The sequence below is a fragment of the Paraeggerthella sp. Marseille-Q4926 genome (genome assembly GCF_916618935.1).
Classification (GTDB): Bacteria; Actinomycetota; Coriobacteriia; order Coriobacteriales; family Eggerthellaceae; genus Paraeggerthella; species Paraeggerthella hominis.
The window spans coordinates 1-55756 of record NZ_CAKAKF010000002.1 but is presented as its reverse complement, the minus strand read 5'-3'; the positions used below and the strand labels follow the sequence as shown (position 1 = coordinate 55756).

Sequence of the window (55756 nt, the reverse complement as noted above, 5' to 3'; positions counted from 1 at the left end):
CGCGGGGGATCGCATGCCCACGAGCGCGTGCCGCGCACCCGCGAGCGGGCCGCATGCCCACGGGCGCACCGCAGCCCGCGAGCGCACCGCATGCCCACAGGCGCACCGCATGCCCACAGGCGCACCGCATGCCCGCGAACGCGAGCCCACGGGCGCGCCCCGCACCCGCGAGAGGGCCGTGCGCTCGCAAAATCGCGTTCGCTGGCGGTTTTTGACGGTTTGAGGTCGTCATGCGACGCGCCACAAGTGCATTCCAACATTCACCGCATCGGCGCAAAGCCCTGAACTGGGGTGATACGATGCAAGCTGTTCGTGTGCACCCACGAAGGCTCGCCCAACAACCTCAAACCGTGAAAACCTGCCAGCGAACGCCCTATTTGCTGCGCAACCCGGAACGGCCGAGCAAACAGGAGCCCATCGAGCGGAATTCTCCCAAGTGCGACCGGTCGAGGGCGCGCGACGCCGAGCGCGAACGTGCGCCGCCGATCGAGAGTAGTCGCACGCGGGCAACGAAGGTCCGCCCGCGCACGATCGCAAGCGGGCGCACTTGCCGGACGACGCCCGACCAGGCGCGCCCGCTCCACAAGGGCGCACGCCGCCAGACGCAAGCGAGCGGCGCAAGCTCGTGCCTGCGCCGCCCGCGTTTCGCGTCCTCGCATGAAAAGCCACGCCCGCCCTGAAGACGCGCAGCGCCCCGGGTTAGTGGCGCGCGAACCTGAACATCGAGCGAATGCCCACGCCCACTTCCTCGATCGGAGCATTACCGTGCTCCATGCGCTGCTCCTGCAGCCACTTCTGGCCGTTCTTGGAATCTTCCATGAACTCGTGCGCGAAGCTGCCGTCCTGGATGCGCGCGAGGATATCATTCATCGCGGCCTTCGCCTCGTCGCCGATGACCTGCGGCCCAGCGTAGTAGTCGCCGTACTCGGCCGTGTTCGAGATGGAGTAGCGCATGTTGGACATGCCGCCCTCGTACATGAGGTCCACGATGAGCTTCATCTCGTGGAAGCACTCGAAGTACGCCATCTCGGGCGGATAGCCCGCCTCCACCAGCGTCTCGAAGCCGGCGTTGATGAGCGCCGTCACGCCGCCGCAGAGCACGGCCTGCTCGCCGAACAAGTCGGTTTCGGTCTCGTTCTTGAACGTGGTCTCCACCACGCCGGGCCGCGCGCCGCCGATGCCCCACGCGTACGACAGCGCCACGTCCTTGGCCTGCCCCGATGCGTCCTGGTGCACGCAGATAAGACACGGCACGCCCGCTCCTTCGGTGAACACGCGGCGCACCATGTGGCCCGGACCCTTCGGCGCGATCATGATCACGTCGACGTTCTCGGGCGGCGTGATGTAGCCGTAGTGCACGTTGAAGCCGTGCGCGAACGCCAGCGTGTCGCCCGCCTTGAGATGCGGCGCGATCTCGGCCTCGTACGTAGCCGCCTGAGTCTCGTCGGGCGTGAGGATCATGATGAGATCGGCTTCCTCGGCTGCCTCGGCCACGCTCATCACCTGCAAGCCCGCCGCGACGGCCTTCCCCCGCGAACGAGAATCCTCGCGCAGCCCGATGCGCACGTCGCATCCGGAATCGACCAGGTTCAGCGCATGGGCGTGGCCCTGGCTTCCGTAACCGATGATGGCGATTTTCTTGTCCTGGATGAGCTGCGGATTCGCGTCGTTCTCGTGATAGATCGTAACAGCCATGTTCGTTTTCCTTTCTATTGGCTGATGGTACCTTGCTTGGACTTTCGGAAAAGCTGCGAAAAGCTACACGTCCTTGCTGTTTCGGGACATGGCTATTTTGCCGGTGCGGATGATCTCCTTGATGCCGTAGGCGCGGAAGAGGTCCTCCATGCCCTTGAGCTTGTTCTCGTCGCCGGTGGCCTCGATAGTGAGCGAGCTTCTTCCCACGTCGACGATCTTCGCGCGGAAGACGTTGGCGATCTCGATGATCTCGCTGCGCCGCTCGGGCGATGCGTTCACCTTGAACATCACCAGTTCGCGCTCGATGGCGGCGTCGTTGGTGAGGTCGGTGATCTTATGCACGCTGATCAGCTTGTGAAGCTGCTTGGTAATCTGCTCGAACGCAACCTCGTCGGCTTTGACGATGGCCGTCACGCGCGACATGGTGGGATCTTCGGTGGGACCGACGGACAGCGACTCGATGTTGAAGCCGCGCCGCGAGATGAGCCCCGTCACGCGCGAGAGCACGCCGGGCTTGTTCTCCACGAGAACAGACAAGATGTGCCTCATCGTCCCTCCCCTTTCTGCCCGGCTGCGGGCACGTCGATGCGCACGGCGCCCACCGCCACGTCGATCGCCCCCATGACCTCGTCGAGCGCGCGGCCCGGCGCCACCATGGGATACACGTTCTGATCGCGCGAAATGGCCACATCGAGCAAATAGGGGCCCGGCGCCTCCAGCATGCGCGCAAGCGCCGCATCCAGCTGATCGGGATGCTCCACGCGCTCGCCCTGCCAACCGTACGCGTCGGCCAGCTTCACGAAATCGGGCGTCGCGTCCAGCAGCGTAGCCGAGTAGCGGCCCTCGTAGAACAGCCGCTGCCACTGATGCACCATGCCCAGGCAGCGATTGTCCATGATGAGCACCTTCACCGGCGTGCCGTGCACGGCGGCCGTGGCCATTTCCTGGCTGTTCATTTGGAACGACCCGTCGCCGGCCACGCACACCACGCGCTTTTCGGGGCAGCCGATGGCCGCGCCGATGGCCGCCGGAAAGCCGAATCCCATGGTGCCCAAACCGCCCGACGACAAAAACGTGCGCGGCGCCTCGCGATCGATGCTCTGAGCCGCCCACATCTGATGCTGGCCCACTTCGGTGACCACGATGCTCTTGTGCGGATCCAGCAGAGCGGACAGCTTTCGCATGACCACCTCAGGCACGATTTCTTCGGGATTGTCCCTCAGATCAGGATGGTAGAACGGGTAACGCGAGCGCCACGCCGCTATCTTCTCGACCCAATCGCTCGTCGCAGGCTGGGCGTTCTCCTTCTCGAGCGCCGCCACGATGCCGGCCAAAACGCCCTTGAGGTCGCCCACGATGGGAATCTGCACCTCGCGGACCTTGCCGATCTCGGCAGGGTCGATGTCGATGTGGATCACGTCGGCCCGGGGCGCGAACTCGTCGAGCTTCCCCGTGACGCGGTCCGAGAAACGAGCGCCCGCAGCGATGATCAGGTCGCTTTCCGTCATGGCCAGGTTGGCGTATTTGGAGCCGTGCATGCCCACCGGCCCCAGGTTGAGCTTGTGCGAAGCCGGGAACGCCCCCTTGCCCATAAGCGTGGTGACCGCGGGAATCTGCATGAGCTCGGCCAGGCGGATCAACTCGTCGGAAGCGCCGGACGACACGATGCCGCCGCCCACGTACAGCACGGGGCGCTCGGCCTGCTTGATGCGGGCCACAGCCTGCTTGATCTGCTTGGCGTTGCCGCGATACGTAGGCTTGTAGGACGGCAGGTTCACTTCGTCGGGATAGGAGAACACCATGCTTTCGGAGGCAAGGTCGCTTGGCACGTCGATGAGAACCGGGCCGGGTCGCCCGGTTTTGGCGATATGGAAGGCCTCGCGAAACGTACGGGTCAGCTCGTCGGTCGACTGCAGCAGGTAGCTGTGCTTGACCACCGGCATGGAAATGCCCACGATGTCCGATTCCTGGAACGAGTCCGTGCCGATCACGCCGCGCGGCACCTGGCCCGTGATGACCACGAGCGGCACGCTGTCCATGTAGGCCGTTGCGATGCCCGTGACCGTGTTGGTGGCGCCCGGCCCGCTGGTCACGATGACCACGCCCACGTTGCCCGTGGCGCGGGCGTACCCGTCCGCCTCGTGCACCGCGCCCTGTTCGTGCCGAGACAGCACGTGCGTGATCTGCTGGGAATCGTACAGCGCGTCGTACATCTTGATGGCCTGGCCGCCCGGATAGCCGAACACCACGTCTACGCCCTCGGCCTCGAGGGAGGCGATCACCGCTTCAGCCGCGATCATCGTGGCCCCCTGCTTGGCAGTGCCGCTTCCCAACCCGCGCGGAGCGCCCACCGCAGCCGCGCTGGCCGCGGCTCGCGGTGCCGACGCTTTCTGCCGACCCGCCGCACCGCACGCGGCAGGCTCGTGCGCATCGCGTTCTTCGATTCGTTCGCTCATGAGACGTACGCCCCCTTGTCCGCAGATGAAACGAGCTTCGCGTATTTCGCGAGCACGCCATGATCGTGTTTCGGCGCGGGAAGGCGAAACGCCTCGCGACGCCGGGAAAGCTCGTCGTCGCTCACGTGCAGGGTGAGCGCGCCGCCTTCGATGTCCACCGTCACCCGATCGCCTTCCTTAACGAGCGCGATAGGCCCGCCCGCCGCGGCTTCAGGGCTCACGTGCCCGACGGCCGGGCCCTTCGTCGCGCCCGAAAAGCGCCCGTCGGTGATGAGCGCGACGCTCGTGGACAGGCCCATCCCCGAAATGGCCGACGTGGGAGTGAGCATCTCGCGCATGCCCGGGCCGCCCTTGGGGCCCTCGTAGCGAATGACTACGACGTCGCCCGAAACGATCTCGCCCGCGTAGATCGCCGCGCAAGCCGCCTCCTCGCTGTCGAAGCAGCGCGCCGGTCCCGTGTGCTTCATCATGGACGGATCGACCGCCGACTTCTTGACAACGGCCCCGTCAGGCGCGATGTTGCCGTGCAGCACCCGAAGCGCGCCCACCGGCGAGAACGGGTTGTCGTGCAAACGGCACACCTCGCCGTCGGCCGGCTTCGTGCACGACGCCAGATAGTCGTCCATCGGCCCCATGCACGTCACGGCCGTACGATCGAGCAGCCCGAGCTTCGCCAGCTCGTGCATGACCACCGGCACGCCGCCCATCTCGTACAGGTCGCTGAGCGGGCGCGGGCCCGAAGGCTGCAGCTTCACCAGATGCGGAGTGCGCGCGCTTGCAGCGTCCCAGTCGTCCATGGTCACGGGGCATCCCGCTTCGCGCGCGATGGCCGTCAGATGCAGCACCGTGTTCGTGGAGCCGCCGAACGCCATATCGCATTCCATGGCGTTGTGCACGGCGGCGGCGTTCACGATGTCGCGCATGCATACGCCCCGCTCCAGCAGCTCCATCACCTTCATGCCGGCGTGCTTCGCCAGGCGGATGCGCTCGGAATAGACCGCCGGCACCGTGCCATTGCCCGGCAAGGCGATGCCCAGGGCTTCGCACAAGCAGTTCATGGAATTCGCCGTGAACAGACCCGAGCAGCTGCCGCACGTAGGGCACGCCGTGTCTTCGTAGTGCTTGAGCTCATCAATCGTCATGGATCCCTGCTGAACGGCAGCCGCGCCATCGAACAACGTGTTGAGATCGGTGGAGGGGCCGCAGCCGCCGGGCTGCTTTCCGGCCAGCATGGGGCCGCCGGACACGAACACCGTGGGAATGTTCACGCGCAGGGCGCCCAGCAGCATGCCCGGCACGATCTTGTCGCAGTTGGGAATGCATACGAGGGCGTCGAAGGCGTGGCCCTGCACGGCACATTCCAGGCTGTCGGCGATGACCTCGCGCGACACGAGCGAGTAGTGCATGCCGTCGTGGTTCATGGCGATGCCGTCGCACACCCCGATGGTCGAAAGCTCGAACGGCACGCCGCCCGCCATGTAGATGCCGGCCTTTACGGCCTCGGCGATTTTATCCAGGTTGTTGTGTCCGGGAATAACGTCGTTTCGGGAGTTGAACACCGCAACGAGCGGGCGCTTCAGCTCCTCGTCGGTGATGCCGTCCGCCTTGAGCAAGCTGCGGTGGGGGGCGCGCGCCACGCCGGCGGTAACGGCTTCGCTTCTCAGCTGCATCTGGCTCCTTCCTTCGAGTCCGACCATAAAAAAATCCTGTTGCACGTAAGCTGCACCAGGACCTCAGAAGGAAAGCGGATACGACGCGACGAAGACGCGCGGCCTATCTCAATCGGACTGATAACGGAGTCGCCGGTTCAGCCTACTTGCCCGCGGGTTCCCGAAGATCGTCCGGGTGAGCCGCGCAACGTTCGAACCGAACTGCTCGGAGGTGGCGTTCAGGCCGCCCACCACCGGCTCGCAGCATCCGCCGGCTCTCTGAAGATGGGTTCGTCCCTACTGTCCTCGTCAACGCATTTCGTTCTATGAAGTTGTTGCAGGCCAGTATACCCCAGCTTGCCGCGCGCACAAGCGAAACTTCGACGGGCGCGCGGCGCGCGCAGGAAATTCACACGAGCCAACTCGGAAATGAGGCGGACAGGACCGAGAGACAACGTCGAAGGCGCCCGTACCGCGATTCGATGCCAGAAAGCAACATGCATGCCCAAGATGACAATCCGTCAACCAGTCAGTCAGAACCGAGCAACGGTTTCGTCGGCGAACGCGGCGAAAAGCACCGAAACCGTACACTTTCTTTTTACGTACGCGTCCTGAAGCCGATACGGAACGCGTCATACGTCTGCCGTCGATCGCCTGGCCGCGAAAGGAGGAGCCGCCGTGACGAACCGAAACCTGCCCGACATACCGTTTCAGGGCACCGGGCCGCAGCCGCACGTCGGCTTGCCGCAAAGCGAGCGGCACCTGCCCAACCGAACGCACGGCATCCGTTTCGACGTCTCGTTGCAACGGCCCACTGCCGACGAGGCGCGCGACCCCTTCGCCACCGTGCGTCCCGCCACACCCGACCTGCACCGCGGCAATCGCCCGCCATCTGCGGGAACGGCCTCGATGCGGATACTTTCGGCCATCTTCGCCATTGTCGCAGTAGGGGCCGTGGGCACGATCGGAGGCACGCTCGTTTCCCGCGGCATCGCCGCAGCGCCCGAGGCCGACAGCGTCCCAGCTGCCGAATCCGCGCCCAGCCAAAGCGTCGACGCAGCCGGGAACAGCACCGCGCCCGCTTGGAAGAAAGCTTCTGCCCCCGCGCTCTTCCAGAACGATCCCGCCTGGTCATCCGATCCTTACGGATCGGGCACCATCGGCTCGTCGGGCGGCGCGCCCCTGTGCTTGGCCATGGCGCGCATCGGCGTCACGGGAGACACCGACATGGGACCGTCCGTCGTGGCGGCTTTCGCGCGCAGCAACGGCTACGTCGAAAACCCCGACGGCCTGCTTGCGGAAGGCGCGCGCCAACTGGGGCTGAAGGTGAACTCGGTGGAGTCGAGCGAGCTGGCCATCAGGAAAGAGATCACTGCGGGACGCCCCGTGATCGCATCGCTCGACAGCGACTCCTCCGCCAGCAAGCCGTCCTACGTCGTGCTGGTCGACATCGATCGGCACGGCATGCTGGTGGTGAACGACCCGAAGCGCCGCGACCACGCCGTCCACAGCCGATCCTTCAACGACGTGGTGCGCCGAGCGAACGCGCTTTGGTCCTACCAGGCCGCACCCGCCTCCAAGCCCGCATCGTCGTAAGCCGCCCCGCGTGCAAGCGGGCGTCGCGGCGCAGCGGGCCGACCGACGACGGGGCGCGTGCCTAGGGCATGCACTCGGCCGCGCGCGACGGCGCATGTGCGAACCCGGCCGCCGGAGCAAGCGGGCGTCGCGGCGCAGCGGGCCGCGCGCTCCCGTCCGTCAGCGCATGCGCGAGTCCGACCGCGGGCGCATGTGCGCGTCCGGCCGTCGGCGCGCGAATACCGGCTCATCGGGGCGTTCCTGTCAAAACGGACGAGTTTTGCTGGTCCTCAAACCAGGATAAAGACAAGTCACAACTTCGTGACCTGGGGAAATAGAAATCGGAGTCTCGCGAAACCTCCTCCGCAGAGCAAAAACCGCCGCAAAACTCGTTAGTTTTGACAGCGCGAGGGTTTTACGCTCCGCGGGCGCCCGCACGCAACCGAGCGCCAGAGGATTCCCGAGCCCCGCCGCGCGCCGCCGCGCTCCCCCATGCAAGCGCCCGCGCCCTCCTTCTCACACTTCCCCTGATTTGAGGGTCCCGCCCGCCGCATTCGGCCGCGATCCCCTCGAAACGCAGCGATCCCCTTCCTATAATAAAGTACGAACACGAAGCAGCGAGGCCGGGCGCCCACCGCGCGAACGGCCCGTCACAAGGAGGCCCACATGGACTACCGTCAACTCGAGATCCATCCCGAAGCGCGCATCGCGCCCAACGCCACCCTCATCGGCAACGTATCCGTCGGCAAAGACGCCGTCATCCTGTTCAACGCCACGCTGCGCGGCGACTACGGATCGAAGATCGTCATCGGCGAGGGAACCAGCGTCCAGGAAAACTGCTGCGTGCATCTGGGCGCCGCGAGCGACTGCGTCATCGGCTCCGGCGTGACCGTCGGCCACGGAGCCATCGTGCACGGCTGCACCATCGGCGACAACACGCTGGTCGGCATGGGTTCCATCATCATGGACGGAGCGAACGTCGGATCGAACTGCATCGTAGGCGCCGGGTCCCTCGTTACCGGCGGAACCCAGATCCCCGACGGCATGCTGGTCATGGGCTCGCCCGCAAAGGTGCGGCGCCCCCTCACCGACGACGAAATCGCGCAAAACCGCGTCGACGCCGAAGGCTACGTCGCCATCGGCAAAGACCTCGTGGAAAACGGCATCATCTACGAAGGAGCGAACCTTCCTCGCGATATCATGACCATCGCCGTCAAGTAGATTCCGTATGCGCGTAAACGCGCAATGGTACAATGGATGCTTACCGCATACGAACCCGAACCATGATCGAGGAACCATCGTGATCTACGACAACGTGCTTGACGCCATGGGGCGCACGCCCCTCATCCGCCTGAACAGCCTCTCCGAAGAAGGATCCGCCCAGATCCTCGCAAAGTACGAAGGCGTGAACGTAGGAGGATCGGTCAAGACCCGCACAGCCTGGCAGATGATCGACCAGGCCGAAAAGCGCGGTCAACTGAAACCCGACAGCATCATCGTGGAGCCGACGAGCGGCAACCAGGGCATCGGGCTTGCGCTCGTGTGCGCCGTCAAGGGATACGCCGCTCGCATCATCATGCCCGACTCCGTGTCCGTCGAGCGCCGCAAGCTCGTGCGCCACTACGGAGCCGACGTGATCATCGTGCACGACGACGGGGACATCGGCAAGTGCATCGCCGAATGCATCGCCACCGCCGAGCGCATGGCAGCGGAAGACCCGCGCGTCTACGTTCCCCAGCAGTTCGAGAACGAGGACAACCTGTTCGCCCATAAGTACCACACCGCGCTCGAAATCGTCGAGGACGTCGAAGGCCCCATTCACGGCTTCTGCTCCGGCATCGGCACGGGCGGAACCATTTCCGGCGTCGGACAGATCCTCAAGCGCCTGTACCCCGACGTGGAGATATGGGCGGTCGAGCCCGAAAACGCCGCCATTCTTTCCGGAGGCGGCATCGGCACGCACCTGCAGATGGGCATCGGCGACGGCTTGATCCCCGCCATCCTCGATCAGGAGATCTACGACGACATCTGCATCGTTTCGGACGAAGATGCCCTCGACACCGCTCGCGCTCTCGCTCGCCAGGAAGGCCTGCTCTGCGGCGTGTCGTCGGGCACGAACGTAGCCGCCGCGCGCCGCCTTGCCCGCAAGCTCGGCGCCGGCAAGACCGTGGTCACGCTTCTGCCCGACACGGGCGAGCGCTACTTCTCCACCGAGCTGTTCGAGGGCGAGTAAGCCGCACGAAGCAATCGTACCGCAGCCGCCTGCGCGCCCACCGACGCAAAGCGGCTGCGGCGAGCGAACCCGTCTACTCCACGCTCACGAGCATTCCCTGGTACGCCGCCTGCACGGTCGCACCATGAGACGCGCGCGACACCACCGCAGCCAAAGACTCCTCGGGCAGACGGTACGTATTGTTGTTCTGCGAGATATGCATGGCAACCACCTGCTCCAACCGCGCGCACAGCAATGCGTCAAGCTCATCGGCCGCCTGAACGTTCGACAGGTGGCCCACGTCGGACCCGATGCGACGCTTGACCGGATACGGGTACGGCCCCTCTTGCAGCATCCGCACGTCATGGTTGCTCTCCAGCGCCAAAATGCGCACGTTGGACAGGCCCTCGTGCGCCTCGCCCGTCACGATGCCGGTATCGGTCACGAACCCCAGCGCGTCGCCGTCCGAGCTTTCGAAACGAAACCCGCACGACGCAGCCGCATCGTGCGAGGTGGCGAACGCGTGCACGCTCATCCCCGCAAGCGAGAGCGCATCGCCGCTCGCCAAGGCGCGCAGGTCGCATGCTCCCTCGAGCGCGCGAATCTCCTTGCTCGCAAGGCGCACGGCGCTGTTCACATACACGGCAGGAGCAATTCCCTGCTTCGCCAAACCGCGCAGCACCACGCCCAGGCCCTTCGTGTGATCGCCGTGGTCGTGCGTGATCAGGACGGCCGCAAGGTTCGCCGGGTCGAATCCCGCCTCGTCGACGCGCGCGAAGAAGTCGCGCTTGCAGATGCCGCAATCAACCAGCACGCCCGCACCCGTAGCGGCGTCCTCGATCACGGCAGCGTTACCGTAGCTGCCGCTTGCCAGCACATGCAGCTTCAACCGATGGTCCATGGATTCCTTCCAAACGATACGGTGCGCCAAACGCCTGCCCGACGGGTTCCCGCCGAGTTTCCAAAGCGCTTGACGCGCGCGGATTCACTGTTGTTACAACTGTTCGATCACGCCCGTGATCAGACGCGCGAAATCGGCTTCGCGCGTCTTCGCCACATCGAGCACCTCGACGCCGGTGGGGCTTGCGCCCCCGATGCCGCATCCCATGTTCGAGACAAGCGACACGCCCAGCACGCGCATGCCCACATGGCGCGCGGCTATAACCTCTTCGCACACGCTCATAGCAACCGTGTCGGCTCCCCATGATCGGAACATGCGAATCTCGGCCGGCGTCTCGAAGCTTGGGCCGAGCAAGCCCAAATACACGCCTTCCTGCACGCGTATCCCCCGTTCAGCCGCCACATCATGGGCAATGGAGCGCAACTGCGGGTCGAACGCGTCGAACATGGAGAAGAATCTATCGGACAGGTTGGCCGGATCGGGTGCGGCAATGGGGTTGCGCCCCGTGAAGTTGATCTGGTCGGACATGATGCAGAAATCGCCCACCTGGTAGTTCACGTTGAGCGCGCCGACGGCGTTGGTGGTGATGAGCGTATCGACGCCGAGACGCTGCATGAGCCACACCGGATACGCCACTTCCTGCGAGGAGTTCCCTTCGTAGCCGTGCAGGCGGCCCTGCATGACCAGCACGCACTTCCCGCCCAGCGTTCCGCACACGAACCTGCCCACGTGCCCTTCCGCCGTGCTCGTATTCATGCGCGGAACCTCGACGTAGGGAATCAACTCCGCATCGGCGATCTCGTTAGCCAGCGGATTCAAGCCCGAGCCCAGAATCAAGCCGATGCGCGGGCGCCGATCGCCCAGGCGCTTTCGCATGGTGTACGCCGAAAGCGTAAGATTATCGTCCAAGATGTTTCGTTCCAGCATGGCGACCCCTTCCCTTGGTTTCGCACCATTATAGCGAAGCAGCCGCCTCGCATGCGCGCGCCGCGATCCGCCGTGCCGCCATGCCGTCGCAGGCTAGCTGCAGGCATCCGCCTTGCGCGCAGTCAAAACGCGGGGGCGTTGCGCCAGGTCGCGCACGATGCGCACATCCTGAAAGCCCGCTTCGCGCGCCAGGGCCGCCGCTTCGTCCAAATGCCCCTCGTGCAGCTCGAACGCGAACGCACCGCCAGGCTTGAGCGCAGCGCCGCACCACGGCAACAACCGGCGCAGCACGTCCAAGCCGTCCGATCCGCCGTCAAGAGCAAGCTCCGGCTCGAAGTCGGCCACCTCGCGCGGAATGTCGGCCAGCACCGCCGTAGGCACGTACGGCGGATTGGAAACCACCAGGTCAAGCGCGCCTATCATGCAAGAAGGAACGCATTCCCCCAGATCGCCCGCAAGCACCTCCACTCGCTCGTCCAAGCCGAGCGCCCGCGCGTTGTCGCCGGCAAGCGCAACGGCTTCGGGCGCGATGTCCGTGGCAACCACGTGCGCAAGCGGATGCTCGAACGCGATGGAGCACGCGATGCAGCCCGACCCCGTGCACAAATCGGCCACCAGCAACTCGGGAGCAGGAACCTGCGCATCGGGCGCATCTTCGGAGGCATCCCGCTCGTCAGCGGAATCGGCAGCAGCTTCGGCAAGAGGGGCTTCAAGCGCTTCTTCCGCCCAAGCATCGGCCGCAACGCGCTTCGGCGCCGGCGGCAGGAGCGACAGCGCCTCGCTCACCAGCACCTCGGTTTCGGGACGCGGGATGAGCACCCCGGGGCGCACCTGCACAGTGATGTGGCGAAACCCCACCTCTCCGGTGATGTACTGCAAGGGCTCTCCGGCGCCGCGACGCGCCACGAAACCGCGCAGCACGTCGCGCTCGTCCAGGGACAAGGGCTGGTCGAAGTTCGCGTACAGCTCGATGCGGCTCAGGCCCGTGGCCTCGGACAGAAGCCATTGCGCAGAAATGCGCGGGTTCTCGTCGCCTTTGCGCTCCAGATAGCCGACCGTCCAATCAAGGGCGGCCTTGATAGTCCAAACGTCGCTCAACCTAAACCGCAGCTTCCAGCTTCTGCGCGCGATCGGCGGCCTGCAACGCGGTGATCACGTCGCCCAGGCCGTCGCCGAGCAGCACGCCGTTGTACGTGCCGTTGAAGCCGATGCGGTGATCGGTCACGCGGTCCTGCGGGCCGTTGTAGGTGCGGATCTTCTCGGAACGATCGCCCGAACCGATCTGAGCCAAGCGCTCGGCGCCCTCGGCGGCCTGCTGTTCGGCCAGCATCTTCTCGTACAGGCGCGCGCGCAAAACGGCCATTGCGGCGATCTTGTTCTGCAGCTGCGACTTCTGATCCTGCGACTGCACCACCAAGCCCGACGGCAGGTGCGTGATGCGCACGGCCGAGTCGGTGGTGTTCACGCACTGGCCGCCCGGGCCGCCGGCGCGATACACGTCAATGCGAAGATCGTTCTCGTTGATGTCGACTTCGACCTCGTCGGCTTCGGGAAGAACGGCCACGGTGGCCGTGGACGTATGGATGCGACCCTGGCTCTCGGTCTTGGGGACGCGCTGCACGCGATGCACGCCGGACTCGAACTTCATGACCGAGTACACCTTGTCGCCCTTGACCTTGAACTGAACCTCCTTGAAGCCGCCAGCCTCCGAAGCCGACACGTCCATGGTCTCGGTCTTCCAGCCCTGCGCAGCAGCGAAGCGCTCGTACATCTTGTAGAGGTCGCCGGCGAAAATGGCCGCCTCGTCGCCGCCCGCGGCAGCGCGGATCTCGACGATGATGTCCTTGTCGTCCGCCGGATCGGCCGGAATGAGCATGAACTTGATATCCTCTTCAAGAGCGGGAAGCCTGCTCTCGATCTCGGCCATCTCCTCCTGAGCGAACTCCTTCATATCAGGGTCGGAGAGCATCTCCTTGGCGGCGGCCAGATCGTCGGACGCCTGCACGTACTCGCGCGCCTTCTTCGCAAGGGGGCCCTGGTTCGCGTACTCCTTGGCCAGGCGGTTGTATTCCTTCTGATCAGCAAGAACGGCCGGATCGCCCATCTTGACCTGGACGTCCTCGTAGGCCTCGATGATCTTGACCAGCTTCTCGCGCATATCGGTATCCTGCATGGTGTGTGCTGTCCTTCGTAACGTGGTTCACCTGATCGCACGCGCCGCGCGCGACGAGTGCCCGCCCCTGTGCAGGAGCGGGCACCACTGCGTAACTGGTTTATGATAGCAGATCGAAAAGCGCTTCGCAGCAACCAGCACTAGATCGCCAAGTACTCCGAAGCCTCTTCGGCGCACACCGCGCCGTCGGCGACGGCGGTGACCACCTGGCGGAGGAACTTCGTGCGCACGTCGCCGGCTACGTACACGCCCGGCACGTCGGTGGCGCCCGACTCGTCGGCCACCACGTACCCGGTCTCGTCCAGCTGCAAGGCTCCCTTCAAGAACTCCGTGTTGGGCTCGGTGCCCACGGCCACGAACAGGCCGCTCACGGGGATGTCGCGAATCTCCCCCGTCTTCAGCATCTCCACGCGCACGCCCGCGAGCGCGCCTTCGTCGGCCATCAGCTTGCGCGGCGCGGCGCTCCAGACGAACTCCAGGTTCTCCAAGTCCTCCAACCGCTTATGGTAGATGGCCGTGGCGCGCAGCTTGTCGCGGCGATGCACCAGGTACACCTTCTTGCAGATGCGCGACAGGTAGATGGCGTCGCCCACGGCCGTGTTGCCGCCGCCCACCACCATGACCTCCTTGTCGCGGAAGAAGTTGCCGTCGCACGTGGCGCAGTACGACACGCCGCGGCCCTGCAGCTCGTCCTCGAGCTCCAGCCCCAGCTTGCGCGGGCGGGCGCCGGTGGCCACGATGACGCTCTTCGCCCGGTGCTCGCCGAACGCGGTGGTCAGCACCTTGGGCTCCTGCGCGAAGTCAACCGCCACGACCTCTTCGCCCACGTGGCGCACGCCGAAGCGATCCGCCTGCTGCTTCATGGAAAACGCCAGCTCGAAGCCGTCCGTTCCCTCGGGAAAGCCCGGGTAGTTCTCCATATGCTCGGTCTGGGCAAGCTGCCCGCCCGGCGAAATGCGCTCGAACACCACGGCGTCGAGCCCCGCGCGGGCCGCGTACAGGCCGGCGGTCAGCCCGGCAGGTCCCGCTCCGATCACGGCAACGTCTATAACCTCGGGATGGGAGCCTTTGCACTCCTGCGAGGTTTCGTTCAAGGGACGCTCTTCGTTCATAGCAAGCCTCCAAACATCGTCTTTTTTCAACGATCAGTATACGGTAGAAGCGATGTGCGTTACGAGGGCGTTCCTCAACGGCAGCGTTACGGTTTCGTTGTGCGTTCGTGGGAAAACGGCCGCAACCGCGACGATGCGCTAGGATGGGGCGCGACAGAGAGCCCGCAGCGGCGCGATAGGAGCAGCACTATGAACAAGCAACGAGAGGACCTGCACACCCTCTACCTTGCCGGAGGTTGTTTCTGGGGGTTGGAAGCCTATCTGAAGCGCCTGCCCGGCGTGCGGCGCACGGTTGCGGGCTACGCGAACGGATCGACCGAAAACCCCAGCTACCGCGACGTATGCCTATGGAACACCGGGCATGCGGAAACCGTTTCCGTCACCTACGATCGCACGATCCTGCCCACCGACCTGCTCCTGGACGCCTTCTTCGAGGCGATAGACCCCACGAGCCTCGACCGGCAGGGCAACGATCGGGGAACTCAGTACCGAAGCGGCATCTACTGGCAGGACGAGGCCGACCTGCCTTCCATAGAGGCCGCCGTGCTGCGGCAGCAGGCTTCTCACATTGAGCCGATCGTCACCGAAGTGGAACCGCTCGACGGCTTCTACCCCGCCGAAGACTACCATCAAGACTACCTGGCCAAGAACCCCGGAGGCTACTGCCATATCCACCTGGGAGCGGCCGACGAGTTCGCGCGGCGAACCGGCCTGCAGGAAGGACGCCCCTGCATCGAGCACGACGGGCTGTGCGAAGCCGTGGACACCCCGGGCGTGCGCAAGCTCGACCACGACCTGTGCGCATCGGCCGGCTGCGATCCGCAAGACGCGCCCTGCGTCGACCCGAACGACCCCGAAACGGCGGCCCAGCTCATCCGGGCCCAAGGCTACGCCGCGCCCGACGACGCCCAGCTCAAGCAAACGCTCGACGAATCCCAGTACCGCGTCGTCCGGCGCAACGCCACCGAGCGGCCGTTCTCCCACCCGTACGACCACCTGTTCGAACGCGGAATCTACGTGGACGTGACCAGCGGAGAGCCGCTGTTCTCGTCCGCCGATAAGTTCGACTCCGGTTGCGGTTGGCCAGCGTTTTCGCGCCCCATCGCCCGCAGCGTGGTAACCGAGCACCTTGACCACAGCCTGGGCACCTTGCGCACCGAGGTGCGCAGCAACGCCGGAGACGCCCATCTTGGGCACGTGTTCTCGGACGGCCCCGCGCAAAGCGGCGGGCTTCGCTACTGCATCAACGGCGCAGCTCTTCGCTTCGTCCCCTACGACCGCATGGACGCGGAAGGCTACGGCTACCTCAAGCCGCTGGTCTAAAACCGCCGGCCTCGACCAAGCGCGCTAGCAAGAGCTGCAGCTGGGATCCCCGTCCAAGCTGCAGCCGCGCTCGCGCTCGCGACTGCGGTGCCGGAAGCGCAGGAGCGAGCCCGCGGCAACCGACAGGATCATCTGCACGATGGTGACCGAGATCCAGATGCCGTCCAGCCCGAACGCCCACGCCATGCCGAACACCACGGCAACGACAAGGGCGGCTTCGCCGTACACGATGGCGTTCGACGCTTTCGCATCGTCCACCGCATAGAAGTAGGACGTGGATGCGTGCGTGAAGCCGTAGAACACGTACGCCGTCGAGAACACGGGCAGCGCCCAGGCGATGAGCCCCGTGGTTTCGGGCGAGGCGCCGAACAGCAGCGGCACCTGATGGCGCAGCAGGTACATGGCGGCCAGGCCGATCACGCCCAAGCTGATGGTGATGAGGTAGTTGGTGTTGCGGAAGCGCCGAACGGCGTCGGCGTCGCCCGACCCGTAGTAGCGCGAGATGAGCGGCTGGGAGCCATCGCCCACGCCCTGGATGAGCATCTGGATCACGCAAGCCGTGTACGACACCACCGCGTACGCCGCGAGCGCCGTCTCGCCGCCGTAGGTTGCCAGGTTCACGTTGATGGCCACAACCGTGGCTTCGGGCAAGAGCGTAAGGCCGAACGGGGCCAATCCCAGCTTGAGGGCATGCACGGCTATCCTGCCGTCTATACGCAGATCGGCGCGGCTGATGCGGTTCTCTTTACGCAGGAAAAAGCCGGCAACCAGCACGAACGCGGCAACTTGGGACAAAACCGTGGCCTCGGCGGCGCCCGCCGTTCCCATGCCCAGCGCAATCACGAACACGTAGTCGAGCACCACGTTCATGAGCCCTGCCAGCACCTGCACCGCCATGGCGAAGGCGACCTTGCCCTGGTTTCTAATGAGCGGCGTGCAGCCCGTCACCATAATCTGAAACGGCACGCCCCAAGCGATGACCCCGATATAGGAGATGGCCTGGTTGAGCGTTTCGCCGCGCCCGCCCAAAAGCTCGCAGACGGGACCCGCGAACAAAAACAGCAGCGCCATGATGGGAATCGAAGCCAGAAGCAGCATGAGAAACGTCGTGCCCACCGCACGCCGCGATTTCTCCTCGTCGCCCGCGCCGCGCGCGATGGAGGATATCACGCCGCCGCCCATGCCCACGCCCGTGCCCACCGCCATGATGAACGCGACCACGGGAAACGCCACGTTGATGCCAGCCAAGCCGGCGTCGCCCACGGCATGCCCCACGAAGATGCCGTCGACGATGCTGTACACGCCCGCTAACGTGAACGTGAGCATCGTGGGGATTATGTACTTAAGGTACTCGCGTACCATGCTTTTCTTGATCATGCCGATTCTCCGCTGCGGATCTTGCCCTGAAATGTTCCGGATGGTACTCTAAACCTTAAAGCTGCTTGAAGGTAAACCCGCCCGAGCAGGATTCTCGGAATCTCCAAACAAACAGGAGCCAGGTCAGGATGGGAGAAGCGCCGTGAACGCAACGCCGCGCTACTACGACATCAAGGACGCAGCGCGCTGTCTGGGCGTTGCTCCTTCCACGCTGCGCTACTGGGAAAGCCAGGGGCTTGTCCGCGTAAGCCGCGACGAGCACAACGACTACCGGCGATACGCGCTGCACGACGTGCTCGAAGCAGGCGAGATCGCCTTTTACCGCCAGCTGGGCGTGCCGGTGCGCGACCTGGCAAGCTATCGGGCCATGTCCATCAGCGCGCTTGACGATGCGCTCGGACGCACCGAAGACAGCATCGAGCGGCGCATCGCGGAACTTGAGACCATGCGGACGCGCCTCGCCCGTCAACGCTCGCTCAACGCCGTGGCCGAGGAGTTGAGGGTTTCCGGGATGCGCCCGGCAACGCCCGCCATCGAACGTCTGACCAGCATCGATTACAACACGTCCGTACCGTGGAACGCGCTCATAGACGAGCCGTGGTGCTACGCCGTGCTGATACGAGCCGAAGACCCCTCCGTCGTGCACGAAGCCGTGGCCGACGAAGCAGGGGGCGCTTCCCCGCTTTGGATGCGTACGCCTTCCGACAACGAACGCACCTGTCGGGAATGCCTGCTCAAAACCACGCCGGAGCTTGACGGCAACAACGCAGCCGAGCTGTTCGACGCCGCGACCCGTTCCGGCCTGCGTCCTCGCGCTTTGGTGGGCACGTACCTGGTGACCGCAACCGAACCCGAAGACGGATCCCGTTGGGATTACTACCGGTCTTGGATCGTGACGTAGCCCGACAAGCGGGCAGGCGGCAAAGCCGACCGACGGCGAACCGTCGAGTCGAATTCGCCGTAGCCCGATGCGCCGTCAAGCCGCTATCGGTGCGCCCCCATTCCGAGACCGCAAAAGCCTCGCTGGCGTTTCGGAAGGTGGAAGGGGACGTCTGCGCACGGCAGCGTCAGATGCCCTGGTTTGCGCACGATTCTTTTCCCAATGTTGCGTCCGAGAGGCGTACGAAGGGGCAGGCATCGACGCGACCGCGCGTTTTGCCTGGTCGCGATCATTCGCCGCCGGCGGACGGGCCTCAACATGCACTCGCGCGCAACATTGGGGAAAGAATCGTGCACGGAGGAACGACCCCGTCGCGTCGCGCAAAAAAGGGAGCCGCATGCTGCGGCTCCCTTTGCGATAGCACATTAGGATGCTGGTTTAGCCCAGCATCGCCAGGATGTTCTGCTTCGGCTGCACGCCCACAGCCTGCTGCTTGACCTGGCCATTTTCGAATACGACAAGCGTCGGGACGCTCATCACGCCGTAGCGCTGGGCCACATCCGGGCTCTGGTCGATGTCCACCTTGTAAACGGCCGCCTTGCCGGCCACTTCGCTGGACACCTCGTCAAGCGTGGGGGCGAGCATCTTGCACGGTCCGCACCACGTGGCGAAAAAGTCCACGAGCACCGGTCCCTGCGCGTCGAGCACCTTGGACTGGAAATCAGCAGAAGAGATAACCTCGCTCATAACAACCTCCTTTACTTGGCGACGCCTCCTTCGGGGAAGCCACGCCGCTCGAACCAAGCTTGCGCATCGGCTCTTCGTTCATTTGCGTGTATTTTAACCGGAAGCCGCACATGCTGCATCAAATGTTACCAAATAGGGGATAAATCTAGAGAAACCCGACATATCGGGCCGCAGCAACCTTGAAACGAACCCGCTATAATAATGCGGATCAGAGAAAGGACCCGCATGAGCATCCAATCCTCCGCACGCGAACCCTTCGTTCAGCACGCCGCCCGAGCCAAGTCCAAAGAGCCCGGGACCAACCCGGACACCGCACCTTCGTCCCTGCACCCTCCCGCTTGGGACGGGCATGCGGCATCGCCGGTCAATCTCGTGCTGGAAGGCGGCGCGATGCGCGGGCAGTTCACCGCCGGCGTCCTGGACTTCTTCATGGACCAAAAGCTGTTCTGCGAGCGCGTTATCGGCGTGTCGGCGGGAGCGCTGTGCGGATACAACTACGTGGCCGGCCAAAACGGGCGAGCATGCTACCTCAACATGAAGTACTGCGATGATTGGCGCTACCTGTCCATGAAAAGCTTCGTGCGCACCGGCAACGCCTGCGGCCGCGCGTTCACGTTCGACGAGATTCCCAACGTGCTCGAACCGTTCAACTACCCCGCCTTCGACCAATCGCCCATGCAGTTGGTGGCGGTTTCCAGCAACTTGAGGACGGGCGAAGCGGACTACCACGAGTTCACCGACTCGGCAGCCGACCTTCCCTACCTTATCGCGTCATCGTCCATGCCCTTGGTCAGCCAGATCGTCGACATCGACGGCAAGCTGCTGCTCGACGGCGGAACCTGCGACAGCGTGCCCATCGTGTACTCCATGCTCACGGGCGCGAAAAAACACATCGTGGTCCTGACGCAAGCCGCGGACTTCGTAAAAACGCCGAACAAGCTCATGGCCATCCTTCGCCAGCGCTACGCGCTGTACCCGTACTTCCTCGAACGCCTGCAGCATCGCCATTACGACTACAATCGCATGTACCGCGCGCTCCCCCGCTTGCAAGACGAGGGAAAGCTGTTTCTCATACAGCCGCCCGAGCCGGTGACCATAGGAAACATGGAAAAGGATCCGGAAAAGCTGCTGGCCCTGTACGAACAAGGTTACGGCGAGGCGGCCAAGCGCTGGCCCGCGCTTCAAGCGTACCTGGAACGGTAGCGCGCACCGCTAGTCTTCGCAGCCATCGCGATCGTCGGGGTTTTCCAGACGCTCGCCAGCGTCGTGGTTGCGGGCGTCCTGCGCCCGAAACTCAGACACGAACCCGGCCGAGAATATGCCCGCCGGAATGGCCACCACGCCGATGGACAGCACCATGGTGACGAACCCGACGAAGCGTCCCAGCGCCGTAACGGGCACCAGGTCTCCGTACCCGGTCGACGTAATGGTGGTCATGGCCCAGTACATGCCCGTGAGCACGCTGTCAAACTTATCGGGCTGCACCGGGTTCTCCACTTGGTACATGAGCACGCTTGCCGTAACGGTGAGCAGGCCCAGCACCATGAACGACGCGATGATCTCGGACCGGCGCTTGTGAAAGACGCGCGCGATGGAGCGTAGACCCCGCATGTAGCGGGACAGCTTGATGAGGCGGATCAGGCGCACGATGCGCGCGGCGTTAAGCGCCGAAGGCGATACCGGAACAAGAAACACCAGCAAACCGGGCAGAAACGCCAGCAAATCGATAACGCCCATGGGCGAGAGCGCGTAGCGGGCGCGGGCGCGCAGCGGCGACAGCCCGGCGTGCGCAAGGTCGGCCACCCACAGCCGTGCAAGGTACTCCACGCCGAAGCATACGCTCGATGCCAGTCCGAACGCCAGGAAAACCTGGGAGAGCGCATAGGGAACCCCGGGGTTCGAGTCGACGAACACCAGCAACGCGTTCAGCACGATCAGGACGAAGAGTCCCACGCCCACGACGCGCGCGAGTCCGTGCGCGCCGGACAAATCTTCGAGCGCCAGGTAAACCTGCTGCTTGAAGCGCGACGTGCGATCGAACCGCGCTTTCCCTTCTCCCGCCATCGCCATCCGCCCCGTTTCGTCCGAGAGGAACGCTACGCCTGCTCGAGCGTGACGGCAGTGCCCGAAGCGGTTACCATCAGCATGTTGCCCTGGCCGAGCACCTCGTAGTCGATGTCGACGCCGACCACCGCATGGGCGCCCATTACCGCGGCGCGCTGCTCAAGCTCCTGAAGCGCTTCGGTGCGCGCCTGAGTAAGCTCCTGCTCGTAGCCTTCGCTGCGCCCGCCTACGATGTTGCGAATCCCCGCGCCGAAGTCGCGCAGGAAGTTGACGCCCGTGATGACCTCTCCGAAAACGACGCCGTAATAACCAGAGATGCGGCACCCATCGACAGAGGGCGTGGTGGTAACGATCATGAAACGCTCCTTCTCGTAACTGCAGTACGTGTACCTTCGAAGCATACCATGTCTGCCGATGTCTCATTGCGATACAATGGCACTTCATCAGGACTGACGAGAACAACGTGGAAGGGTCCTCATGCCGACCGATCTCATATCCTTGTCCATCATCGCGCTCGTCGCGGCGGCATGCCCCATCGCCGCCAAGCTCATCCCCAACAAACTGATCCCCGAAACGGTGTTCCTGCTTATAGCGGGCGCGCTGCTGGGCCCCTACATGGCAGGAGCAATCCAGCCGACCGACTCCGTGGACCTGCTGGCCGACCTGGGACTTGCGTTTCTGTTTTTGCTTGCCGGCTACGAGATCAACCCCAAGAGCCTCACGGGTTCGCAAGGCAAGCGAGGGCTGATCACCTGGTTCGTATCGTTCGGTGTCGCGTTTTTGGTCATGCGATTCATCCCCGGATTCTCCGGCAATCGCTTCGAAGTCATCGCCATGGCCATCGCCCTGACCACGACCGCGCTCGGCACGCTCATGCCCATCCTAAAAGAGCGCGAGCTGACGGGCACGCGCGTAGGCGAGTCCATCCTGACGTACGGCACCTGGGGAGAGTTGTGCCCCGTGCTGGCGATGGCGCTTCTTCTCTCGTCGCGCGCCGAATGGAAAACCGTGCTGATCCTTGCCGGCTTCGTCGCGCTGTGCGTAGCGGTGGCCGTGGTTCCCGCGAAGGCGAAGAAAACCGGGCATCGGCTGTTTCGGTTCCTGACCGCCAACGCCGACACCACCTCGCAAACCATGATGCGCGTGACCGTGCTGCTGTTGGTCGGTCTCATCACGCTTTCGGCGGTGTTTCACCTGGATATCGTGCTGGGAGCGTTCGCGGCAGGATTCGTGCTTCGCTACGTCATTCCCGAGGGTGACCACAGCCTGGAAACGAAGCTCGACGGCGTTGCCTACGGATTCCTCATTCCCGTGTTCTTCGTGGTCTCCGGCGCCAAGATCGACCTGATGGCCGTATTCGCGCAGCCGATGCTCCTGGTCGGGTTCATCGCCATGCTGCTGCTGATCCGCGCGGTTCCCATATTCGTTGCGCTATCCACCGGCAAAGACACGCGCGACGTGTCCTCGCACAACCGTCTGACCGTGGCGCTGTACTGCACCACGGCGCTACCCATCATCGTCGCGGTCACATCGGTGGCCGTAAGCGCGCAGGCCATGACGCAGGAGACGGCCAGCGTGCTGGTGGCCGCAGGGGCCGTGACGGTGTTCCTCATGCCGCTGCTCGCCTCCGTCACGTACCGCGTAGCCGACGCGCGACCCCTGGAAGCCGTCAAGGAAATTCGCGAGAACCCACGCGACATCGGCAGCATCCTGCGCGAGCACGTGGAGCTGGAACGCCTGCTGGCACGCCAAGAAGCAGCCGCGCGCCTTGCTTCGAAGCAGCGCCGCCTTGAGGGACAGGACGCCCGCTGGGAGGACCTTGCCTTCCGCCTGCAGCGCTCTTCGGCCAGAAAGCGCCTGCTCGACGAAGCGCTCGACCTTGCCGCCCAGGAGATCGCCGCGAAGCGCGCGGCAGCAAGCAGCGAGGAGCTTCCCGCGCCCGCGGCGGCCGAGAAGCCCGCGCCCTCCCCTGCCGCAACGCGCGAGGGCGAAAACCTTACAGCCGAGGACTATCGCGCTCGTCGCCGCGAAGAGCGTCGCAGGCGCCTGGCGCAACGCGCCGTGCGCGAGTACCATCGCCGGCTTGACGAGATCGGGCGCGCGGCCGAGCGCATGGGCGCCACGCCGGAAGAAGCCCTCCGCATCATCGAGGATCTGGAACGTCGCGAAGACGAGGACGCGAGCCAGCCCGCAAGCCGCGAGCGCTAGCGCACTGGCTCGCCGATCAGTTAGTCGGCATCTTCGCTCGGGAAGAACACCGCAAGCTTGCTGGACTTCGCATGCCGCGTTGCCAGGGAGCCCGCGATCATGCATGCCCCCGCAACCGCGATGCCGATGACGATCTGGTGCAGGTCGGCAACCTTGAAGCCCAAGGCCATCGAGGCGCAGTACGCCAGCGTCCCGCCTGCCATGGACAGAAGCGCCCCCGTCTTATTGGCGCGCTTCCAGAACAGGCCGCAGACGAGCACCCAGAAAAACGCCGTCTCCAGACCGCCGAACGCGAACATGTTGATCTTCCAGATCAGATCGGGCGGCGTGACGGCCAAGACGAAAGCGAGCACGCCGACGCCCAACGTCACCGCCTGGCTCGAAACCGCCACGCGCCTGTCGGCGGGGCGGTTTCCCGTTTTCTCGCAATGCCGCAGGTACACGTCTTTCACGATGGCCGAGGAAGATGAGATCAAAAGCGACGAAACCGTCGAGATCGATGCGGCGATGGGTCCGATGATGGCCGCGCCGGCCAAAACGGGTGGCAACGTGCCCACGATGGATAGCGGGATGATATTGTCCACGCTCCCGCCGTACGCGGCAAGATCGTCCGTGAGGACGCCGGCCGCCAGCACGCCCAGCGACGTGACCCCGATCATCATGGCGCCGATGATGACGGTTCCCATGATCATGGCTCGATGCAGCGACTTCGTATCCCTGTAGCCCATGGTGCGAACCACCGACTGCGGCAGCACGAACGTGAACACGCCCACGAGCAGCCACTGGGTCAGGTACAGCCCCGCCGGCATGTTGCCGCCCGAAAACGGCTCCAGCATGGCCGGATGGTTTGCGGCGATGGAGGCCATGATGGCTTCGTAGCCGCCGCCTGCCTCGAGGATTCCCGCCGCCAGCACGCCCATGCCCACCAGCATGGCGATGCCGCACAGCGCATCGGTCACGGCTACGCCTCGAAACCCGCCGATCGTGGTGAACAGGATGACCGCCGCGCCGAACAGGAACAGGCCCGTCATGTACGAATAGCCCGTCACCGCCTCGAACAGCTTGGCCCCTCCCACGAACTGCGCGACCATCGTAGCGACGAAGAACACCACGATGATGAGCGCCGACAGGTTGGCGAGCAGGTCGGACCCGTACCGCGCGCGTATCACATCGACTACGGTGACGGCGTCCAGCTTGCGCGAGACGAGCGCCATCTTCTTGCCCATGATCCCGTACAAAAGCACGAGCGCCGTCACCTGCACCACGGCCATGTACACCCAGCCGAAGCCGATTGACCACGCCTGACCGGGACCGCCCACGAACGAGCTTACTGACCCGTAGGTGGCGATAGTGGTCATCGCCAGCACGAATCCGCCCAGGCCGCGGTTGCCGATGAAGTACTCCTTCACGAAGCCGCCGCCGGTCGATGCGGCCTGCGCGCGTCGGCGCACGAGCAGGCTCGCACCCAGCGCGAACAGCAAAAACAGCACCAACGGTGCGAGCGCGATCAAGCTATCCACGATCGGACGCCCCTTCCCCTTCGTCGTCCAGGTCGAAATCGACGAATACGCGCTTGCCCAGCACCGCGGCCGCGACGATGGCCGCCGCCCACGTTCCCAAGGTTCCTCCGATTATCCAAATCGGCGTATGAAACACTTCGATGTCGCTTCCGGACAACCCGAATCCGCAGATCAGCCATACCGCCACGATGAACGCGAGCGCCACCAGCGTAGCTTTCGCCTCGCGGTTTGCCTGTTTCATCTTGTCGCGATACGTCACGATCGGTTCTTTTCCCAAGGAGTTCTCCCCTCTAAAACACGCAGAGGTGCGCGCGAGACAAAGGGACGTCCCGCGCGCACCTCCTTACTTCCGATTACGCGAACAACGCGGCTCTACAGCGCAGCTTCGCGAATCTTCTCGACCAGCTGCTCGACCGGCCAGGAGCCCAGGTCGCCCTCGTGACGGTCGCGGACCGACACGGTGCCCTCCTCGATCTCCTTGTCGCCCATGACCACCATGTACGGGATCTTCTGGCTCTGCGCCTTGGCGATCTTCACGCGCATGGGCTCGTTCTGGTCGTACACCTCCACGCGACCGCCTGCCGCCTTGAGCTTTTTGGCCAGGTCGGCAGCCGCATCCTTATGACGGTCGGCGATGGGCAGCACGACCACCTGCACGGGAGCCAGCCACAGCGGCAGCGCGCCGGCGTAGTGCTCGATCAGGATGCCCAGGAAGCGCTCGATGGAGCCGAAGATGGCGCGGTGGAGCATCCAGGGACGCTCTTCGGTGTTGTCCTCGGTGCGATAGGTCAGGCCGAAACGCTCCGGCATGTTGAAGTCGACCTGCACGGTGGAGCACTGCCAAGTACGGCCGATGGCGTCTTTCACCTTGATGTCGATCTTGGGACCGTAGAACGCACCGTCGCCCTCGTTGATGTCGTACGCCAAGCCGTGGCGCGCGCATGCTTCCTTGAGCGCGTTGGTGGCGTGCTCCCACATGTCGTCGGTGCCGATGCTCTTTTCGGGGCGCGTGGAAATCTCGGCCTCGTAGGCGAACCCGAACGTGGACATGATGTGGTCCACGATGTCGAGGATGGCCACCACCTCGTCCACCACCTGGTCGCGCGTGCAGAACACGTGCGCGTCGTCCTGGGTGAAGCCGCGGGCGCGCAGAAGGCCGTGCACCACGCCGCTCATCTCGTGGCGGTACACGGTGCCGAATTCGAAGTAGCGCAGAGGCAGGTCACGGTAGGAATGAAGCTCGTTTTTGTACAGCATGACGTGGCCCGGGCAGTTCATGGGCTTCACGGCGTACTCGGTCAAACGCGGGTCTTCCTCGGTTCCCTCGTTGATGTTGAAGAAGTACATGTTCTCTTTGTAGAAGCCGTAATGGCCGCTGGTCTTCCACACGTCGGCGTTGTACACGTGCGGGGTGATGACCTCTTCGTAGCCGCGGTCGTACAGATCGCGGCGCAGCCATTCCTGCATGGTGCGGATGACGCGCGCGCCCTTGGGCAGGTACATGGGCAGGCCCACGCCCGCCAGGGGATCCATGGTGTAGATGCCCAGCTCGCGGCCCAGTTTACGATGGTCGCGCTTCTCGGCCTCCTCCAGGTTGTGCAGGTGCTCTTCAAGCTCGGCCTTCTTGAAGAACGCGGTGCCGTAGATGCGCGTGAGCATTTCGCGCTCGGCGTCGCCGCGCCAGTAGGCGCCGGCCAGCTTGGTCAGCTTGAACGCGCCCACCTTGCCGGTGGAGGGCAGGTGCGGGCCGCGGCACAGGTCGGTGAAGCTGCCGATGGTGTAGGTGGTGATGGCCTCGTCCTCGGGCAGCTCGGCGATGAGCTCCAGCTTGAACGCCTGGCCGGCGAACAGCTCCTCAGCTTCGGCGCGCGTAACTTCGCGGCGCTCGAAGGGTTCGTCGGCCTTCACGATTTCGGCCATGCGCGCCTCGATCGCGGCGAAGTCGTCGGGCGACAGCGCGCGGTCGAGCTTGATGTCGTAGTAGAAGCCGTCCTCGATAGCCGGCCCTACGCCGAATTGCACGTCGCCGTACAGGTCGACGAGCGCAGCAGCCATGACGTGCGCGGTCGAATGGCGCAGAAGCTCCAGGGCCTCGGGGCTTTTGGTGGTCACGATGGACACCTGCGCGCCGTCGGTCACGGGGGCGCTCAGATCGACGGCCTTGCCGTCGACGACGCCGCCGAGCGCGGCTTTTGCCAGGCCGGCGCCGATGGACGCGGCCACGTCGGCAACGGTAGCGCCTTCGGCCAACTCTTTAACGGAGCCGTCGGGTAGTACGATGTTCATAGCAGTTCCTTTCCTGTGCCGGGTGCGCACAAAGCACCTGCACGATCGGTTCCCGGCGGGCGCGCCTTTCGCACCCTGCCGTTGGGACGAAACAACGAAGCCGCCCCTGGTTCGAGGCGGCTTCGATGAACGCGAAGAATATTATTGCATGCCCTGCTCGGGATGAGCGGGACGTGCCTGCCTCGACTGTTGGGGCGCCGCCTGCTGCGGCTGCTGCGTTCGCGCGGGGCGCTGCTGCGGAGCGCGACGAGCGCGAGGGCCGCCGGACACCGGCGTGGCGCAGTAGGGACACACGGTCCAGGTGGGATCGAGAGCATGGTTGCAGGTGCCGCACAGGTTCTTCAGACGCTGGTGGCAGTTCGGGCACAGCACGAAGTCGGCCTCTACCGGATAGCCGCAGTTCGCGCATTCGCCGTACTTCATGAGCTCGCGCTGCTTGAGAGCGATTTCGAGCTCTTGCTCGTCACGGTCGATTTGCAGCAGCGGCGGGCGAAGCAGGCAGTACGCGATAACGCCCAAAAGAGGAATGAGCGCCACGATAGCCCACACGTACCAGTACGATCCGCGCAGGTACGCGTCGCGAACTACCCAGACGATAGAGAGTACGTACAGGATGACGAGCAGCACCACGACCACGGTGAAAGCGGCCTGCAACTCGGGCGTCCACAGCTGGGACAGCAGTTCGTTCATGTCAACCTCGTTTTCTTGTATCAGCTTAACGCCAGCGATCGTGCGCGTGTTCCCCCATGGAAAGCGCACGCTCATCGCACGGTACAAGCACCCGAAACGCCCGATACATGCACACGACCAGTCATTATAGCAAAGATGTCAAAAAGCGAGCAGTTGTGGAGTTAATTTCCGCAAGCCGAGGGGTCGAGGGCTGGGCTGGGCTGGGAGCTGTGGGCTGGGAGCCGATTCGCGAGGCGGCCATCCGGGCGAGCGACGATGACGAGCGCGCGATCGGAACGGCGACGTCCCAGGTGCGGCGCGAGTTCAGCCGAGGGCGCTGGATTCGAGCGAGAAGCGCACTGGATGCACGTCATCTGCGCGCTAGGCCGGGACGTTATCATAAAGGGACGGATCACCAGGCGGCAAGGCTCCGCGCCCCTTTCCACCCATGCCCCCGACGAAGGGAAAAACGGGAGGAGGTGGACGCCATGGCCGATTTGGCTTTGTTCGCGGCTGCGCTGCAGCTGCTTTCCAGCGTTATCGTGCTTGTTGCGGTAATAGTGGAGCGGCTCCCAATCCGAAAGGACAGGGAGCCGTAAACAAAAAAGCCAAACCGCCGAAGCGATCCGAGAGCCGTGGGGAGTAAGCGCTCCCTGCGGCTCGCAACGTAGTATACGCGAAAAGCAAACGCCGGTTCAAGCGTCAAGCGGGCGAATCAACGATATCGCCTCGAGAGACCCCGCGAAGCGTAAAACAAATCCGGAGAGATTCCCGGATTTAACGCTCGTCGGGAACGTACTCCATAATATCGCCCGGCTGCACGTCAAAGCGTTCGCAGATGCGAAGAATCGTGTCCGTGGTGACAGACTCGCCTTTGGAGAGCTTGGCGATGGTGACGGTGGACAACCCGACTTCTTCTCGAAGGTCGGTTCTCTTGTAACCGCGACATTCGAGCATGTCGAACAACTTGAAATACTGGATAGACGCCATGAATTCCTCCTACCTGATCAGGGTATCAGAATTCACTTTCCAGACTGCGAGAAAACTTCGTCCGTAGCTTTACCTCACATGCACACTCCTCTATAATATTTGAATATTCAAATATTATAGAGGAGTGTGCATGTACAAGACAGCACCCGCAATTGAAACAAAGCTGAAAGTCCTCGACGAGCTCGCCGATGTCAGCATGACCCTTAACGGCCTGGCATCCCTCTCTCTTTCGCTCGCGAACAGCGGCATGCACGAGCCCGACGCCATACGGTTGGTTTCTTGTCTGCTGGGCTACTGCGCGCTCACGACGAAAGTAATTTCTGATCGAATTGGCGAAGTATCAAGCAATAATAATTGGCCAATTCGCATGCCGTGACCATACCGCACACCTATTGTCGCATAGTTTGCGGCCATAATCGAGTTGCGGCTCAACCACATTGAACTTCCCGCTCGCAAGTATCTCATGAATGACGTAGCTCCTTCGCCAAGAAAACTTTCCAGTGACGCAAACCCCCCGAAAGCAAGGCAAGGTAATTGGTTTGCAGCTTTCGACATAAATACCGAGGCCACTTCCAATTATTGTATAAAATTTGAGAGATCGCCTGACCCAATACTATCCCCCAGCAACCGAGGTTCGCAGCACCACAAAATAAACCCGACAAACCGATGCCTATGATTGCAGCTACAAGGTAACCGACCATGTAGGGAATTTCATTCATGCTCACGATATAGTTGCAAAATAAGCCATGCTGACTCCAGAGTCCCATGTAAATAGACATTCCGAGAAACAACCAGAGATCTATCTCCATACCCGGCTTGAGCAATGGAATTAATGGCAAAATGGCCGCAACCACTCCAAAGGTCCCCAAAACAAAGAGAGCCCAGTAGGCAACAATGCCCGTAGAAATGATCTCTACTTGCTTTTTGCGATTACCCTGAACGAAATATGATTGCAACGCTGGGTAATACGATTTTGGATAAGCAGCGGCAAAATTAACAATGGCATTTGCCAACTGGAGAATAATCGAGAAAACTCCTGTAGCCGCTAGTCCTAGAAAAAGCGAACTTATGATTGTGATAGCTTGAGTCGAAGCGTAGTTCGCGAACGAAACCACGCCATCCCGACATGCAACGTGACCTACGGCACCCAAAACCTCTCTCGTCTCTTGCCAGGTCGGCTTTTTGCCGTCCAGCTTCCGTTCCCTCTCCACATCACTATGACTATGCAGATATTTGATTGCAAAAAGCCGCAGCAGCAGCGAACTCGTAAGGTACCCTATAGCTACGCCAAGCAACCCCATTCCCGTCACAAGCAAGGCAGCACTACCTAACAATTGAATGAGTTTAGAATACGTCCTAGCACGGCTCTCTCCCGCAACATCCCCGTAACCGCGAAGTAAGGTGAGTGACCAAAGAAAGTAGATGTTGAAGAAAACAGCGACGCAGAAAAGGGCCCAGGAGAGCCATATTTCCACACTTGAAATCTCTGCGCTCACATAGCAGATGTATGCCGTCCCAAAGGTCGACAACCCGATAAGCACCAATAACGCGATGCCCCCATAAATCACCTTGGCAGAGTGAATAACTACATTGAGAAAATGCCAATCGACACCTTCGCCTGAAAGGACTCGGTCGCACCCTTTACTCGATAGCTTTTTTGAGCCGCTCACTACGTAGACGATGTTGCGGGCAAATGTTGGGTCGAATCCGAACTCAAACAGGACAGCTAGATTTGCGATAGCCATGTAGACATACCAGAGACCCAATTCGTCTTCCGAGAGAAAATGAACAAGGAAGGGAATCAGGGCAAAGCCACCCGCCATAGAAACGATAGTTCCGATATAGTTCCAAACAATGTCTTTTCTTCTAGTTTCAATCAACATAACTGAACTCACTGCCAGTCATTGTGCTGACGAATCGTTCACACCAAGCCGATAGTTCTCGCTACCATAAAGTAACTCTGCGCCAAGCGCCAAAAGAAAATAGTTGCACTCACATCTTGAAGCAAGAGATTCGGAAAATCCGTAAACCGCCATGATGACCAAACCAAATAAAATAACATTCCACCACTTTTTCTTAACCGCCCTGCGAAGAAGGAAGGCTTAAGATTTAATCTCTCTGACCTGGGGTTATTCGTCGAAATATCCTTAAATATCCTAACTGGACGCAGATTGCACCAAGGCGCGGCCCACGGCGTCCACCAGGTTGTCGACCGTCGGCTTGAGGTAGTGCTTGCCGGTCACCCCCGGCAGGACGTGCCCCATAAGGAATTCCAACGTGTCGAAGTCTACCATCCAATCGTACTGGGCGATGGTGCGCCATGAGTTCCGGAGGCTGGCGAACGGTATCGCGTCAGAGCCGGCGGACGCTTCCCAGGCGTGCTTCAACGAGTTCATGCTGAGCGGCACCCCGTCGCCGCGGTCGGCCATCCATCCCGACCCCTCGGCTATCCTCTGGCGCGCTATTTCGTGCAAGCGGACCCCGTAAGGCTCCGGTATGACGGTCGTCCTCACGCTCTGCGGGTTCTTGAGATCGCCGTCCGGCATCGGGGCCTCCCCCGCCTTCTCCATGCGACGCACTATCGGCACGACCGCCAGTCGCACGCCGTGGGATTCGACGAGCTCCACTTCCTCCGGCTTGACGCCCAGCGACTCGCCCGTGCGCGCCCCTCCGAAGCAAGCCATTATGTAGGGTGCTTCGACGATGGTCCCTCGCAGCTTCGCGAGCACGGCTTCCGCGCGCGCAAGGTCGTACGTCCCGACTCGCCTCTCGATCGCTTTTCTGACCGGCATCTCGTACGGAAGGCGAAACTTGTTCGATAGGACCAGATCGTACTGGACCGCGAAGTCCAGCACTTTGCGCAGGATCACGACGGCATGGCTAGCATTGCCGACGGAGAGCGTCAGGAGCCACTCCTGGACCCTCGCCGGCTCGACGCTGTCCACGGGCACGCGATCCCATCGCGGCGCCGCCACGTTGCGCCAGCAGACGGCGTACGCGTCGCGGGTGTTCGGCTTCGTGCGACCGTCCGCAACCCGCCGCTCGATCCACGGCAGGTACCACATTCGGTACGCCTCCCCTATGGTCGGGACGGGGCGGTCCTCCGAATGCTCGACCTCCAGGCGGCTCAGCTCGAAGCACGCCTCCTTGTAAGTGCACTCGACGGTGCGCGAGCGCCGCTTCCGCCCCTCAGGCGTGTTCTCGACCCAGCGCAGGACGTGCTTGGTTTTCGTCACGCTCGTGATCGAACCCCACGAGCGCCGCCGTTTCTTCCTCGGCATGGTACAATCCACCTTGCCTTTCCGTCAGGTTAGGTTGCAGCCCCGTATAGTCTTGCCGGACGCGGGGCTGCGTTATTCCGAGCTACTGCTGAGGATAACCACAATCTATGTATGCCTCGATCGATGCGTGCGCTGGAACATTGAACGCGTCAACTGAGAACGGCATAACGGATCCAGATGGCATTTCGGTGGCTACAAATCCAGAGTAGCCCGTCACGATCGATCCGTCTTCGGCCCTGAGCACGACGTTCACAGCCGGAACGCTGTAGGCTATCTTGGAATTATTCACAGCTTCTCCGGTAAACGACGTCATAATCGATCCGTCGTTTATTTCATTGATTCCGTTGATATGGATATCTTTTTCAAAATCGGCCTGGGTGACATCGGTCTGAGTCCAAGCGTTCGCGGGAACCGATACTTGGAAATCGACAGACGCTGGAGCGGATGCGTTTTTCGCCGTTCCGCATACTGCTGTTTTTCCGTTCGCGAACAACAACTTGACCATTTGCTTTTGAGTGCCGATGATCGTGCCGGATTCGTCTTTCGATATCGCCGTTACTTCGATTCTCTCGGCGGCCCAGTTGCTATTCGGATTCGAAACGATGGCGGCGAAATACACGATACCATGTTCGTCTGTCGTGAATCCAGATTCATTGACAACGATGTCGGATGGAGCCGCCTTCTGATCAATGCTTGCAATGGCAGGTTCGTTTTGCTCTTGAGTCGCATTTTCTGGAGAGCTGCATCCGAAAGCAACGCACGAGATAGCAGCCGCACACCCAATTGACACCATGGTCTTCGTAACTAACTTCATTTTTCCCTCTCTTCGCGATTCGGCATTCACATAAGAGCGTCATTTCAAACGACGCCCTGGCGGCGAACAGGAGATTCGCACCCCCTTCTTCTTTTCGCTCGTCACGCCCCTCCTAGAACTTTATAGGCTTCGCTGGAAGAGTCTTCCAGAACACCTCTCCGATGAGATGGACGGGCGGCGAGGCGGGATCTTTGGTATTTATAGCGATGTCTGGGTAGTCTTCGACCATGGTGCTCTCGGCATGCAGCACGATGGTGTTGCCGGCGAAGAAGACGCGCTTTATCGTCGCTTCGTCGCCGTTGACTCCGACCAGGGCCACGCTCCCGTCGCGCACGTCCATATCGGGATCGCAGAGCGCGATCTCGTCGTCGCGGAACAGCAAGTCCATGCTGTGCCCCGTCGGCTTGACGCCGAAAGCGCGAGGGTGCGAATCCCGAAACTCGTCGGGGATGGAGACAGTCTCGCCATCCTGCACGTACACTTCCCGCCACTCCCCTGCTGCGACATTTCCGAGCATTGGGACAACGTGATGGGAGTATGAGGGCTTGATAGCGCTTCTCGAACCAGTTACCCCATCGTCGTCTTCAACACAGAGAAGATAGTCGGCGGTGCAGTCAAATACCTTGCATAGTTTAATAATCACATCGCCGGGAAGATCTCTATCTCCGTATTCGTAATACTGAAGAGAAGTGTCCGAAACTTCAACGATTTCAGCCAACTTTCGTTGAGACATCTTTGCGGCTTTTCGGAGTTCTCTAATTCTATTAGGGTATTCCATTTCGCACCTCCTTCTGTTGGTTTCGGAAATATACACCTACCAATTATAGAAAGTCAAATTTGGTGTTGCATTACCAAGTAATGTTGGTATATAGTTTGTTTCGCGATACCACGAATAGGAGGTGATTATGAAAAACAACATCGCGAGCGAGCGCAAACGGTTGGGATTGAAGCAGGGCGAACTCGCAGAGGCCGTGGGAGTTTCTCTCAACTCCGTTGCCCGCTGGGAACGTGGCGAATTCGCACCTCAAGCATCGGCCCTCAAGAAGATGCACGAGCTGTTTGGATGCACCGTGGACTACCTGCTGGGATTGACTGAAGAGCGCGTTTAGAAAATTGAAGGAGAAGCCAATGTGGATATTCCGCGCAGTTGCTACGGGGTTCGCCTGGGCGGCGATTGTGTGCTTCGTGGGCGCCTTCCTCGGAGGACTGCAGGAGGAAGCGGGTCTTCTGATCTGCTCCTGCTTTCTGGCGGGCTTATCAGCCGTGGCGCTGTTGGTGACGAAAGTGGGTGAGTGAATGCCGTACGACAAGATCATGAACTACGAGAACGGCAAGGGCGGCATCGGCTACGAGACTGCCTGGGCGCTGGCCGACCTGTTCGGCGTGACGCCCGACTACCTCATGGGATGGGACGAACGCAAGGCGGGATAGAGAGGAAGATCAATGGAACTGTTCGAATTCGCAAGCCAGATCGCGACGCCGGACTACGTCGCGAAAAAGATCGCTTCGTGCGAACTCGCGATCTCAGGGTACCAGATGGCCGTCGCCATCGAGCTGTCGATCGTCGCCGTCTGCGCCGTCGCCGCAGTGGCTGCCTGGCGCAAGGAGAAGCGCGGCGGAGAGGCCGTTTGGGCCGGGGTTTGCTGGGCTGCGCCCATCATCGGCGCAATAGCCGCATTCGCCATGCTTCTCAGCTTGGCTTCAATCGGCTCTGAATACCAGAACCTCGCAGCATGGAGCAACGATCCGGTGACGAAGGTCGCCACGAGAGTGGCCGCCAATCTGTAAGCGCCGGTCGCCGGAGATTCGTGTTTTTTCTCGACATCGTCAAGCTCGCGAAAAGCCGAAAGAAAGCGAAAAGGAGGTGAATGCCCAGATGGAATGGATTACGGATTGGATCCGCCAATGGGACGGACCAAGCGTTGCGATCTTAGTAAGCATCTTTTTTACCTATTCCGAAGCGCTAAAGGCCAACAAGCGCCTTTATCGCATCGAACAGGAGGCCGCCCGAGACGCAAAGTCGAACCGTCAACGATAGGAGGCGAGACATGGCAACGCCTAGGAAGTACCCCACCCTCGCCGAGTTCGAGGAGCTCAAGGAGGCCGTCGCCCGCATCGAGTCGGGGATGGCCGAGAAGCAGCGCTGCGCTTCCGTGCACGTGGACGCGCAGCAGATCGCAGACGCGCTCGGGCTGATGGACGCGTACGGGGACACGGTAGCCGTCGGCGACAAGCTGCTGTCGCTGGCCGACGGGAAGGTCTACACCGTCGACTCCGTGCACATCAGGAGGTCGAGTCCCGGAAGCGTGAACGTCGGAGCCAACCTGGCCGACGAATCGAACGTCATCGTGAATGGAACCAGGCCGATCGCCGTAGACATGCAGCTGATGGGCTACGCGCTGAACAAGAAAGCCACCGCGTAATGCGGTGGCCGGAAAGACAAGCGGGCGGCAATCCCTGCCAGGAACGCCCGCATGACATGAGAGAGGATACCACAATGGAGACCATCGGAGATACCGGTCAGCTCCTCGGGATGGCCCGTTTGGTCGGGCTGCCGGTCAAAGGAGCGTACACCATCAGCGAGATCGCGGCGGCGTCGGGCGTGTCCCCTACGACGCTTCGGCGCGAAGCCAGCCGAGGGCGGTTGAAGACGTTCCTGCCGCCAGGCCGCGAGCGAGGGCAGCTGGTGAAGCCCGAGTGGTTCGACGAATGGTTCGAGGAGGGCGTCAGATGAAGGGATCGTCGTTCAAGGGCCGCGAAAGCGGGCGGCGCGGAGCATACAACGACATGCGAAGCGATCTGCTGTTCGCGTTCGGGTCGTTCGCCGTCACCTACGCCGTCATCGTTCTGGCGGCGCACGGCATGGCCCAGGGATGGTGGTGACCGTGGAGCAGGCGCCCGCGATGAAGGCGGCCCGCGAGGCCGTAGCGTGGGGCAAGGCCCCGTCAAAGGTCGACCCGGCCGTCAACAACTACACGGCGCTGTACCTGGACGTGCTGCGCGTCGTCCGCACGACGGACGCGGGCCAGGCGGTCGTGCACCAGCTCCCCGGCTTGGCCATGGCCCACTGGCCGTGCCTGTCCAGGCTGCTGATCATGGACAATCCCGGCCTGGCCGACCGGATACACCCGCATCTCGACCCGACGCTCGACAGCCAGGCCGGCACGACGTGGCTGCAGCTGCAGTTCGCCGAGGTCACGGGGCGCCGCCCCCTGGTCCGCAGCTGGCGGCACGTGAAAGCGTCCATGCCGCGATGACGCGAAGGGGATCGGCCCAGAGGGCGTGGACCACCGCCGAGATCGACCGGCTGCGCGACATGGCCGGCAGGATCCCCGTGCGCGAGATATGCCGCAACCTCAAGCGCTCGCGCAAATCGGTGGAGCACGCCGCCGCCAGGCTCGGCCTGTCCCTGAGGTGCTGCCGCACGAGGCTCGTATGGTGCGACGAGTGCGCCACGTGGCGCTCCGCCCTCGACAGGGACGGAAGGTGCCGGGTGTGCCGGATGCGCGAGCAGCTGGCAGGGCGCGAGGCGGCGTGCGCCGAGGCGCTGGCGGCCATGACCCCGGAGCAGCGAGCGGTGTACGCCGAGAGCGAGGCGCTGCGCGCGACGCGCCGCTTCGACGCAAGGCCGAGGCCCGCCAAGCGCGAGAGCTGCCCCATGAGCCGCTACGAGAGGGACAAGGCGCAGGCGGAGTACCTGCTCGATCTTGAAAAGTGGGAGTACCGCCGCCTCAAGCTGCCGTACGACGCCGCCAAGACACGACTGCGCCGCATGCGGGAAGTCACGGGAACGAACCCGAGAAAAAAGTGAAACGAGTGGGGGTTTTCAACGAAACCCCTGTTAGGAGGGTGTCAATGGAACTCAGAGAAATCAATGTCGAGGACGTGTACCCCGACGAGAAGAACCCGAGGCAGGACTTCGGCGACATCTCCGCCCTGGCCGAGAGCTGCATGCTCAACGCGGTCAACCCCGGCGAGCCGGTGAACCCCATCGTGGTCGTGCAGGACGGAGGCATCTACCGCATCGTGGACGGCGAGCGCCGCTACAAGGCCATGAAGGCCAACCGCCTCAAGCGCTGCCATGCCGTCGTGTGCGACGGCATGGACGAGGCCAACGCCATGGTGGCCATGGTCGCGACCGACGACAAGCGCCAGCTGACCGAGATCGAGCGAAGCCGCGGCGTCCAGCAGATGCTGCTGCTCGGCGTGGACCCGGAGAAGGTCGAGCGCGCTGGGCGCATGGCCAAGGGCAGCGCCGCGAGGCTGCGGCGCGCCAGGAAGGCCGTCGACGACGCGGGAGACGACATGACGCTCGACCGCATGCTGGCCATAGCCGAGTTCGACGAGGCCGGCGACGAGGACGCGGTCGAGCAGCTTGCCAGCTGCCGGCACGAGGACTGGCGGCGCATCGCCAAGGATCTCCGCGAGAAGGCCGAGAACGAGCGGGCCATGGCGGAGCTGCGCTCCAAGGCCGCGGAGCTCGGCATCGAGCTGCTGGAGAGCGTCGAGGGCATGTCCTACGTGGCGACCTGCCGCACGCCGGACGACCTGGAGACCGCGTGCTCCGACGCCCCAGACGGGGCCGCGTACGTTGCGATCGCGGACCGATGGAACGGCGCGCGCGTCGTCGTCTACGCGCCGGACGAGGCCGAGGACCCCGAGGCGTCGGCGGCCCGCGAGCTCGCCGAGGCGTACGCCAACGCGGCCGAGAAGGCGCTGGACTCCGTCAGCGACTACCTGGTGGCCGCGCTCATGGAGGGGCCGTACCCGGAGAAAACCATGGCGCGCGCCATGGACGAGTTCATGGGCTGCGACGATCAGTGGAGCCGCCGCAGCAAGGCGGCGGAGGCCGTGAACGCATCGGGCTGGGACGGCCCGCGCCGGATCGGAAAGGCCACCTGCATGGCAGGCGTGTCGATTCTGCAGGATTGGCTCTCGTCCGCCCGCAGAGTCAAGGTCGCGATCCCGTACGCGACCGGCGCCGACGAGGGGAATCCCCGCTGGGCCGTCGAGTACGCGAGGGCGTTCCGCGACGCCGTAGCCCTGGCAAGGGCCGACGGCTGGGAGATGCCGCTCTCATGCGCCGACGTCGTCGCCGAGGTGGGCGCATGGCTCGAATCAGCGCCTGAGGAAGAAACCGAAGAGGAGGAATAGAATGGCCGTGAAGATAAACAGCCTGGAAGTCGAGAACGTCAAGCGCGTGAAGGCCGTGGCCCTCGAGCCGTCCGAGGACGGGCTCACCGTCATCGGCGGGCGCAACGGGCAGGGCAAGACCAGCGTGCTCGACGCCATCGCCTGGGCGCTCGGCGGCGACCGCAAGCGGCCGAGCGACGCCAAGCGGGACGGCAGCGCGACCGACCCGCATCTGCGGGTGGAGCTGTCCAACGGCATCGTCGTGGAGCGCCGCGGCAAGTCCGGCTCGCTGAAGGTGACGGACCCGGAGGGCCGCAAGGGCGGGCAGCAGCTGCTCGACTCGTTCGTGGAGTCGCTCGCGCTCGACCTGCCGAAGTTCCTCGCGATGAACGACAAGGACAAGGCCCGCACGCTGCTCGGCATCATCGGCGTGGGCGAGGACCTGGCGTGCCTGGAGCTGGAGGAGCAGACGCTCTACAACCAGCGCACCGGCATCGGGCAGATGCGCGACCAGAAGAAGGGCGCGGCAGCCGACATGCCCATGCACCCCGACGCGCCCGCCGAGCCGGTGAGCGCGATGGAGCTGATCCAGAGCCAGCAGGAGATCCTGGCCAGGAACGGCGAGAACCAGAAGAAGCGGCAGAAGGCGGAGCAGCTGAAAACGGCGTACGACAACGCCACGAACGATGCTCTGCTGATCCAGGAGCAGATCGCCGGCTTGCAGAAAGCCCTCGAAGCGAAGTGCGAGGAGGTCTCCGACCTGCACGCCGACCTCCTGATCGCGAAGAAGACCGCCGAGCAGCTGCAGGACGAGTCCACGGCCGAGATCGAGGAAGAGCTGCAGCAGATCGAGACCGTCAACGCGAAGGTCCGCGACAACCAGCGCCGCCTGGACGCCGAGCGCGAGGCAGAGGAGCTGGACGAGCAGTACGCGGAGATGACCGAGCGCATCGAGTCGGTGCGCCGGGCGAAGATGGACCTCTTGAAAGGCGCCGACCTCCCGCTGCCCGGCCTGGCGGTCGAGAACGGCCTGCTGACCTACCAGGGCCGCAAGTGGGACTGCATGAGCGGCTCCGAGCAGCTGCGGGCCGCAACCGCGATCGTGCGGCGCCTCAAGCCGGAGTGCGGCTTCGTCCTCGTCGACAAGCTGGAGCAGATGGACGCCGAGACCATGCGCGAGTTCGGGGAGTGGGCCGAGGCCGAGGGCCTGCAGGTCATCGCCACCCGCGTCAGCACGGGAGACGAATGCTCCATCGTCATCGAGGACGGCTACGGCGGACAGGCTGCGCATCCCGACGCGGGAAAGGTGCTCAACTGCGGCAATCCCATCGCCCCGAACCATGCCGTGCTCGACGCCGAGGCCGTCGAGACCGAGTCGAAGTGGGTGATGTAGATGGCGCTCAACATCACGCGCGGCATCGTGCCGAAGGCGCAGAAGGTCGTCGTGTACGGGCCCGAAGGCGTAGGCAAGACCCTGTTCGCGTCGAAGTTCCCCGATCCGCTGTTCATCGACACCGAGGGCTCTACCGAGCACTACGACGTGGCCCGCACGGAAGTCCCGCGAAGCTGGCAGATGCTGCTCGACCAAGTGCGCGAGGTCAAGGCAGCGCTCCCCTGCTCGACCCTCGTGATCGACACCGCCGACTGGGCCGAGCAGCTGGCGATCCGCCACGTCTGCGCCGAGAAGAACTGGAAGAGCATAGAGGACGCGAGCTACGGAAAAGGCTACACGTTCGTGGTCGAGGAGTTCGGCAAGCTTCTCAACCTGCTGTCCGACGTCGCGGAGGCGGGCGTCAACGTGGTGCTCACGGCCCACGCTGCGATCCGCAAATTCGACCAGCCCGACGAGGCCGCGAGCTACAACCGCTGGGCGCTCGCGCTCATCGACGCGGCGAAGATGTCGAACGCTGCGAAAACGAAGGAATGGGCGGACGCGGTGCTGTTCGCCAACTACGAGACGATCGTGGAGACGGTCGGCGAGGGCAAGGGCGCGAAGGGCAAGGCCCGCGGCGGCCAGAAGCGCGTGCTGCACACGCAGCACCACGCCTGCTGGGACGCGAAGAACCGCTGGGGCCTGCCGCCGGAGATCCCGCTCGACTACGCGCAGATAGCGGCCTTCGTGCCGGCGGCGGCTCCGAGCCCGACGGCGCAAGCCGCGCCGGCTCCCGCCGCAGCGGTCCCGGCCCCTGCCGTTCCAGCACGGGCTGCTCTGAGCAGCGCGCCGCGCCAGGAACGTCCCGCAGCTCCGAAGCCCGTGCAGAGCGTCACGTTCGCGCAGGACGGCACGGTGGTGAGCGACACGGCGAAGGCGAACGGCTCCGGACTGCCGGACTTCTGGGCGCCTGCGCTGCAGCTGATGGAAGCCGACGACGTGACCGTGGACGAGGTTCGAAAGATGGCCGCCGACAAGGGATTCTTCACCATCGACACGCCGGCCGAGAACTACCCGCAGGCGTTCGTCGAAGGGTGCCTGGTCGCGCAGTGGCCGAAGTGCCGCGACCACATCCTGGACGCGCGCCCGGTGCCGTTCGAATAACAAGCAAACGATCAATCAATTAAAGGAGAGATGAGCCATGGCAGAAGACAAGGGCGTAGCACTCGACTGGGACGACGAGGTATCCGACGACGGAGGATTCACCCTTCTCCCCGAGGGCGTGTACCAGTTCCAGGTGTCCGGCTTCGAGAGGAAGCGTTTCGACGGGTCGGCTAAGATGGCCCCGTGCCCTAAAGCCGAAGTGAAGCTCACGGTGATGACGGATACCGGCGTCGAGACCATCACCGAAAGCCTACTGCTCAACACGAAGACCGCATGGCGCATCGCCAAGTTCTTCGAGTGCCTGGGCTTCGAGAAAGATCCCGACACCGGCAAGATCCCCATGGCGTGGAGCAGGATCGATGGCATGTCCGGCTGGTTGAAAGCGACCGTCCGCGAGTATCTGAAAGACGGCGTCAAGCGGGAAGCGAACGATTTCGACTGGATCGCGCCCGCCGACGCGCCGCAGCAGGACGAGCAGCCCCAACAGCAAGGGTGGACGATGTAAATGGAGCTGCGACCGTACCAGCGTGAAGCTGTTGCGGCCATCGAGGGAGAGTGGGGGCAGGGCAGGCGGCGAACGCTGCTCGTCCTGCCCACCGGTTGCGGGAAGACGGTCGTGTTCGCGACCGTCGCCAAGAACGAAGTGGACGCAGGAGGACGCGTCCTCGTCCTGGCGCACCGGGGCGAGCTGCTCGACCAGGCCGCAGACAAGATCAAGAAAGTAGCAGGACTCGGCTGCAGCGTCGAGAAGGCCGACCGCACGTGCCTAGGGGAATGGTTCCGCGTGACCGTCGGCAGCGTCCAGACGCTCATGCGCGAGAAGCGATTGAAGCGGTTCAGCCGCGACTACTTCGACGCCATCATCGTAGACGAAGCTCACCATGCCGTCAGCGACAGCTACCGCGCCGTGCTCGAATACTTCGACGGGGCGAAGGTGCTGGGCGTTACCGCCACGCCCGACCGAGGCGACCAGGCGAGCCTGGGAAGCATGTTCGACAGCCTTGCCTACCAGTACAGCATGCCGGAGGCGATCAAGGAGGGGTACCTCTGCCCCATCAAGGCGCAGACGGTGCCGCTAAAGCTCGACCTGTCCGGGGTCGGCGTCCAGGCGGGCGATTTCAAGGCGTCCGACATAGGGACGGCCCTCGACCCGTACCTGGGCCAGATCGCCGACGAAATGGTGGCTGCCGGATGCAAGGAACGCCGGACCGTCGTATTCCTGCCGCTGGTTAAGACATCGCAGAAGTTCCGCGACATCCTGGAATCGAAAGGGTTCCGTGCGGCGGAGGTCAACGGCGAGAGCCAGGACCGAGCGGACGTGCTGGATGACTTCGACGCGGGGCGCTACGACGTGCTGTGCAACTCGATGCTGCTCACCGAGGGCTGGGACTGCCCGGCCGTCGACTGCGTAGTGGTGCTGCGCCCCACCAAGGTGCGAAGTCTCTACTGCCAGATGGTCGGGCGCGGCACGCGCCTGAGCCCCGAGACCGGCAAGGCCGAGCTGCTGCTGCTCGATTTCCTTTGGCACGTAGAGCGCCACGAGCTGTGCCGCCCTGCGCACCTCATCGCGGAGAGCGACGACGTGGCCCGCAAGATGACCGAGAACATGGAAGGCGCCGCAGGGTGCCCCGTAGACATAGAGGAGGCGGAGAAGCAGGCCGCCCAGGACGTCGTGGCCCAGCGAGAGGAGGCTCTTGCCAAAGAGCTGGCGGCATGCAAGAGCCGCAAACGGAAGCTCGTGGACCCGCTGCAGTTCGAGATGTCGATACAGGCCGAGGACCTGACGAACTACGTCCCCGCCTTCGGCTGGGAGATGGCCCCGGCCTCCGACAAGCAGATCTCCGCGCTGGAAAAGTTCGGCATATTCCCCGACGAAGTGGACAACGCCGGTAAGGCGTCGCTCCTGCTCGACAGGCTCGACAAGCGCCGCGCCGAGGGGCTTACGACGCCGAAGCAGATCCGCTTCCTGGAGCAGCGGGGCTTCCAGCACGTGGGCACGTGGGGCTTCGACGACGCGTCGAAGATGATCAGCCGCATCAGCGCGAACGGTTGGCGAACCCCTTCGACCGTCGATCCCGCGACCTACGACCCGAAGGCGGCGAGGTAAATGGCGAAAAGGAAGAAGAGCACCGGTCTCGCCAGGTGCAGGAAGGGAAACGTTCTGTTCTACTGCCATCATGAAAAAGAGATGATCCCCGTGCGCGAATGCTGGCCATGCGAAGAGTGCTGGATGACTTCGACATGGCCGTGCGGCAGATGCCAGCTCGACCCGTGTCCGTTCTCCGAAGCAGAGGAGGTTCTTCCGTGAGCGGCGAGGGCTACGACCTGACCGAGTGCCTGGACGCGATCGACCCGTCCACGCTGCAGTACCAGCAGTGGGTCGAGATCGGCATGGCGCTGAAGCACGAGGGGTACGGATTCGACGTATGGGACTCGTGGAGCCGGAGAGACGTCGCCCGCTACAAGGGCAACGGTGCGATGGAGCGCAAGTGGCGGGACTTCGGCAAATCCGCCGGAACGCCCGTCGCAGGCGGCACCATCGTGCAGACGGCCAAGGATGCGGGATGGGCTCCGCTCGCCGACATGGGGACCGCGCTCGATTGGAACGACGAGGTGTCTCCTCTCGATCCGTCGTGGATCGAGCCGGTGCACGTGGACGATCCGGGCGCCGACTGGACGGGCTGGCGCGATCTCGTACGGTATCTGGAGACGCTCTTCGACGCCAACGAGATCGTGAGCTGCGTGACGGACTCGTGGCTCGACGAGAAGGACGGCCGATGGAAGCCGAAGGGCAAGGGCGTCCACACGATGACGGCCGGGGATATCATCGCCAAGCTGCACAAGTACTGCGACGACGAGCCGATAGACTGCGTCCTCGGCAAGCCGAACGACGAGGCGGGGGCGTGGATCCGGTTCAATCCCCTGGACGGCAAGGGCGTGCGAAACGACAACGTCACCGAGTTCCGCTATGCGCTCGTGGAATCAGACGATATGGAGATAGACCGCCAGCGCGGCATCATCGAGGAGCTGGAGCTGCCCGTGGCCGCGCTGGTCCACAGTGGAAACAAGTCGCTGCACGCCATAGTGCGCGTCGACGCCAAGGACTACGACGAGTTCAGGAAGCGCGTCGACTACCTGTACCGGACATGCCAGAAGTACGGCTTGAAGCTGGACACGCAGAATAAGAATCCCAGCCGCTTGTCGCGCATGCCCGGCGTGACGCGCGGCGGCAACCGCCAGTTCCTCGTGGCGACCAACATAGGGCGCGCGTCATGGGACGAGTGGAAGGAGTGGATCGAGGAGCTGAACGACGACCTGCCCGACCCGGAGAGCCTGGCCGACGTATGGGACGAGATTCCCGACCTCGCGCCGCCGCTCATCGACGGGGTGCTGCGCCAAGGGCACAAGATGCTCATGGCGGGGCCTTCCAAGGCCGGCAAGTCGATCGCGCTCATCGAGCTGTGCATAGCCATAGCGGAAGGACGCGAATGGATGGGGTTCGGATGCGCGCAGGGACGTGTTCTGTACGTGAACCTGGAGCTAGACCGGGCAAGCTGCCTTCACCGCTTCAAGGACGTCTACGAGGCAATGGGATGCGCTGCCGGCAACGTGGCGAACATCGACATCTGGAACCTGCGCGGCAAGTCCAAGCCCATGGACCAATTGGCGCCCTCGCTGATCCGACGAGCGCTCAAAACGCGGCCCATCGCCGTGGTGATCGATCCGATCTACAAGGTCATCACGGGCGACGAGAACTCAGCCGACCAGATGGCCGCTTTTTGCAACCAGTTCGACAGGGTTGCCGACAGCCTGGGCTGCGCGGTCATTTACTGCCACCATCACAGCAAGGGGAGCCAGGGCGGCAAGCGATCCATGGACCGTTCCAGCGGGTCGGGCGTGTTCGCCCGCGACCCGGACGCGATCTTGGACATCATCGAGCTGCACCTTACCGACGCTATCAAGGAACAGCAGGAGGGAGAGGCCGTGTGCGCTCGCTGCGCCGCGTTCATGGACGAAGTGGCCGAAGTTGCCGGATGGCGCGACGTAGTGCCGCAGGACGACCAGGTTATGGAGAAGAACATGCTTGCCGCTTGCAAGGCGATGCTGGCCCCTGTCGGGGAAGGACTGGTCACCGGGCTTCTCGGAGCCGTACACGCCGCGAGAACCGCCGCAAAAGCAAAGACCGCGTGGCGCATAGAAGGCACTCTGCGAGAGTTCCCCGGATTCGATGCCGTGAACCTGTGGTTCGACTACCCGGTGCACCGGCCCGACGAGACCGGCGCGCTCGGAGACCTGGCGTTCGAGGGGGACGTGCTCGCCCTCGCAGCGGGACGGGAGGCCGGGCGGGCTAAGAAGTCAGAGAACGACGGCAAGCGCCAGAACGCGAAGAACGACCTCCTGCGCGAAGCCATGGCCGCTTGCGTCGCGGACGGGGTCGAGACGACGCGGAAGAACGTCCACGAGCGTATCGGCGAGTTCAACGGAAAACCGGTGTCCCTCGAATCGGTAAGGCGGTGGACCGACCCTAAGAAGTCGAAATGGGCGGAGATAACGGTAGACCCCGAACGCGAGAAGGAGGGCGTTCTGGTCGATTCGACCATGCAGGAAATGCTCGCTGACTGGTAGGGGGTGGCGGGGTGGCGATTCTTCCTAGTGTCGCAGGGGTGGCGGGGTGGCGATTCTAGTTATTAATAAAGAGTTTATTAACCACCCCTGCACAGGGGGAGGGATGGCAGGCACGGTGTGGGGCGAAAACCACGCCCCACACCTCTAGCGTGGGGACGCCTAGGCCATGCCACCCCGCCCCGCACGTGCTAACGGAATTTTCGAAGCGAACGGCAAATTACCAGAAAGAAGGTAGCAATTATGGACTTCGACAGGATCGTGAGAACGGACATCGAGGCGAGCGAGCGCGGCTTCACGGCCACCATGAGATTCGACGAGGCCGCCATCCGCGCGATGGTCGACGAAGTCGACGCCGAGCTGTTCGACAAGATCGCCGCGGCGCGCGGGTACCGCAGGCAGGACGTCGACGTGGCGGCGCTGCGGGCGATCGCGGCGAAGCTCGAGAACGCCGCCGACTACGGCTCGTGGCAGGCCGAGGCCGCCTGGCGCATCCGGGCAGCGATCGAGGGCGAGAAAATCCCGAAGCAGGTGAGCGGCATTCCGCACTGCCCGCGATGCCTGCACGACGTGTTCTGGCAACATGTCGGATCCACGGACGCCGAGGGGTTCGAGACGCTGCGTTGCGCAGGATGCGGCCGCGATTACCGCTACAAGCGCCCCGAGATGGGAGGCGCGAAATGAGCTGGCCAGAGCAGGAGATTATCGATACCTGTCCGTACGGCAGCGCCGTGGAAGCCGAGCGCGCGGGATTCTCGGCCTGCGAGGTCTGCGCGATACCGGACTACGCATGCGTCAAGATCGACGAGTACGAGTACGCCAGGCGCCACTGCCGGGATGGCTGCACCCACCCTGAACAGTGGCTGTACGGGTGCTGGTGCTGCGAGGAGCGCTACGACGCATACGACATGGTCGTGCCGTGCAAGCGGGAGGCGGTGAGCGAATGATCGAGTTCTTCGAGCCGATGGTGCCGCCGACCGCGACGCACAACGACCTCGTGGCCGTCTCCGATTCGCGCGGAAAGGCGCGTCTCGTCAAATCTGCGGCCCTGAAAGCGGCGGAGGCGAAGTGGGAGGCGCATCTTGCCACCTTCGCGCCTCCTGCGCCGCTCAGAGGGCCGCTGCGCGCGGATCTGAGGCTGTGCTGGCCGACCGACGGCAGGCACCCGCAAGGGACGCCGAAGGGCACCAAGCCCGACCTGGACAACGTGGAGAAGACGTTCTGGGACGTATGCCAGAAGCTCGGTTACTACAGGGGCGACCAGCAGGTAGCTGACAAGCACGTGGCGAAGATGTGGGCCGATCCCGCCGGCGTGTACTTGAGATTGGAGGAAATATGAAGTTCATCATGCTGGTGTTCGCCGGAATGACCGTGATCGCGGTGGCCGCGCTCTCCATAGCCGGGTGGCTGTTCCATGCCGGCCAGAACGTGCCCGCCTTCGCGATCCTCGTGGCCGGGGCGGCCTTCTTCTTCAGGATGCCCGCCGGCCTGTCCGTGAGCTTCGGCGAAGGCGGCGATCGGTGAGGGTCTACGTGGCGGGCCCCGTGACCGGCGTGCGCGGCCTCAACCGGTTCGCGTTCGAGGACGCCGCCGACCAGCTCGCCGAGCTCGGCCTCCGGCCCGTCGTCCCCCACTGGTTCGTCCCGCCCGACGCCGAGTGGCGCGCGGCGATGCGGTCCTGCATCGAGACGCTCGTCAAGTGCGACGGGGTCTGCCTGCTGCCGGGATGGAGGGCGAGCAGGGGCGCGCAGACCGAGTACCTGCTCGCGATGCGGCTGGGGATGGACGTGCGCGAGCTCCACCGCTGGATCGGGTGACGCCTCCCCCATCATGCACGGTGCCGGCGATCGGGCCGGCACCCTCCCGACAGCCCCGCGCCCCATCGCCGGCGCGGGGCGTCGCGCGCGAAAGGACGCACGGAATGGCCAGGAAGCTGAGGATCCCCCGACTGGTGCCCGACGGGACGGCCTGCCGCGTCGAGACGCACTCCCCCGCCCGTCCCAGGACCGGGCGCAGGCCCGACTCCGAGCGCCTGGCTTCGGAGCCGTGGCGAGCCGACGGCTACGGATCGGCGTACCGCAGATCCCGCCAGGCCGTCATCGAGCGACAGCGCGGGCGCTGCGCCGTGACCGGCGAGCAGGTGGCCGTGAAGGTGGACGGGACGTGGCGCATCTCCCAGCCAGGGGCCGGGGTGCACCATCGCGTCGCGCTCTGCGACGGCGGCGCCGACGACCAGGCGAACCTCGTGCTGCTGTCCGCCTCGGCGCACGCCCGCATCGACGCAGAGCGCAGGAGGGGTGAGGGGTCGGAATAGCCTCCCGCCCCGCTTCCCCACCGCGCGCCAGTCTCAAGAGCGCATTTCGATGAAATTGGAGTATCGGCCGTCACGCTAACGTCACGGTAAGTGACACCTCGGCGAACATCGAGGCATGGAAACCATCAAGACATGCCCAGTGTGCGGGAGCGACTTCGCGGCGAAGCGCTCTACCGCAGTGTACTGCAGCCCCGCGTGCCGTAAGGCATCCCAGCGAAAGCGTCAGCTCGAAGAGGACTCCGGCCACCTGATCCAGGTGATCAAGATGGCGCCTCCCCGCCCCGTCAAGCCGAAGCCGGCCACCGTGGACAACATCGCCGACGCGGTGATGATGGCGCGCGCCGCGTCGACGTCCCTCAACCGCTACGCCTTGTCGTGCGCTCCGGCCCTGCGGGCGGTCTGCCTCAAAGCCGCGCTCGGAATCGACGAGGCGTTGAGCGAGGCCGGGCTATGAGCCGAGGAAGGAAGCCGGCGCCCAAGCTGGCGGCTCGCGACAATCGGGATATCGACGCGGAGCCGACTATCTGCCCGCGCGCCCCCGAGGTCGTGGCCATGAACCCGTACGCCGAGCAAGCATGGCACATCGTCATGGACAACCAGACGAGGTTCCGCCGGCAGGAGCTGCCGCTGATCGAGCAGTACTGCATGGCGTACGCCATCAGCCGCCAGGCGCTCGACAACATGTCGGGCGAATACGGGACGATAAAGACCACGTGCCTAACGGCCGCCGGAAACGTCGTGCAGAACCCCGACTTCCGCACGTGGAAAGACGCGGTGAACCAGATGCGTCAGCTGTCGGGCGTGCTGGGCCTGGACACCCTCACCGCCGAACGGCTGAAGCTGACGCAAGCGGCGACCACGTCGCTCGCCGCAGACATCCCGAAGAAGGTCATGGAAGCGATGCGCACGATGCAAGGCAGCAATGGCTGAGGCGTTTCAGCCAGGCGTGGACAAGGCGCGCTGCAGCAAAGCCGGCGTGTTTATCGCCGATGCGTACGAAGCATTCCTGACGTCCCATGTGCGCCACACGGACAACGAGTTCTTCGGCGTGCCGTTTAGGCTCGATCCGTTCCAGCGCGATATGTTCTGGCGGCCCGTGTTCGGCCAGGGACGATACGTCGGCAAGGGCGCGGCGCGGCGGTTCCGCCGCAAGATCAACACGGTAGTGTTCGGCTTGCCGCGAAACTCCGGCAAGTCCGACCTCGCATGCGGAACGCTGCTCACCATCGCCACCATGGAGCCTACCCACGCAGGCGAGTACGCGATCATCGCCGGGACGAAGGTGCAGGCGTCAAAGGACATGGGCAAGCTCAAGTCGATGATCCGGCAGGATCCCGACCTGCGGGCGCTATGGGAGATACGCAAGGACGAGATCGTCAACCGCGAGACCGACGCGCGCATCATGGTCATGCCGTACTCGGAGGAGGCCCTGCAATCGTGGCACCTCAACGTCTGCATCCTGGACGAGGCCCACATCTACAGGGACAGCGCGCTGTACGACGCGGTCGTTTCCGGCAACGGAAAGATATTCGGCGCGCTCACCATCATCATCACCACCGCCGCGAAGTCTCGCAGCGGCTTCCTATGGGACAAGCTGCCCGAATGGCGCGAGGACCCTGCCGTGCACGTCGCATGGCTCGGAGCGCGCGACGACGAGGACGTGGACGACGAGCGCATGTGGAGGCGCACGCATCCCATGTCGTGGTGCGGCCTCGACTACATGCGCGACCAGAGGCGCAAGCTCTCGCGCGCCAGCTTCGAGCGATACGAGGTCAACCGCTTCCCGCTCGAGAAGTCGGCCGACCGATCAATGCGGATGTCGGACATCAGGGCTTGCCAGCGCGTGGAGAACGGCTTCGACTTCTCCAAGCGCTTCTGCCTTGCGATCGACGGCGCGACGTCGGGCGACGCATTCGCGATCGTCGCGCATCAGATCGCCGACGGCGTGGACTGCTGGCACGAGTGGGTCTACGACGACCCGGGAGAGGCCGGCTACTACCCGCTCGGCCAGATCGAGCAGCTGGTGGCGGAGCTGCACCAGCGCTACCGCTGCCCCGTCGGCATCGACCAGGCTCGGCTGCTCCTGATGGCCCAGCACCTGCAGGACGACTACGGCGTGGAGATCTACGAGGTCCCCCAATCCAACAAGGTGATGTGCCCGGCGTGCTCGCTCGTCGTGCAGGCGGTGCGCTCGCATTCCTGCGCGCTCGAAGGGTGCCCGAAGCTGGCCGACCACCTGTCGAACTGCCGCGACCTGGAGCGCGAGCCGTTCGGCAAGCGCTTCGCGTGCGAGAGGCACGGGTGCGGAACCGAGCGCATCGACGCCGCCGTCGCCGCGGCGATGGCCAAGTGGATGACCGCGACCATGCCCGAGACCCTCTCGTTCGCCGAGACCGGCGGCGTGTGGAGCGTGTGACACGAGAGGGATCATCCTCGGAAACGGCCGCTAGGAGGAACATGAGATCGCTTAAGGAGATCGTATCGGGATGGGCGTCCCCGAAGGCGCTCGCCGCAGGCTCGGCGCCCGTGGCGGGAGGCCCGCGCACGCAGCTCGACCTGCTCGACAAGATCCCGCCGAAGTCTAGGATCGAGAGGTACGGGGCCCTGCTGTCGAACGACTTCCTCGCATGCGAGACCGTCAAGGCGCGCGCGGTGCGCTCCCTGCCGGTCTCGGTGCTCATGCGCGTGGAGAACGGGCGCGTGCCGGACGACGGCCACTGGCTCGCGCCCGTGCTGCATCGCCCCAACTCGATGATGGCGTGGGGAGATCTGATCGCCTGGGCCATGATCCGGCGAGACGTCTTCGGAACGGCGTACATCCGGGTGGTCAGGGACCCGATCAGGGGCGCGGCGAGGGAGCTGCGGCCCGTGCTCGCCGCAGTCGGCTACTCGTTCGACCGCGCGACCGGCACGGCGACGTACTCGGCGGGGCGAGATTACTTCAACGATCCGTGGACGTGCCGCGAGGACGATCTCGTGGTCCTGAAGACCGACGTCAGCGAGGACGGAGGCGTCACGGGGCGGTCCATCGTGGAGATGGCGGCGAACGACATCGGGCTGTCGGTCGACCTGGTGAACTTCTACCGAACGCTGGTAGAGAACGGCAACTTCTTCCAGGGATGGCTCGAGACCGACAACCAGCTTTCCCCCGACGACGTGAAGGCGGTGCGCGAGTCGCTGGACGCGACCCGCGGCCCGGAGAACGCCGGGAGCATCCGCGTGTTCGACCGCGGGCTCAAGTACCACGACGTCTCGATCGCGCTCGACGGCATGGACATCGTCGCGCAGGAGAGGTTCGTCCTGGAGAAGGTCTGCCGAGCCTGCCACGTGGACATGCACCACGTGTTCGCAGACGACAAGGCGTCGGCCACGAGCGCGTCCGGCGCGGACATCGACTTCGTCAAGAACACCGTGGTGCCGGACGTCACGGCGATCGAGCAGGCGTTCCAGCCGGTGCTGGACCGCGCCGCGTCCCTCGGAGGGTCAGACAGCGGGTACCGCTTGAAGTTCAACGTCAACGGCCTGCTGAGGGGCGACTTCCGAACGCGAATGGAAGGGTTCCGCATCGGCGTGTACGCCGGGATATTCACGCGCGCCTGGTGCGCGACGCAGGAGGACATCCCCTGGCTGCCGGGCCAGGACAGGCTCCTGCAGCCGACCGCCTACTACGTGCTCGACGAGGACGGCATGCCCCAGCTCCCCGACGCGGCGACCGCCGGCACGTCCGGCCAGTCTGACGGCGTGTCGGGGATCGAGGAGAGGGCCGCCGCCGATTCGCTGCGAAGGCTGCAGCCGGTGATAGCGGACGCGCGGCGCAGGATCGAGAAGAGGGCGCGCGCCGACGGGGACTGCGACAGGACGCGCGACTTCGCCGCCCAGGTGATGGCCCCCGTCGAGCTGGCGGCCGCCCACTGCGGCGCGTACCTCATGACGGGCGAGCTCGTAGACGACGCGATAGCGAAAGGAACCGACGATGCCGAACAGCGAAACTAGGGAGTGGTACCGGATCAACGACTCCGCCGACGAGGTGGAGATCTCCATATACGGGGACATCGGGGACACCTGGTGGGGCGAGAGCGTGAGCGCGAAGGAGCTGCTCGACGCGCTGAAGGAGGCCGACGGCAAGCCCGTCAACCTGAGGATCAACAGCGGCGGCGGAAGCGTGTTCGACGCGTACGCCATGATGAGCGCCCTCAGGTCCCACAACGGAAGGGTCACGGCGCACGTCGACGGGGTCGCGGCGTCCGCCGCGTCGTTCCTCATCGCGGCCGCAGACGAGGTCGTCATGTCGAGCGTCGGTTGGATCATGATCCACGACGCGTCCATCTGGTGCAGCGGAACCGCGTGCGACCTGCGGGAGACGGCCGACTGGATGGAGCGCGTCGACGACCAGATTGCCGGCATCTACGCGGCGCGGGGGGCGCTGTCCAAGGAGGAGTTCGCGGCGGCCATGGACGCGACCACGTGGTACACGGCCGACGATGCCCTCGAAGCCGGCCTTGTCGACAGGGTCGAGCAGGCCGTCGCCGCAGCAGCCTGCGCCACGGACGACGCGGCCACCATCGAATCCGCTCCCCAAGGAGCGAAGGCCCTGCTAGGCGAGTTCTCGCCATGCGAGACCGTAAAGGCGCGCGCAGCGTTCCCGCCGTCCGGCTCGCGTGATCCCGCGCCAGCCGTCGCGGGTGACACGTCCGCGACCATCGCAGCAGACGGGGCGGACGGCCAGGAGGCCGGCCAGCCGGAAGCGCAGGAGCGCGTCGTCGTCATCGACTCGAAATTGTACAGATTGGAGAACTAGATGCCTGGAATCGCAACGCTGCAGGACAGCCTGCGCGAATACGAGGGTCAGGTCGCCGCGCTCGTGGCGTCCGGCGACAACGACGCCGCTCGCGAGATGAGCGGGCGCATCGCTCTGACCCGAGAACTGATCATGGACGCGGCCGCCGAGGTCGAGGCCGAGAACCGCGCGCTGCGCGAAGCAGGATCGGCGGCTCGCGCCGAGTCCGCCACTATCGGCGCGCAGCTGCTCGGCAACATCACCACGTTCGCCGGGATCTCCAACGGCTGGCAGGGCCGCGCGCCGATCGGCAACTCCATGCCGAGCCTCGCGCGCCCGGCGAACGCCGTGTCCGGGCTTACCACCCCGCAGATCTACCGCTACGACATCGGCGGCCCGGTCGCCCCGCCTGCCGGGTTCCTCGCAACGATCCCGAAGGGCGCGACCGAGGGCGACGAGCACTTCTACCGCGCCCCGGTCCTGACGAACAAAGCCGCAGGGTGGACCAGCGGCAACAAGCCCGAGTCCGCTCTCCAGTGGACCCCGGCGGTCGCCAACCTGGAGACGATCGCGCACTGGATGCCCATCAAGCGCCAGACGGCCAACCGATACAAGCTGCTCGAGAGCATCGTGACGAACTCGCTCCTGCTCGGACTCGACCTGCGCTGCAACGAGTACGCCCTGCGCGGCTCCAACAGCAGCGGCATCGTGGGCGTGCTCAACACGACCGGCATCCTCGAGCACAATAAGGCGTCAGGGAAGAACATCAAGGACACCCTCGCCGCCATGAAGCGCAAGGTCCGCGTCGCCACCGGCATCGCCCCGACGCACGTATGCCTCTCCCCGTACGCGATCGAGGAGCTGTCCGAGGAGAAGGACTCCACCGGGCGGTACCTGTTCCCTGAGATCGCAAACGGCGGCACCATCGCCGGCCTGACCGTCGTCGAGGACGTGAACATGACCGTCGCTGCTCACGACAGCGTGCAGGCCAAGGAGTCGGCGCTGGTCTACTACCCCGCCGGCGCGAGCTTCGACGTGGCCGACCCCGAAGAGGTCATCGTCGGCCTCAAGGACAGCCAGCTGATCCAGAACGAGTACACCATCCTCGCCGAAACGACCGCATGCCTGCGCGTGGACATGCCGGCGTGCTTCTGCCATTGCGCGGACCTCGGCATCGCGGCGGAGGCGTAGGCCATGGCCGGGGTCTACACGGCCGAGGAGCGCGTCGTCCGCGACGGCGTGCTTATCGCCTTCGAAGGCGAGGTCATGACGAACGAGGAGGCGGAGGCGCGAGGTCTGATCGCCGCCGTCGAAGAAGAGCCGGGACGCAAGGCGAAGACGCCGAAGGAGGAGCTGGCCGAGCGCGCCGGAGCGCTCGGCATCGAAGTGCCGAAGAAGGCGACCGTCGCCGAGATCGAGGCGCTCATCGCCGAACGCGCCGGCGGCGGGGATGCGAAATGACCCTGCTGCTCCGAAAGGACGTCGAGACGAGGTGGGCCGCATCGGACGGCCCCGTCTCGGTCGAAACGTCGGGGGCGAGCGCCACGGCCGTGTGCGGCAGCGTGAGCGCAGAGGCGCGCGTGGAAGGCGGCATGGCCGTGCTCGCGGAGAAGGACGCCGTCAAGCTCATGCCCTCGCCCGGGCGCTACGAGATCGCGTGGGAATGCGGGGTCGAATCGTTCTCGACCCATGTGGAGCGCGTCGGCGCTCGGTACTGCTCCCCCTCCGACGTGGTCTCGTACGGCCGGAAGAACAACGACGGGTTCGAGGACGAGGCCCGCTACCCAGCGGCGGACATCGCCGCCGCCATCCAGGCCGCCGAGGAGACAATCGAGGACTGCACCGGGAGGAGCTTCTGCGAGCGCGGGATCAGGGTTCGCCTGTCCCCCGGCCTCAACGAGCTGCCCGTGCAGGACGCCCGCGAAATCGACTTCGGCGAGCTTGTGAGCGACCGGCAGGCCGTGTCCGAATCGCGAGGACCGGCCAACGTGAAGTACGGCGCGACTCCCGACGCGAGGATACGCGAGGCCGCAGTGAGGCTCGCGGCTTCCGCGCTCCGTCCGCGCCTGGGTGCGGAGAACGCGCGGGGCCAGAGCGTCGACGGCGTCTACACGAGCTACACGCTCGCGACGGGCGCGGAGGGGGCGTGGACTGGCATACCGTACGTTGACGCCGTCATAGAGGGCCGCAGGTCGCGCCGCGCGGTGATCGCATGATCGCCGACGTGGCGGGGCCCGCCATCATGCGCGTCCACGCGGACCTCGAAGCCCTGTTCTCGCGCATCTCCGAGCTGGCCCCGAACGTGCCGCGGCCGCGCGTGACGCTCGACCTGCCGGGATCGGAGCCCGAGCCGCTGCACGTGGCCACATGGGGCACCGCCAGGGAGTTCGGCGTATCGGGCTTTTTGACCGGCGGCGTGCTCGGGGTCACGTTCCACGTGTGGGTCACGGTCGCGGCGACGGCCCCGACGTCCGACGAGGCCGCCAGGATAGCCAACGCCTACCAAGCGGTCGCGATGCAACTCCCTCTCGTGGACATCGACCTCGGAGGAGCCGCCAACGAGATCGGCGTCCCCCAGGTGAAGGAGGCGGAATCCTGGGGCGACTCGGACGGGCGCAGGCACGCGGGGTACCTGCTCGACTACGAGGTTTCGGTAAACGTGGCCGCCTCTCCTGAGGCTGCAAGAATCATCGAGGAGATGAGCATATGAACAAGAACCATGGAACGTTCGGACTCGGCAAGCAGACCGCCGCCGGGTCCCCTGCGGCGCCGACCGTGACCGTCCTCGCGAGCGCGGACTCCGAGGGCATCGACGCATCGACGTCCACGGACTCCGTCAGCCTGACGAACGGGAAGCGCGACACGACCGCGGGGCGCTACATATCAGGCTCCGAGGCGACCGCGAAGCTGACGACGCTCGCGTTCGCCGACTTCATCGGCATGGCGCTCTTCGGGGCGCTCGGCAGCGACTCCGTATCGGGGGAAAGCGCCCCTTACACGCACGACATCAAGATGGGCGAATCGCTTCCCTATCTGACGTTCGTCCAGCAGGTCGGGGCGTCCGACGCGGCCCTCCAGCAGCTCGAAGGATGCAAGGTGGACTCGCTTTCGATCTCCGCAGAGGGGACGAAGCCGCCCAGCGTGGAGATCGCGCTCAAGGGATGCGCGGCAAGCTGGCTCGCGGCTAAGGCATGGAACGGCCCGGCCTTCGACGCGTCCAAAGGCTGGTTCAAGACGGCGGGCGCGGAGGTCCTCTTCTCCCCCACGACCAACGAGCCCGCCGCGGTGCCTCCGTCGATCGACCTGTCGAGCCTGTCCTTCAAGGTCGAGAACGCGGTCAAAGCGTCCGTTCCCCTCGGCCAGATCGCGCCGAAGCGCCAGACGGAGAAGTCGGCCACCGTCACGGTCGAGCTCTCCGGAACGACGGATTCGACCGAGATGTACCGGCTCGTCAAGACCGGGAGCAGCTCTGGCACGTCCGTCGCGGACTCCATCGTCGTCGGCTCCCTGCAGG

62 protein-coding genes are annotated in these 55756 nt (G+C 64.1%); 40 read left to right on the top strand and 22 right to left on the bottom strand.

Features of this window, described 5'->3' with window-relative positions:
* Positions 1-699: 699 nt before the first annotated feature.
* From ilvC to ilvD, 4 genes are all read right to left on the bottom strand, one after another.
* Positions 700-1695 carry a ketol-acid reductoisomerase gene (gene ilvC, locus LG373_RS03535; RefSeq protein WP_114566961.1) on the bottom strand — a complete coding sequence of 332 codons (996 nt, stop codon included), beginning with the start codon at positions 1693-1695 and terminating at the stop codon, positions 700-702.
* 63 nt (positions 1696-1758) lie between these two features.
* Entirely contained in the window at positions 1759-2244 is a 486-nt protein-coding gene (gene ilvN / locus LG373_RS03530; RefSeq protein WP_114566962.1) for an acetolactate synthase small subunit, read from the bottom strand.
* Positions 2241-3995 carry a biosynthetic-type acetolactate synthase large subunit gene (gene ilvB / locus LG373_RS03525; protein ID WP_225749201.1) on the bottom strand — a complete coding sequence of 585 codons (1755 nt, stop codon included), beginning with the start codon at positions 3993-3995 and terminating at the stop codon, positions 2241-2243. Before ilvB ends, ilvN begins: the two co-directional genes overlap by 4 nt.
* 152 nt (positions 3996-4147) lie before the next feature.
* On the bottom strand, positions 4148-5821 hold the full coding sequence (gene ilvD, locus LG373_RS03520) for a dihydroxy-acid dehydratase (RefSeq protein ID WP_225749042.1): 1674 nt from the start codon (positions 5819-5821) through the stop codon (positions 4148-4150).
* Positions 5822-6478: 657 nt separating this feature from the next.
* Here ilvD and LG373_RS03515 point away from each other — a divergent pair.
* The 3 genes from LG373_RS03515 to cysK all read left to right on the top strand — a co-directional run bounded on the left by LG373_RS03515 (position 6479) and on the right by cysK (position 9608).
* Complete coding sequence (locus LG373_RS03515; protein ID WP_225749041.1) at positions 6479-7396, top strand: hypothetical protein; 918 nt, start codon at positions 6479-6481, stop codon at positions 7394-7396.
* 645 nt (positions 7397-8041) lie between these two features.
* Entirely contained in the window at positions 8042-8596 is a 555-nt protein-coding gene (locus LG373_RS03510; protein ID WP_114566966.1) for a gamma carbonic anhydrase family protein, read from the top strand.
* 79 nt (positions 8597-8675) lie between these two features.
* Positions 8676-9608, top strand: coding sequence for a cysteine synthase A (gene cysK, locus LG373_RS03505; protein ID WP_225749040.1), 933 nt, complete (start codon positions 8676-8678; stop codon positions 9606-9608).
* 73 nt (positions 9609-9681) lie between these two features.
* Here cysK and LG373_RS03500 read toward each other — a convergent pair whose 3' ends face one another.
* The 5 genes from LG373_RS03500 to trxB all read right to left on the bottom strand — a co-directional run bounded on the left by LG373_RS03500 (position 9682) and on the right by trxB (position 14700).
* Entirely contained in the window at positions 9682-10488 is an 807-nt protein-coding gene (locus LG373_RS03500) for an MBL fold metallo-hydrolase (RefSeq protein WP_225749039.1), read from the bottom strand.
* 93 nt (positions 10489-10581) lie between these two features.
* Positions 10582-11415 (bottom strand): purine-nucleoside phosphorylase, encoded by an 834-nt coding sequence (locus LG373_RS03495; RefSeq protein ID WP_225749038.1) that lies wholly within the window; start codon positions 11413-11415, stop codon positions 10582-10584.
* Positions 11416-11508: 93 nt separating this feature from the next.
* Entirely contained in the window at positions 11509-12513 is a 1005-nt protein-coding gene (locus tag LG373_RS03490; RefSeq protein WP_216529744.1) for a HemK/PrmC family methyltransferase, read from the bottom strand.
* A 1-nt stretch (position 12514) separates the two neighbouring features.
* Entirely contained in the window at positions 12515-13588 is a 1074-nt protein-coding gene (prfA, locus tag LG373_RS03485) for a peptide chain release factor 1 (RefSeq protein ID WP_220149564.1), read from the bottom strand.
* Between the two features lie 140 nt (positions 13589-13728).
* Entirely contained in the window at positions 13729-14700 is a 972-nt protein-coding gene (gene trxB / locus LG373_RS03480) for a thioredoxin-disulfide reductase (protein ID WP_225749037.1), read from the bottom strand.
* A 189-nt stretch (positions 14701-14889) separates the two neighbouring features.
* Here trxB and msrB point away from each other — a divergent pair, with 189 nt between their 5' ends.
* Complete coding sequence (msrB, locus tag LG373_RS03475; protein WP_225749036.1) at positions 14890-16023, top strand: peptide-methionine (R)-S-oxide reductase MsrB; 1134 nt, start codon at positions 14890-14892, stop codon at positions 16021-16023.
* Between the two features lie 24 nt (positions 16024-16047).
* Here the strand turns inward: msrB and LG373_RS03470 are convergent, their stop codons facing one another.
* Complete coding sequence (locus LG373_RS03470) at positions 16048-17400, bottom strand: MATE family efflux transporter (protein WP_225749035.1); 1353 nt, start codon at positions 17398-17400, stop codon at positions 16048-16050.
* 142 nt (positions 17401-17542) lie between these two features.
* Between LG373_RS03470 and LG373_RS03465 the strand changes: the two genes are divergently transcribed.
* Positions 17543-18301, top strand: coding sequence for a MerR family transcriptional regulator (locus LG373_RS03465; RefSeq protein ID WP_225749034.1), 759 nt, complete (start codon positions 17543-17545; stop codon positions 18299-18301).
* Between the two features lie 417 nt (positions 18302-18718).
* On the opposite strand, the gene trxA is transcribed toward LG373_RS03465, so the two are convergent.
* Positions 18719-19027 carry a thioredoxin gene (gene trxA / locus LG373_RS03460; protein ID WP_114566974.1) on the bottom strand — a complete coding sequence of 103 codons (309 nt, stop codon included), beginning with the start codon at positions 19025-19027 and terminating at the stop codon, positions 18719-18721.
* 225 nt (positions 19028-19252) lie between these two features.
* Between trxA and LG373_RS03455 the strand changes: the two genes are divergently transcribed.
* On the top strand, positions 19253-20230 hold the full coding sequence (locus LG373_RS03455) for a patatin family protein (protein ID WP_114566975.1): 978 nt from the start codon (positions 19253-19255) through the stop codon (positions 20228-20230).
* Positions 20231-20239: 9 nt separating this feature from the next.
* Here LG373_RS03455 and LG373_RS03450 read toward each other — a convergent pair whose 3' ends face one another.
* Together LG373_RS03450 and LG373_RS03445 are read right to left on the bottom strand one after the other, a co-directional pair.
* On the bottom strand, positions 20240-21091 hold the full coding sequence (locus tag LG373_RS03450; RefSeq protein ID WP_225749033.1) for an ion transporter: 852 nt from the start codon (positions 21089-21091) through the stop codon (positions 20240-20242).
* A gap of 32 nt (positions 21092-21123) precedes the next feature.
* A complete protein-coding gene (locus tag LG373_RS03445) occupies positions 21124-21447 on the bottom strand; it encodes a heavy metal-binding domain-containing protein (RefSeq protein ID WP_225749032.1) in 324 nt (107 codons plus the stop codon).
* A 121-nt stretch (positions 21448-21568) separates the two neighbouring features.
* Between LG373_RS03445 and LG373_RS03440 the strand changes: the two genes are divergently transcribed.
* Positions 21569-23299, top strand: a complete 1731-nt coding sequence (locus LG373_RS03440) for a cation:proton antiporter (protein ID WP_114566978.1) — start codon at positions 21569-21571, stop codon at positions 23297-23299.
* Between the two features lie 20 nt (positions 23300-23319).
* Here LG373_RS03440 and panF read toward each other — a convergent pair whose 3' ends face one another.
* From panF to LG373_RS03415, 5 genes are all read right to left on the bottom strand, one after another.
* Positions 23320-24819, bottom strand: a complete 1500-nt coding sequence (gene panF / locus LG373_RS03435; protein ID WP_114566979.1) for a sodium/pantothenate symporter — start codon at positions 24817-24819, stop codon at positions 23320-23322.
* On the bottom strand, positions 24812-25096 hold the full coding sequence (locus tag LG373_RS03430; RefSeq protein WP_114566980.1) for a YhdT family protein: 285 nt from the start codon (positions 25094-25096) through the stop codon (positions 24812-24814). The genes panF and LG373_RS03430 overlap by 8 nt, the downstream gene beginning before the upstream one ends.
* Positions 25097-25191: 95 nt before the next feature.
* Positions 25192-27105, bottom strand: a complete 1914-nt coding sequence (gene thrS / locus LG373_RS03425) for a threonine--tRNA ligase (RefSeq protein WP_225749031.1) — start codon at positions 27103-27105, stop codon at positions 25192-25194.
* Positions 27106-27246: 141 nt separating this feature from the next.
* Positions 27247-27795 carry a zinc ribbon domain-containing protein gene (locus tag LG373_RS03420; RefSeq protein WP_114566982.1) on the bottom strand — a complete coding sequence of 183 codons (549 nt, stop codon included), beginning with the start codon at positions 27793-27795 and terminating at the stop codon, positions 27247-27249.
* Positions 27796-28551: 756 nt separating this feature from the next.
* Positions 28552-28764, bottom strand: a complete 213-nt coding sequence (locus LG373_RS03415; protein ID WP_114566983.1) for a helix-turn-helix transcriptional regulator — start codon at positions 28762-28764, stop codon at positions 28552-28554.
* Positions 28765-28894: 130 nt separating this feature from the next.
* Between LG373_RS03415 and LG373_RS03410 the strand changes: the two genes are divergently transcribed.
* Positions 28895-29140, top strand: a complete 246-nt coding sequence (locus LG373_RS03410; protein WP_225749030.1) for a hypothetical protein — start codon at positions 28895-28897, stop codon at positions 29138-29140.
* Positions 29141-29225: 85 nt separating this feature from the next.
* Here LG373_RS03410 and wzx read toward each other — a convergent pair whose 3' ends face one another.
* From wzx to LG373_RS03390, 4 genes are all read right to left on the bottom strand, one after another.
* The gene (gene wzx / locus LG373_RS03405) at positions 29226-30647 is read right to left on the bottom strand and encodes an O-unit flippase-like protein (protein ID WP_225749029.1); all 1422 of its coding nucleotides are present in this window, start codon (positions 30645-30647) and stop codon (positions 29226-29228) included.
* A gap of 273 nt (positions 30648-30920) precedes the next feature.
* Complete coding sequence (locus LG373_RS03400) at positions 30921-32045, bottom strand: hypothetical protein (protein ID WP_225749028.1); 1125 nt, start codon at positions 32043-32045, stop codon at positions 30921-30923.
* Positions 32046-32127: 82 nt separating this feature from the next.
* Complete coding sequence (locus LG373_RS03395; protein ID WP_225749027.1) at positions 32128-32859, bottom strand: hypothetical protein; 732 nt, start codon at positions 32857-32859, stop codon at positions 32128-32130.
* 112 nt (positions 32860-32971) lie between these two features.
* Positions 32972-33637, bottom strand: a complete 666-nt coding sequence (locus LG373_RS03390) for a LexA family transcriptional regulator (protein ID WP_225749026.1) — start codon at positions 33635-33637, stop codon at positions 32972-32974.
* Positions 33638-33764: 127 nt separating this feature from the next.
* Between LG373_RS03390 and LG373_RS03385 the strand changes: the two genes are divergently transcribed.
* The 32 genes from LG373_RS03385 to LG373_RS03230 form a co-directional block, all read left to right on the top strand.
* The gene (locus LG373_RS03385; RefSeq protein ID WP_225749025.1) at positions 33765-33968 is read left to right on the top strand and encodes a helix-turn-helix transcriptional regulator; all 204 of its coding nucleotides are present in this window, start codon (positions 33765-33767) and stop codon (positions 33966-33968) included.
* 19 nt (positions 33969-33987) lie between these two features.
* A complete protein-coding gene (locus tag LG373_RS03380) occupies positions 33988-34155 on the top strand; it encodes a hypothetical protein (protein ID WP_225749024.1) in 168 nt (55 codons plus the stop codon).
* A complete protein-coding gene (locus LG373_RS03375) occupies positions 34156-34290 on the top strand; it encodes a helix-turn-helix domain-containing protein (RefSeq protein ID WP_225749023.1) in 135 nt (44 codons plus the stop codon).
* 12 nt (positions 34291-34302) lie between these two features.
* The gene (locus LG373_RS03370) at positions 34303-34647 is read left to right on the top strand and encodes a hypothetical protein (RefSeq protein ID WP_225749022.1); all 345 of its coding nucleotides are present in this window, start codon (positions 34303-34305) and stop codon (positions 34645-34647) included.
* Between the two features lie 88 nt (positions 34648-34735).
* Positions 34736-34897: a hypothetical protein gene (locus LG373_RS03365; protein ID WP_225749021.1), complete on the top strand. Its 162-nt coding sequence runs from the start codon at positions 34736-34738 to the stop codon at positions 34895-34897.
* Between the two features lie 10 nt (positions 34898-34907).
* On the top strand, positions 34908-35282 hold the full coding sequence (locus tag LG373_RS03360; protein ID WP_225749020.1) for a hypothetical protein: 375 nt from the start codon (positions 34908-34910) through the stop codon (positions 35280-35282).
* 74 nt (positions 35283-35356) lie between these two features.
* Positions 35357-35593 carry a hypothetical protein gene (locus tag LG373_RS03355; protein WP_225749019.1) on the top strand — a complete coding sequence of 79 codons (237 nt, stop codon included), beginning with the start codon at positions 35357-35359 and terminating at the stop codon, positions 35591-35593.
* Complete coding sequence (locus tag LG373_RS03350) at positions 35590-35742, top strand: hypothetical protein (RefSeq protein ID WP_225749018.1); 153 nt, start codon at positions 35590-35592, stop codon at positions 35740-35742. Before LG373_RS03355 ends, LG373_RS03350 begins: the two co-directional genes overlap by 4 nt.
* A complete protein-coding gene (locus LG373_RS03345) occupies positions 35733-36116 on the top strand; it encodes a hypothetical protein (RefSeq protein WP_225749017.1) in 384 nt (127 codons plus the stop codon). The genes LG373_RS03350 and LG373_RS03345 overlap by 10 nt, the downstream gene beginning before the upstream one ends.
* Complete coding sequence (locus LG373_RS03340) at positions 36113-36670, top strand: hypothetical protein (protein WP_225749016.1); 558 nt, start codon at positions 36113-36115, stop codon at positions 36668-36670. Before LG373_RS03345 ends, LG373_RS03340 begins: the two co-directional genes overlap by 4 nt.
* A gap of 44 nt (positions 36671-36714) precedes the next feature.
* The gene (locus tag LG373_RS03335; protein WP_225749015.1) at positions 36715-38013 is read left to right on the top strand and encodes a ParB/RepB/Spo0J family partition protein; all 1299 of its coding nucleotides are present in this window, start codon (positions 36715-36717) and stop codon (positions 38011-38013) included.
* A 1-nt stretch (position 38014) separates the two neighbouring features.
* On the top strand, positions 38015-39385 hold the full coding sequence (locus tag LG373_RS03330) for an AAA family ATPase (protein ID WP_225749014.1): 1371 nt from the start codon (positions 38015-38017) through the stop codon (positions 39383-39385).
* On the top strand, positions 39386-40528 hold the full coding sequence (locus tag LG373_RS03325) for an ATP-binding protein (protein WP_225749013.1): 1143 nt from the start codon (positions 39386-39388) through the stop codon (positions 40526-40528).
* Between the two features lie 37 nt (positions 40529-40565).
* Positions 40566-41033 carry a hypothetical protein gene (locus LG373_RS03320; RefSeq protein WP_225749012.1) on the top strand — a complete coding sequence of 156 codons (468 nt, stop codon included), beginning with the start codon at positions 40566-40568 and terminating at the stop codon, positions 41031-41033.
* Positions 41034-42635 carry a DEAD/DEAH box helicase gene (locus LG373_RS03315; RefSeq protein WP_225749011.1) on the top strand — a complete coding sequence of 534 codons (1602 nt, stop codon included), beginning with the start codon at positions 41034-41036 and terminating at the stop codon, positions 42633-42635. It begins immediately after the preceding gene.
* Between the two features lie 197 nt (positions 42636-42832).
* Positions 42833-45154: an AAA family ATPase gene (locus LG373_RS03310; protein WP_225749010.1), complete on the top strand. Its 2322-nt coding sequence runs from the start codon at positions 42833-42835 to the stop codon at positions 45152-45154.
* Positions 45155-45394: 240 nt separating this feature from the next.
* The gene (locus tag LG373_RS03305; RefSeq protein ID WP_225749009.1) at positions 45395-45835 is read left to right on the top strand and encodes a hypothetical protein; all 441 of its coding nucleotides are present in this window, start codon (positions 45395-45397) and stop codon (positions 45833-45835) included.
* Positions 45832-46098 carry a hypothetical protein gene (locus LG373_RS03300; protein ID WP_225749008.1) on the top strand — a complete coding sequence of 89 codons (267 nt, stop codon included), beginning with the start codon at positions 45832-45834 and terminating at the stop codon, positions 46096-46098. Before LG373_RS03305 ends, LG373_RS03300 begins: the two co-directional genes overlap by 4 nt.
* Positions 46095-46490: a RusA family crossover junction endodeoxyribonuclease gene (locus tag LG373_RS03295; RefSeq protein ID WP_225749007.1), complete on the top strand. Its 396-nt coding sequence runs from the start codon at positions 46095-46097 to the stop codon at positions 46488-46490. The genes LG373_RS03300 and LG373_RS03295 overlap by 4 nt, the downstream gene beginning before the upstream one ends.
* A complete protein-coding gene (locus LG373_RS03290; protein WP_225749006.1) occupies positions 46487-46675 on the top strand; it encodes a hypothetical protein in 189 nt (62 codons plus the stop codon). The genes LG373_RS03295 and LG373_RS03290 overlap by 4 nt, the downstream gene beginning before the upstream one ends.
* A complete protein-coding gene (locus LG373_RS03285; protein ID WP_225749005.1) occupies positions 46672-46968 on the top strand; it encodes a DUF4406 domain-containing protein in 297 nt (98 codons plus the stop codon). Before LG373_RS03290 ends, LG373_RS03285 begins: the two co-directional genes overlap by 4 nt.
* A gap of 104 nt (positions 46969-47072) precedes the next feature.
* Positions 47073-47465, top strand: coding sequence for an HNH endonuclease (locus LG373_RS03280; protein WP_225749004.1), 393 nt, complete (start codon positions 47073-47075; stop codon positions 47463-47465).
* 115 nt (positions 47466-47580) lie between these two features.
* Positions 47581-47919, top strand: coding sequence for a hypothetical protein (locus LG373_RS03275; protein WP_225749003.1), 339 nt, complete (start codon positions 47581-47583; stop codon positions 47917-47919).
* Positions 47916-48395, top strand: a complete 480-nt coding sequence (locus LG373_RS03270) for a P27 family phage terminase small subunit (RefSeq protein WP_225749002.1) — start codon at positions 47916-47918, stop codon at positions 48393-48395. The genes LG373_RS03275 and LG373_RS03270 overlap by 4 nt, the downstream gene beginning before the upstream one ends.
* The gene (locus tag LG373_RS03265) at positions 48388-49881 is read left to right on the top strand and encodes a terminase large subunit domain-containing protein (RefSeq protein ID WP_225749001.1); all 1494 of its coding nucleotides are present in this window, start codon (positions 48388-48390) and stop codon (positions 49879-49881) included. The genes LG373_RS03270 and LG373_RS03265 overlap by 8 nt, the downstream gene beginning before the upstream one ends.
* A gap of 41 nt (positions 49882-49922) precedes the next feature.
* Positions 49923-51458, top strand: coding sequence for a phage portal protein (locus tag LG373_RS03260; RefSeq protein ID WP_225749000.1), 1536 nt, complete (start codon positions 49923-49925; stop codon positions 51456-51458).
* A complete protein-coding gene (locus LG373_RS03255; protein ID WP_225748999.1) occupies positions 51439-52263 on the top strand; it encodes a head maturation protease, ClpP-related in 825 nt (274 codons plus the stop codon). Before LG373_RS03260 ends, LG373_RS03255 begins: the two co-directional genes overlap by 20 nt.
* Positions 52264-53433, top strand: coding sequence for a phage major capsid protein (locus tag LG373_RS03250; RefSeq protein WP_225748998.1), 1170 nt, complete (start codon positions 52264-52266; stop codon positions 53431-53433).
* 3 nt (positions 53434-53436) lie between these two features.
* The gene (locus tag LG373_RS03245; RefSeq protein WP_225748997.1) at positions 53437-53703 is read left to right on the top strand and encodes a hypothetical protein; all 267 of its coding nucleotides are present in this window, start codon (positions 53437-53439) and stop codon (positions 53701-53703) included.
* Positions 53700-54458, top strand: coding sequence for a hypothetical protein (locus LG373_RS03240; RefSeq protein ID WP_225748996.1), 759 nt, complete (start codon positions 53700-53702; stop codon positions 54456-54458). The genes LG373_RS03245 and LG373_RS03240 overlap by 4 nt, the downstream gene beginning before the upstream one ends.
* Complete coding sequence (locus LG373_RS03235; RefSeq protein WP_225748995.1) at positions 54455-54952, top strand: hypothetical protein; 498 nt, start codon at positions 54455-54457, stop codon at positions 54950-54952. The genes LG373_RS03240 and LG373_RS03235 overlap by 4 nt, the downstream gene beginning before the upstream one ends.
* A partial coding sequence (locus LG373_RS03230; protein WP_225748994.1) for a hypothetical protein occupies positions 54949-55756 on the top strand: 808 nt, incomplete at its 3' end. The genes LG373_RS03235 and LG373_RS03230, both read left to right, overlap by 4 nt.

Excerpts from the sequence above, each read along its gene's own strand:
- LG373_RS03295 (WP_225749007.1), top strand. The coding sequence starts at position 46,095 with ATGATCGAGTTCTTCGAGCCGATGGTGCCGCCGACCGCGACGCACAAC.
- trxB (WP_225749037.1), bottom strand. The coding sequence starts at position 14,700 with ATGAACGAAGAGCGTCCCTTGAACGAAACCTCGCAGGAGTGCAAAGGC.
- LG373_RS03260 (WP_225749000.1), top strand. The coding sequence starts at position 49,923 with ATGAGATCGCTTAAGGAGATCGTATCGGGATGGGCGTCCCCGAAGGCG.
- LG373_RS03445 (WP_225749032.1), bottom strand. The coding sequence starts at position 21,447 with ATGATCGTTACCACCACGCCCTCTGTCGATGGGTGCCGCATCTCTGGT.
- LG373_RS03340 (WP_225749016.1), top strand. The coding sequence starts at position 36,113 with ATGACGCGAAGGGGATCGGCCCAGAGGGCGTGGACCACCGCCGAGATC.
- LG373_RS03400 (WP_225749028.1), bottom strand. The coding sequence starts at position 32,045 with ATGCCGAGGAAGAAACGGCGGCGCTCGTGGGGTTCGATCACGAGCGTG.
- LG373_RS03255 (WP_225748999.1), top strand. The coding sequence starts at position 51,439 with ATGCCGAACAGCGAAACTAGGGAGTGGTACCGGATCAACGACTCCGCC.
- LG373_RS03365 (WP_225749021.1), top strand. The coding sequence starts at position 34,736 with ATGGAATGGATTACGGATTGGATCCGCCAATGGGACGGACCAAGCGTT.
- LG373_RS03390 (WP_225749026.1), bottom strand. The coding sequence starts at position 33,637 with ATGGAATACCCTAATAGAATTAGAGAACTCCGAAAAGCCGCAAAGATG.
- LG373_RS03335 (WP_225749015.1), top strand. The coding sequence starts at position 36,715 with ATGGAACTCAGAGAAATCAATGTCGAGGACGTGTACCCCGACGAGAAG.
- LG373_RS03350 (WP_225749018.1), top strand. The coding sequence starts at position 35,590 with ATGAAGGGATCGTCGTTCAAGGGCCGCGAAAGCGGGCGGCGCGGAGCA.
- LG373_RS03270 (WP_225749002.1), top strand. The coding sequence starts at position 47,916 with ATGAGCCGAGGAAGGAAGCCGGCGCCCAAGCTGGCGGCTCGCGACAAT.
- LG373_RS03450 (WP_225749033.1), bottom strand. The coding sequence starts at position 21,091 with ATGGCGGGAGAAGGGAAAGCGCGGTTCGATCGCACGTCGCGCTTCAAG.
- LG373_RS03375 (WP_225749023.1), top strand. The coding sequence starts at position 34,156 with ATGCCGTACGACAAGATCATGAACTACGAGAACGGCAAGGGCGGCATC.
- LG373_RS03455 (WP_114566975.1), top strand. The coding sequence starts at position 19,253 with ATGAGCATCCAATCCTCCGCACGCGAACCCTTCGTTCAGCACGCCGCC.
- LG373_RS03325 (WP_225749013.1), top strand. The coding sequence starts at position 39,386 with ATGGCGCTCAACATCACGCGCGGCATCGTGCCGAAGGCGCAGAAGGTC.
- prfA (WP_220149564.1), bottom strand. The coding sequence starts at position 13,588 with ATGCAGGATACCGATATGCGCGAGAAGCTGGTCAAGATCATCGAGGCC.
- LG373_RS03500 (WP_225749039.1), bottom strand. The coding sequence starts at position 10,488 with ATGGACCATCGGTTGAAGCTGCATGTGCTGGCAAGCGGCAGCTACGGT.
- trxA (WP_114566974.1), bottom strand. The coding sequence starts at position 19,027 with ATGAGCGAGGTTATCTCTTCTGCTGATTTCCAGTCCAAGGTGCTCGAC.
- LG373_RS03275 (WP_225749003.1), top strand. The coding sequence starts at position 47,581 with ATGGAAACCATCAAGACATGCCCAGTGTGCGGGAGCGACTTCGCGGCG.
- LG373_RS03370 (WP_225749022.1), top strand. The coding sequence starts at position 34,303 with ATGGAACTGTTCGAATTCGCAAGCCAGATCGCGACGCCGGACTACGTC.
- LG373_RS03265 (WP_225749001.1), top strand. The coding sequence starts at position 48,388 with ATGGCTGAGGCGTTTCAGCCAGGCGTGGACAAGGCGCGCTGCAGCAAA.
- LG373_RS03345 (WP_225749017.1), top strand. The coding sequence starts at position 35,733 with ATGGTGGTGACCGTGGAGCAGGCGCCCGCGATGAAGGCGGCCCGCGAG.
- thrS (WP_225749031.1), bottom strand. The coding sequence starts at position 27,105 with ATGAACATCGTACTACCCGACGGCTCCGTTAAAGAGTTGGCCGAAGGC.
- LG373_RS03290 (WP_225749006.1), top strand. The coding sequence starts at position 46,487 with ATGAAGTTCATCATGCTGGTGTTCGCCGGAATGACCGTGATCGCGGTG.
- LG373_RS03355 (WP_225749019.1), top strand. The coding sequence starts at position 35,357 with ATGGAGACCATCGGAGATACCGGTCAGCTCCTCGGGATGGCCCGTTTG.
- ilvD (WP_225749042.1), bottom strand. The coding sequence starts at position 5,821 with ATGCAGCTGAGAAGCGAAGCCGTTACCGCCGGCGTGGCGCGCGCCCCC.
- ilvB (WP_225749201.1), bottom strand. The coding sequence starts at position 3,995 with ATGATCGCGGCTGAAGCGGTGATCGCCTCCCTCGAGGCCGAGGGCGTA.
- LG373_RS03420 (WP_114566982.1), bottom strand. The coding sequence starts at position 27,795 with ATGAACGAACTGCTGTCCCAGCTGTGGACGCCCGAGTTGCAGGCCGCT.
- msrB (WP_225749036.1), top strand. The coding sequence starts at position 14,890 with ATGAACAAGCAACGAGAGGACCTGCACACCCTCTACCTTGCCGGAGGT.
- ilvC (WP_114566961.1), bottom strand. The coding sequence starts at position 1,695 with ATGGCTGTTACGATCTATCACGAGAACGACGCGAATCCGCAGCTCATC.
- LG373_RS03440 (WP_114566978.1), top strand. The coding sequence starts at position 21,569 with ATGCCGACCGATCTCATATCCTTGTCCATCATCGCGCTCGTCGCGGCG.
- LG373_RS03240 (WP_225748996.1), top strand. The coding sequence starts at position 53,700 with ATGACCCTGCTGCTCCGAAAGGACGTCGAGACGAGGTGGGCCGCATCG.
- LG373_RS03385 (WP_225749025.1), top strand. The coding sequence starts at position 33,765 with ATGAAAAACAACATCGCGAGCGAGCGCAAACGGTTGGGATTGAAGCAG.
- LG373_RS03315 (WP_225749011.1), top strand. The coding sequence starts at position 41,034 with ATGGAGCTGCGACCGTACCAGCGTGAAGCTGTTGCGGCCATCGAGGGA.
- LG373_RS03415 (WP_114566983.1), bottom strand. The coding sequence starts at position 28,764 with ATGGCGTCTATCCAGTATTTCAAGTTGTTCGACATGCTCGAATGTCGC.
- LG373_RS03395 (WP_225749027.1), bottom strand. The coding sequence starts at position 32,859 with ATGAAGTTAGTTACGAAGACCATGGTGTCAATTGGGTGTGCGGCTGCT.
- LG373_RS03360 (WP_225749020.1), top strand. The coding sequence starts at position 34,908 with ATGGCAACGCCTAGGAAGTACCCCACCCTCGCCGAGTTCGAGGAGCTC.
- LG373_RS03380 (WP_225749024.1), top strand. The coding sequence starts at position 33,988 with ATGTGGATATTCCGCGCAGTTGCTACGGGGTTCGCCTGGGCGGCGATT.
- LG373_RS03330 (WP_225749014.1), top strand. The coding sequence starts at position 38,015 with ATGGCCGTGAAGATAAACAGCCTGGAAGTCGAGAACGTCAAGCGCGTG.
- LG373_RS03235 (WP_225748995.1), top strand. The coding sequence starts at position 54,455 with ATGATCGCCGACGTGGCGGGGCCCGCCATCATGCGCGTCCACGCGGAC.
- ilvN (WP_114566962.1), bottom strand. The coding sequence starts at position 2,244 with ATGAGGCACATCTTGTCTGTTCTCGTGGAGAACAAGCCCGGCGTGCTC.
- LG373_RS03245 (WP_225748997.1), top strand. The coding sequence starts at position 53,437 with ATGGCCGGGGTCTACACGGCCGAGGAGCGCGTCGTCCGCGACGGCGTG.
- LG373_RS03300 (WP_225749008.1), top strand. The coding sequence starts at position 45,832 with ATGAGCTGGCCAGAGCAGGAGATTATCGATACCTGTCCGTACGGCAGC.
- LG373_RS03470 (WP_225749035.1), bottom strand. The coding sequence starts at position 17,400 with ATGATCAAGAAAAGCATGGTACGCGAGTACCTTAAGTACATAATCCCC.
- LG373_RS03280 (WP_225749004.1), top strand. The coding sequence starts at position 47,073 with ATGGCCAGGAAGCTGAGGATCCCCCGACTGGTGCCCGACGGGACGGCC.
- LG373_RS03250 (WP_225748998.1), top strand. The coding sequence starts at position 52,264 with ATGCCTGGAATCGCAACGCTGCAGGACAGCCTGCGCGAATACGAGGGT.
- LG373_RS03510 (WP_114566966.1), top strand. The coding sequence starts at position 8,042 with ATGGACTACCGTCAACTCGAGATCCATCCCGAAGCGCGCATCGCGCCC.
- wzx (WP_225749029.1), bottom strand. The coding sequence starts at position 30,647 with ATGTTGATTGAAACTAGAAGAAAAGACATTGTTTGGAACTATATCGGA.
- LG373_RS03495 (WP_225749038.1), bottom strand. The coding sequence starts at position 11,415 with ATGCTGGAACGAAACATCTTGGACGATAATCTTACGCTTTCGGCGTAC.
- LG373_RS03320 (WP_225749012.1), top strand. The coding sequence starts at position 40,566 with ATGGCAGAAGACAAGGGCGTAGCACTCGACTGGGACGACGAGGTATCC.
- LG373_RS03305 (WP_225749009.1), top strand. The coding sequence starts at position 45,395 with ATGGACTTCGACAGGATCGTGAGAACGGACATCGAGGCGAGCGAGCGC.
- LG373_RS03410 (WP_225749030.1), top strand. The coding sequence starts at position 28,895 with ATGTACAAGACAGCACCCGCAATTGAAACAAAGCTGAAAGTCCTCGAC.